Below are 57,671 nucleotides of genomic sequence, written 5' to 3' on the forward strand. Positions count from 1 at the left end.
AACCATCAATGACAATTATTTTACGGTGATTTCGGTAGTTGAGACGGTTGGCTAGTAGTATAAAATGGACTTTTAGGAAAGGGTAGGCCTCGACTCCATTTTCAATAAGCTGTGGGACTATTTTTTTACGGATGTCTCTACTTCCAAAATCATCGTAAATAAAGCGGACTTTAACACCTTCCCTGGCTTTTGCAATCATAGCCTCTGCAAGCGCCACACCGATTTCATCATCCTCAAATATATAATACTCTATGTGGATATGATGCTTGGCTTCCTGAATTGCTTTTAATACTTCAGGAAACTTATCCTCTCCATTAATTAAGAGTTTTACTGCGTTTTTTGAGGTTAATGGACTCATTGAATCCTTTAATAGCATAAAGGCCAGTTCTTTATTGCTGAGGACTTCAGCGTTGTTTTCTTTAAAGGTTTTGGCTGAGGAATGGAGTAGATCTCGTTTGAACTTTGCGGCTAAGTCGTCGTTTTCAAATAGCTTTTTGGTATACATTTTTCGGTGCCGATAATTGATTCCGAAGAAGAAATAGAAGATCATTCCAAAAAAGGGGACAAATATGGCGAAAAGTAGGTAGGCAAGGGTTTTGGTCGTGCTGCGGGTATCGTAAATGATGCGCAGGCAAACGAGGATTAAGATAATGACATAAGCGATTTCAGCAATCAGCAGCCAGTTCATAATTGTAAGATTACATGAGTAGATGTGCTGTAAGTTAAGGATTTCAGCTTAATGTTTCCAAAGGGAATGGAGAGAAATTAATTATATGCAGACTATTCGTAAAAATGGGCAATAATACTATATTTGCGCCATTAAAGGATAATCTGAACTTTATTAATGCCCGGATGGCGAAATTGGTAAACGTTGCGGTCTCAGAAGCCGTTGGAGTACAATCCTTGAGAGTTCGAGTCTCTCTTCGGGCACGATAATCGTGTTAAACCGCCTAATAGTTAATGTGTTAGGCGGTTTTTTTATTTTATGGTGTCAATTAGGTGTCGACAAATGGCTACTAAGAAATGATAAAGAACTAAGTTTCAAATTTAAATGCTAGATAGGTTCCTATAACGCAGGAACCTATCTAGCATTTAAATTGCCTTTTTCATTTCATTATAATCAATAGGCCGAATATCCCCTCCATTCAAAAGCATTTCCCCGCAGCCGCCCTACCAGATTTTGTTGATCTAAAATCTTCGGATCTGGTTCTCTCTTTTGGGATTGGTCACCTTTAGCCGCCTCGATAATCAAAGATATTAATCTAAATTGTACAGTCACATAAACTTAACCTTAACGTAATATTAGCTGCCTTACTTTGCCATGAGAATTCGTTCAAATGGCATTTAAAGAGCTACCAGATCATATACTGATGAAACAATGCAAAGAAGGCAATGAAATGGCCTTCAATGTATTATTTCGTCGTCATTTTGATGACCTGCTCCAATACGCGGGAAGGCAGCTTAAGGATCGTGAGTTAGCTGAAGAGCTGGTGATGGATCTGATGTTAAAACTCTGGCGGCAGACAGAACTTGCAGAAATCCAGCATTTGAATCAATACCTCTACAGATCGGTAAAAAATGCGATCATCAGTCATTGGCGTAAAAAAGCATTGACATTTGTACCTCTTGAAAATCTGGAAGCTTCCAATGAACCCTTAAGCCGTTCAGCAGATTACGCTATAATTGATGCTGAAGTGCAGACGCTGTATCAGGATAAACTGGCTGCACTTAGTCCTCAGCGTCGTTTGGTTTACACGATGAGCAGGGAGCTCGAAATGTCTCATGCTGAAATCGCAGCGGAAACAAACCTCTCGATCAATACAGTGAAAAATCATATAAAAGCTGCACTCAATTATTTCAGAGAAGATCTGAAAGCCTATACCGAAGCAACTTTAATCCTTCTTTTATTATTCCTTTTTTAATTTATTTTTACTGTATATCAGTTGTTTACGTGTTTTGTTGAGAAAATAACATTTCCAATTAGCTCTTGCCAGCACTTTCTGCGTGTGTATGTATGAAGGGCAATAATAAATGGAACAGGAAACAGATAAAATACTGATCAGGAAATTCATAACAGGCAACTGCACATCGCAGGAGCAGGAGTATATAAAAAGACTGATGCTACAAACCGGTGGTCAGGAACTTTTTGAGCAGGTGATGGACGAAGACTGGCAGGAGTTTAAAAATGAAACACCAGCAACAGATCAGTACATTCAAAACTTTCAGCATAGGTTAAACAGTCGGCTGGATGATGTAAAACCAGATTTGGTAATCAAAAGGAACCATTTTTATAAATACGTAGCGATATGGACAGTATTGATTCTTGGGATAGCAGCTTATGGTGCATTACAGCTCAATAGCACACAGACGGCTGCCAGCATAGCCATGCTTTCGAGTCATAATCCAAACGGACAGCGTTCAAAAATTACTTTATCCGATGGTTCGGTAGTTACCTTGGGCGCAGGTAGTCACTTAACTTATCCTGAACATTTTAGCAACAATACCCGTGAAATCTCACTGGAAGGCGAAGCTTTTTTTGAGATCACCAAAAATCCGGAGAAACCCTTTATCATCCATACCGGAGCGGTACAGACTAAAGTATTGGGTACCTCCTTTAAGGTAGATGCTTTTAAGGGAGAAGAGGTACAAGTTGCCGTAGCCACGGGTATAGTAAGGGTAGACCGTAAAGCCGAAAATACGGGCAAGCTGGAATCAATTGCAGTATTGTTGCCCGGAGATGCGGTAAACTGGAACCCGGCCACAGGCACAGCAATTAAAACGAAGCGGGCAATAGAAGAGCTTACCGGCTGGCAAAAAGGAAAACTCAGCTTTACCGGTATGCCTTTAAAAAATGTTGTCAATGTACTTGAACGCTGGTACAATGTAACTATCGAAATCCGCAATAAAGAAGCCGGCGAGTATAAAATGAACATCATATTGGATGGTACACAGCCGCTAAAACAATTAATGGAGGTCATAAAGGTGACGACCAAAACACACTATAAGATGAACGGTAAAACTATAACCATCTGGTAGAAATTAACAATCACATAAATAACAGTAACCCTTAAAAACAGGAGGAACATGATATAAGCCAAAACTCATAAAAAAACCGCTCCCGAAACGGGAACGGCCTCACAATTTTTACTAAGCCATTGGTTTGACCGCCTGGCGGCTTAGCAGAAATAACAGTATAGCGATAAAGCTGTACTGATTAACAGATCTTTCGTAAGAAATAACCCGATAACGCACAAAATTATGCAAAATGTAGTAATAAGCTACGATAACACACTAAATAAACTGATATTCCTGATGAAGTTGTCTTTTATCATTCTCGCACTACAACTCACCTTTGCCGGGATGCTGGTAGCGGCACCGGCCAGTAGTCAGGATTTAAGCAAAGTAAAGGTAAATCTGGAGCTGAAAAATGTAGGAATAGCGGAAAGTCTGCTGATCCTGCAAAAGAAAAGTGGCATTAAATTCTCCTTTTATGAGCAACTGCTGGATAAGGAAACAAAAAAAGTAACCCTTCATTCCGCTGGTATTTCGGTAAGTGAGGCACTGAAAAGTATATTGAACAATACCAACCTTCGCTACAAGCCATTTAATGATTTTGTAGTCATTGAAGCCAAACCTGTTCCTCAGCAGCCGGGACGGATCTCCGGTAAGATTGTCGACGATAAAGGCGAAAACCTGCCTGGAGCTTCCGTTAAGGTGCTCGAGACCAGCCAGTCTGTACAGAGTACGGTAGATGGTGGCTACAACCTGAGTTTAAAGCCCGGAACTTACACCCTTGAAATCAGCTACATTTCCTTTCAAACCCAGCGTATTACCGGTGTAACGGTTACCACAGGTAAAAATACCGCATTAAACGTGGCGATGAAAATAGATGCCAAAGGGCTGAAAGAGGTAACCGTTACCTCGGGCTATAAAAAAGCCTCTGCCGCAGGACTGCTGACCAGGCAGAAGAATGCTTCAGAGATGACCAACGGGATCAGTGCGGAACAGATTGGGCGCACGCCTGATAAAAACATTGGAGAGAGCTTAAAACGCATCAGCGGCGTAAGTACCATGGATAACAAGTTTGTGGTGGTGCGCGGTATTTCAGACCGTTATGCTGCTGTTTTGGATGGTACAGCCCTGCCCAGTACTGAGGCACAAGGCCGCAACTTCTCCTTCGATATGATTCCCTCCAGTCTGGTGGACAATGTGGTGGTGAGTAAAACCGTAACTCCGGATATGAACACCGGTTTTGGAGGAGGCCTGATCCAGATCAATACCAGGGATATGCCTGCTGAAAATTTCATGAGCTTTTCTATCGGCACATCTTATAACGACCAGAGTACCGGGAAGCCTTTTTTTACACATAAACGTGGTAAATATGATTACCTGGCTTTTGACGACGGTGGAAGGAGTGCTCCGGATAATCTGTTAGTTACAAATCCGGCAGTTCAGGGTCCGGGAACAATTAAGGGAGATGAAACTTTAACACCTGCGGAATTTCAGGATCGCATAGATGCACAAAGCCGACGTTTTAAGAACGACCATTTTACACTTTACGAGGCTCCTGGTGCTGCTGGTCAGAATTACCAGTTTAGTTTAGGACAACTGTTAAACCTGGACACGGCTAAAGCTAACAACATGGGCTTTACAGCAGCATTAAGTTATCGGAATACCCAAAATAATACCATCTTTAAAGATTATCACCGGGGTAAATGGGCCGGTGAATACAACAACAATGGCAATTCCTATAGTTTTAATACCACCTGGGGTGCCATATTAAATGTGGGCGTGAAACTGGGGAAACACCGATTTAGTTCGCGTAACACGTATACCCGGATGTTTGATAATGACCTGGTAAGAACAAAAGGTTTCACGAGTGATTTTTCCGACCAGATTAACGTCCGCCCGCCAAATATACGGGAGAACGACAATCCCATATTTACAAGTCTGATGCAAAACAAGCTAATTGGTCAGCACCAATTGGGTAAAGTAAAATTGGAATGGGATGTGGCAAGAACAGGGATCAACCGGGAAGAAAAGGCGATAAGCACGGCTGAACAGGGGCCGGAGTTAATAGATGGACAATTTGTATACCTCTATGGTCCAGGTATGTATTCAGAACCCAGAGTAGCCCCGATGTCTAACCAATATTATGAAAATGATGAGCGTCATTATAGCTGGGGTATGGCGGGGACTTTACCTTTTAATATTGCTGGTTTACGCAATACAATTAAAATGGGTTTCTATGGTAACCGTAAAAAAGGAGGGTTTAGCTGGCAAATTGTACCTTTTGTTCAGAGCTCGAATGCAATTAATCCCGACATCAGATATATTCCAGTAAGAGAGATGCAGAAGCCAGAAAATCTCCGTTTGGATGGTTATGGATTTCAGATGTGGTTTAATGACCGTTATGCTGGCAAGAGCCGGAATGATGCAGCTTATTTAATGCTCGATAACCGTCTGGGTGAAAAACTACGCCTGGTATGGGGAGTACGTGCAGATTATTATAAATATACTGAAATCAGTAATCCAAAACTTGGAGGTGCAATGACTACTTTTGTTCCAAGGCCGGATCCTGCATGGCGATGGTTGCCATCGGCCAATTTAACATATAGCATTACACCGGAGATCAATTTCAGGACTTCATGGTCTATTTCCGTGGTTCGCCCGGAGTTGAATGATAACAGTAGTTTTTACCGATATAGTCCATATCTGGATGGCATGATTGAAAATGCCGGATTAACCAGTGTAAAGATTAACAATTATGATGTTCGTGCCGAATGGTTTCCTTCACTGGGAGAAACATTTTCGATAACCGGATTTTATAAACATTTCGATAGACCTATAGAATTAACTCAGTATGCGAATGCAAATACGTTTTACCTGATCTCGAACTCAGAATGGGCAAAAGTATATGGTCTGGAATTTGAACTCCGCAAGAGCTTAAATTTTATTGCGCAAAAGGAATGGTTAAACAATTTAACCTTGTTTGGAAATGCGACTTTACAAAAGTCGGAAGTAGAAGCTAAGTATAGGCCGCTTGATCTAGCTGCCGAAGAGGTTATTTCGAGAATAAAAAGGCCTATGACGGGTCAAGCTCCATATTTAATAAATATAGGTTTGCAATACCAGGCGTCACGTTTCGGTTTTAACGCGGTTTATAACAAAATCGGAAGAAAAACTTACATCGTTGCACCTGAAGCAAGATTAATTGACTATGAAATGCCGAGGAGTCAGACTGACCTCCAATTGAGTTATAAATGGTTAAAAAACAAGATGCTGGTTAAATTAAATGCGGGGAATATTTTTAATAAGGCCTCGGCTTTTTATAAAAATTCTCCTGATCCATTGGAATTTAAAAAAGAAGGCTATAAAGAAGGGACTTCTGATAAGTACGAAGCAGGAGAGCAAAAAACTTTTACCCGTAATTATGGACGAACTTTTAGTCTGCAGTTAAACTATAATTTTTAATTCAAAACATATGAACCTTAATATAAAATTTATCTTTTATTCTTGCCTGTGCCTGCTTTGGCTATCGGCATTTAGTTGTAAAAAGTTAGAATTGGCGGAGTCAGATCCTCCCAATGTAATCAACTTGTTCGTGAAGGGTACTACTTTAACAGATACGCTGGAATTCCTGAAAGATGGAAAGGTGATCGGGCAAACAGAAAAAGTGCATGGAGGATTTAATGTCAAAGTTGTGATGGTGGACGATGTAAGTACTGCATTAAAAATCCGCCTTAAGGGGCATACAGAAATCCTGGACACCCGTACAATTGATGGCAGTATTAAAACACAAAATATAACCTATTATTTTGATGGTGAGAAAATATATGCGGACTTTGTTCCGGTAAATGTGAAGGGCTTTGCGCAGGGAGAAGTGGAGTTTGTTATTGATGATAAGGTGCTAGGTTCCGTTAGCGGCGCTTTTGGTCCGGGTAGCGGCAAAGAGGTCCCGATAATAAATATAGGTGTCGATGCTGGTCAGACCCGACAGCTGCAGGTTCGTAAAAAAGGAACAACGAAATCCTTAATGAACAAAGAAGTTAAAGCCGGAGCGGCTGCGATACCCTGGATATTCTATTTCGACGGAGAAAAAGTTTTGGATAAAATAGAAGCGGGGCCTCCTGCGAATCCCGCGAATATGGTGCTGATCGCTTCGTTTACATCTAAGCTAAATATATTCCGTGGCCCTGCAGATCTGGTCTTATATGAATTGGAACAAGGGAAGCCGAGTTATGAATCAACGGCAACCACTATGAGGATTGAATTACCTGAAGATGGTACATTTAGTAAAAGCATAGAGATTCTCGCGATTCAGCAGACAGACCGAATTAAGTCTTATGTTTTCAGGATCGTTAAACGGGGGACCCTGACTGAGCTGCCTTACGATTTGACAAACGAGATTCTTCCTATGCTACCGATTGCTGGTTTTTCCGCGAATACCCTAGTCTTTACGCCTGGAGGTTCTGCCATTTTAACCATTAGTGACAGGAAAGAATATGATGATTGGGACGGCGGAACTGGCATTTACCCCATGGTGATTGATATTGCACCCTATTTTAAATAATCGAACTTGAGCTTATAGAGCCATTTCTTTACCTGTCCTATCACCCTCAAGCTGTTGAACGTTATCTTTGAATTTCGTAAATAGGGGTTAGAGAATAGTCTCTCTTAGGGCTTCAAGAGAGGGTGTATCATAAAATCTGATCACCCTCTTTTTTGCTATTTTTATCTGTATCCCCCCTCAAGGAGCATTTTCACATATTCAATTCTCAGAGGTCGAATTCCATTTATGATACTTCCTCTTTTTTGTTGAAATAACTATTGATTTCTTAATATACCGCTCTGAGCGAACTTTAACGATGCTACAAAATGTAACTTGCACTTTCCAGCTGTGTCTATACTACTGAAAATGCTGAAAATCCCTTCAACGTGATAGTTATTATAAAAATTTGTTGGGAGGGATAATTTACCTTCAGGCTTGTAGCTCGAAACAAGTTTAAATTTGCCGTCTTCGAGGTAAATAATCTTTCTCAATTCAGACGCACCAATATAGACTTCTGCTTTATTAGAGTTAAAAACCTGTATGTATTTGACAATAGCTGAATCAAGACGACCCCAATATGGACCTATAGAACGTAAACTGAGCTTATATTGGGATATTTCTGCAATTTTTAAAACAGGATATGGAGCTGATTTCGACATGGTCACCATATACGGAATGTCGAGCAAGATCTGATTTCCCCTAAGGCCGAAGGTTGCTACTTTGTGTGCAGTATGTATAAAGCTTTTCAGTTGATCAGGCCTATACCCCCGGAACTGTTGTGAATTATGGAGAGGATACTCCACCATTTCATCTGCTGAAATGGTATGAAAGAACGCCAGGTTTTCCTCCTCTTGTTCTGATTTCTCAGAATTTGGTCCCGGGGGACTCGAGCTTCTGGTTTTAGCCTTGGTTTTTAAGGGATGTTGAAGTTTCGTGGATTCCTTTATCAGGCGAATCTTATTTACAAAATCAACGGAATCCTTAATGTTTCCTGATGAGATTAACCTGGATAGACGGACTCTCTCATCATCAGTTAAAGCTATTTGGATACCTTTATTTTTTAAAGGCTTATACATTTCTTTTGGCCCATTTTTTTGTGTGCAGGAGAAAAGAAATAGGTGAAAAACAAGTAGGTAGAGAGGGCTGAACGCGTGAATTTTCATAACAATCAATTTAATTAAAGTATGGGTTCTTGAAGCATCTCCAAGATGCCTTCGTTTTCAATGATCATCATACCCTGCCTATCCTTAGTAATTCCATTTTTTAGGTTATAGGTATATTTCGGTCTGTTCCCTTCCAGTACAGTTGGCAGGTAGGCGAATTGCAGATTACTTTTGCTGTTCCGCAAAGCTTCTCCTACCTCAATAATGTGGGTAGAAATAATGAAAAAGCAATTCCGGTAGTTCGAGAAGGCTTCTGTAGCGGCCAGAGTAGCATCATAGGCGTCTTTAACATTAGTTCCTTTAAACAGTTCGTCAAAGAGCACGACAAGGTTTTTTCTTTGGCCTACCTCTGTAGCTACCTTTTTTACCCGCAGAACTTCCGCATAGAAATGACTGTAGCCCATATTTAGGTCGTCGGCCACATTGATCGAAGAATATAGCCCATCCATCACTGAAAACTGCATGTCTTTCGCTGCAACTGGAAAACCCATATGAGCCAGGTAAATGGCGATCCCAAAGGCCTTCATAAAGGTAGATTTACCAGCCATATTCGCCCCTGTCAGAAATATCATGTTTTGATCTTGATGGAGCGACACTGGATTGGCAATCCCATTCAACAGGCTTGGGTGCCATAGTGCAGTGCTGCGAAGTACGTTGATTTCCTTAGAAAGTGCCTCGGGATAGGCAAAACCTCTTTCTTTAGCGGTATTGGCGACAGCAAGATAAACATCCAAACGATAGATACTGTCCAGTACAAACACCATTTCCTTCCGCATGGTATGCCTTAGGAGATAGTCATATCGAATAATCTGACTGAAGGAAAGCTCATTTGTTTTTTTTTCTGCCCTAAGCCAGACTAAGCGCTTGTCGCCAAATATAGCTAGCAGTTTATCCCTTTCTTCGTTATAAACCCAGGAAACCTCGATGTTAAGTCGTTGCAGGAAGTACTGGAACGCGTTCAAGACCGAGATACTGGCGAGCAGTCCTTCGTGGATGCCTTTGTAGGTATCGTCCCTAAGAAAGACATCTTGCAGCTTTTTTAATGTGATGGAAGTTGTCGAGGCAAAGTAGTTTCCAGAGGTTCCTATCTCGAGATAATTTTCTGCCAGGGCAAAAGTCTCCTTTTTAAAGGGAAAGCTGAGTTGTTGTTGCTGGAAAAAACTAAAATGCTTGCTACGTGTATTGATTTTATTTGCATCTGTCAATGGATGTTGGAACATCTCTTGCAACAGCCGTTCTCCTCCCGAGGTTACTGTTTTGTTGAATAGGTTAAATATGGAATTGGATTTGTATTTTCCCAATAGGTTTAGATCTGTTAGACTTTGTTTATCCGCAATGAAATTCTCTACAACTTCCTTTTTCGGATTGGCTGTTTTTTCTGCCAGCAAATCAAGGATGCCTTCGTTTTTGATGATAATCATCCCATGTCGATCGGCGCTAATGCCCTGTTTTAGTTGATAGGTATATACTGGTTGGGTGCCGTTCATCAGTGTAGGTAGGTAGACAAAGTTGATATTGTCGCATTTTTCCCTGAGGGTATCTGCAGCCTCAATGATGTGGGTGGAAATTACAAATATGCTATCGCGCTTAGCCGCAAAAGCAGTGGTGAATGCAATTGTGGCCTCACATGCATCTTTTACATTTGTTCCCCTGAAGAGTTCATCAAAAACGACGAACAATCGTTTGGTTTTGAGCGCTGCAGCTACTTTTTTAGCGCGCAATACTTCCGCGTAAAAATGGCTGGCGCCCATTCCAAGATCGTCGGGTAGGTTAATGGTCGTATATATCCCATCCAATACTGTAAATTCCATGCTGGAAGCTGCTACTGGAAAGCCCATATGCGCCAGGTATAGGGCTACGCTTAGCGATTTCATAAATGTTGATTTACCCGCCATGTTCGCACCCGTCAAAAAGACAACATTACTTTTCGGACTGATCTCAATGGAATTAGGGACCGGATTTTTAACCTGTGGGTGATACAGTCCATCCACGCGGGTATAGTTTTCGGTATGTGCTTTAGGGAAAGTAAAACCTCGTTCTGAAGCCACTTTTGCCAGGGTAATGTAGATGTCCAGGTCGTAGAGGTAGTGCATCAATTTAAGTACGAGGTCTCGGTGCCTGAAACGGAATATGGCATCATATTCAGCCAGTTCAGCGGTAGACCATTTAAGCTTTGATGATCGGTTTAGCACATCCTTAAATGCGGCTTCATTCAGTAAAAGGGCAATTTCACCCTTATCTGCATGATAAGGGTGACTGCTTTCTGGCTCGAGCGCATTGATAAATGCTTTTACCTGGGCAAATAGTTCCGAAAGTGCTATGATACCCTTATGGATCATGAGGGTGTTTGCATCGACTGCCACCAGATTGCTCAGTTTCGCTGTAATAGTCTGTTCTTGTGCGGAAAGTCGTGTGCGTTCATCCTTGCTGTTGAGATATGGTTCTATGAGATCGAAATCTGAACTGGAAAAAGGGAAGACCGTACCGTTCTTTGCAAAATACTGGACGATATTGATGCGCCTATTTATAGCATGTTCATCAGATAAAGGGTACCGGAACATGTCTTCTAATAACATAGCCCCACCACGGGTAATGGTCCTGTTAAAAATTTGGTACACGGAATCACTCCCGTGCTTACCAAAAATATTCAGATCGTCCAGCGTTTGCTGGTCAGTTACAAATGCCATAAGTTTATTTTCTTTTTCGTCTGAGTAAAAGGATACTTCCACAGGCCAGCAGAATACCTGGGAGTACCCAAATAAAGATGATCCGCAAAGGCCTAACCTGTTCTTTGGTGACCAGGACCTTTATATCTATTGCAGGGGGCCTGTAGGTATTAATAGGAAATCTGCCATAATTTAACCAGCTGAATAGCCCAGTACTAAATACAAAATTGGCTGTCCGCATATTGAAACGTTGCGCTTCCGCATTGGACATGAAATCTGCATCGCCTGATATGACAATACGTTGTTCTTTACCATTGATCTTACGGGTAAGGCCGACGATCAGTGGGAATGACTCCTGTCGGTCGCCTAAATGTGGTTCGAATTTAACTGCCGCAGAGTCGGTTACAAATTTGTTTCGCTTTAACCAGCTGGTTTTTGCATCGGTCATTAAGAACGGTTTGATGTGGTAAGTGCCAGAATCAGAATAAGAAAGTGCAGCGGCAAGAGGCATCGACACCACGGCACTGTCATGATGAGCATGTTCCAGTGGCGCATAGAGCGCGGCAGTGGCAGAAGTAAGGTATGGGGTCGCTAGTTCTGGTGCCAGATCCTTGCTTTGCTGTACAATTGCTCCTTCCATTAATTGCACATCAAACTGTTTCAGCAATGGGTTCAACAGAGCTTGTTTACCCGGTTCGCCTGAAATGAACAAATTACCTCCACGATCGATGTATTGCTGGAGTTTGGAAAGTACTACAGGGCTCAATACCGTTTTTGGATCTGCAAGTACAAGGGCAGCAATGTCAGTCGGTATCGGTGTGTTTTCCAACGATATCGTATCTACATCAAATCCCTGGTTCAGCAAAGAGTTCCGGAAAGTTTTAAGGTTCGTGATTGCCCTGTATTCACGGTCGCCGATCTTGTAGATGTTACGTTCAAAATTCCCGGTAATAAAAAGAATCTTTGGCATTTTAGTCTGTAAAAGGCGCTTTAGTGCGGCCGATACTTCAGTTTCTGAAGGCCAATGTTCATTGTCCTGAAATACCCTTAAAAATGTAGTTCGATCCTTATATTTCAGCTGCATAGTATACCAGTTGGGTTCTTTGGAAAGATCAATTTTCTGGCGTATTTCCTCGGGACTAAGGAACTGGGAAAGTTTCATGTCACGGATATCCGCAACTTTCGCGGCTGCCTCCTTAAGCGTTTTACCGGGATAGCTTTTCATGAAGTCCCTGGATTGGTTCAGGGTATCGTAATACATCACGCTTTTTAGTGTCATGTTATTCTTGAATCGCATGTAGGGTTCCCAGGCCCTAATGTTTCTGTTGTAAGACTCAGGATTCCCATCATCTAGATAGTTTCCGAGTAGGTTTGCATAACCAGTAATCTCCAGGGGCTCATCCCCCAGATCTTTGACAATCTGCTGTGTGCTTTTGGCCAGCGTATTGCTTTTATTGCGTGTCACATCTAAATAGGCGATTAGCTGCGGAATAGAACTGATATAACCGAGTAGCAGTGTAGAGACAATCACCATTGTATATCGTCCGAATTTGACCAAAGATGAACTGGATTCCATTCCTGCTTTTAGCTTGTAAACGCTTAGACCGAGAAACAGATAGATGATTAGGCCAAAATAAATCAGGTCTTTGCTTGTGATTAGTCCCATGAGCATTTTATCAGTGCGACCAGATACGGATAGGAAGTAAGTCAGGTCTCTGACAAAGGGAACACCTTCCCAAAGGCCACCTACATTATACAAGATCCCAATTGTCACAAAGGTACATACGGCAGCGACGATCTGATAATTCGTCAGGCAAGACATAAACAAGCCAATGGATGAATAGGCGCAGAGCAGCAAAAACAGTCCAAGCAGACCACTCAAGAGCATCGGGGTATCAGGAGAGGATATGGTAAAGTAACTCGAAACCATGTAAAGTCCCACAATTGCAACCATAATGAAACTGAGGATCATCATAGACAAATATTTACCCAGTACAATATCCCGTAAATGAATCGGAGAGGAGTACAATAGTTTAATGGTTCCACTGCTGGTTTCGCGGCTGATGAGCCCCATGGTAAGCAAGGGCAGATAGAGATATAGGTTCCTCATGACTCCACCCAGCAAGCCGTTTCTTCCGAGGAATATTTCGCGGATCAGGCTGAACTGAAACTTGAAACCACTCTCCTGTGAACGGCATAAAGAATCTAGTAATTTTATATAAGTAACACTGCACTGAACCATGAATATGATGATCAGAAACCAGGCAATAGGGGAGTAAAACAGGGTTTTCAATTCTGTTTTGGCAATTCTAAAAATTGTTTTCATGAATTATTTTTATTGAGATGAATGCTGTGACAATTGCTTGAATATTTCTTCAACGGAGTTTTTCTCCAGGCTGATCTCTTTGAGGCGCCATCCTTGCTTTACACTTTCGATGACGACATCTTCAGTGATATCTGCATTCCCATTGAAATACACCCGTATGGACCGGTCAGTGAGCAGTTCTGTCTTGATTACGCCTTGAATTTTTTCCAACTCCGCAGAAGCAGGCATATTGGCAAAATGGATTAGCATACTGTGTGGTTCTACGTAGTTGTTAAAAGCATCCATGGTATCGGCAAAAACAATCCTTCCATTTTCAATCATTTTGATGTCCCGGCAAAGGAGTTGCACCTCAGAAAGGATGTGGGAAGAGAAGATCACGACCCTATCTTTCGCAATGTCTTTGATCAAGGATCTCACTTCTATAATCTGGTTAGGATCCAGGCCATTTGTTGGTTCATCAAGTACCAGAACATTGGGCTTATGTACAATCGCCTGGGCAATGCCTACCCGCTGGCGGTACCCACCTGAAAGGTTTTTAAGCAACCTGGTGCTGAAATGGTCTACACCACAACGTTCTTTGGCTTCTTTGACCGCGATCCTCATGGCATTTCCCGACATGTGTCTTAGTCCGGCACAGTAGCGCAGGTATTCGTCTACCGTAAGGTCCAGGTAAAGTGGCGGATTTTGTGGTAGAAAACCGATCTGCATTTTAGCCTGCTTGGGATTTTCTCTAAAATTTATCCCATTGATGTAGACATTTCCTTCTGTCTGATTCAGGGAACCACAAAGAATATTCATTGTGGTAGATTTTCCTGCCCCATTGGAGCCCAATAAGCCCACAATGCCAACTTGGTTGATCTCCATGTTGATGTCACGGATAGCCCAGCTGCTGCTGTACTTGTGTGACAGATGTTCTAATTTTACTATACTTTGCTCCATATTTTCATTTGTGTATTTGTTTATTTTTTGACATAGCAGATCAGCCTGTGCTGTTGCATTATTTTGCAGCAGCACAGGTAGAAATAATAGGGATGTACCTTATTCTGGGTTTTGTATCAGTTCAGGATTTTGTGAAACATTTAGTTGAGCAAATGGAAAAACAAATTTATTGCTACCAGGTGCTAAGGTGTAGGTTACATTGTCCAACACCCGAGTATAAGTTTGTGCAAAAAGTGCATCCTTATCCAATCGCCGCTGATCAAACCAACGCAGCCCAGAGCCGAAAAATTCGAGCCGCCTTTCGTTGATCACCAGTCGCAGGGCATCGTCATCGTTTGTCGCCGTAAGCAAAGCGTAATCTGCAGTGCTAAACCTAAATTTTCTGAAGTCATTGAGGATCTTAAGTGCATCGTCCCGCTTTCCTGCCCTGGCCAGACATTCAGCTTTGATCAGCCAGGTTTCATTTACGGTCAGGCCGACAGCTGGATTATCTGGAGAGCCGTTAAATCTATTAGGAGACCAAAATCCGTAGCCTGTAAAAACTGGATTGAAAGCAGTACCAGGTCTGACAAAAATCGCATACCTTAGGTCTTTTGTTCCCAGTAAACTGAGCAGGGATGCGCTTAATTGCGGGACATTCACTGTCTGACGGGATGTTTTGCGAAGCAACACCTGTTTATTGTTGTATTGAGAAGGATAACCGGTGGGCGAGGTGTTGTAGTCATAGAGCTCACTGGAAAGCAAGAGTGTGCTGTCTGCATATAACAAAGCATTGTTGAAATCACGCATAAACAGATATGCCTTTGAAAGTAAAGCATAGGCAGAGGCCTTATTCGGGCGGAAGTTAATATCCTGTTTGATCGGCAGCAATGGAATTGCTTGTTTGGTATCCACTATGATCTTGTTATAAACAGTTTGCACAGAGGCCCTGGTCAGGTCTACAAAAAGCTTCGGTTCAAGGACCAAGGGTACAGCCGGATCTTGGGAAGCTGTTGCAGCATTATATTGCTTACCATAAAGATTGGCCAACATAAAGTAACTAAAGGCCCTGTGGACCAGTGCTTCTCCAAGAATAACATCCTTCGCAGATTCTGTTCCATTCTTGCTATTCTTTACGTCCTTGATTACAGTATTGAAAGTGTATATCCCTTTGTAAATGGCATCCCAATCATTGTCTGATGTGGTGGCGCCTGTATAGAAGGGCTTCCCCCAGGTATAAATAGTCGTCCGGATAACATTACTTTTTATATCGTTCTGTAGTACAATATCGGTAAAATCGAGGTCATCACAGCTAAGAATAGGAGGCATGCCAAACGCAACCTGCAGCATATCGGTATAGTTCATGAGCATGCGGTAATCATCCGTATATTCAATCACCCGTTGTCCTTGAATAGGAACATTTTCTACATATTTTCTACAAGCCAACAGGCTTAATGAGAAGAATAAGAAAAGACATTTTTTATTATAGAAACGCATAATTCGATTATTTAAGGGTTAGAAATTCAAGCCTGTTCTGAAAGAAAAACTAGGCACTGGAGCCAGTTGATAATTGTTCCCAGTAGTATAGAGATAGTCGGGATCCATCTTTTCCTTGTTGGCAGCCCATACCATACCCAGGTTACGGGCTACAGCAGAAAAATTAAGCCCTCTAACCCCAATTTTTGCCAGTAGTTTGGTTGGCACACTATAAGTCAACATAATTTGCTGCAGTTTAACATTGCTTCGGCTTCTGATGAGGTAGTTGGATTCATTGTAGCGAAGAACGCTTTGGTTGTAACTAGTATTGGCACCAAATACCAATCCTGGAACATTTGTAAATGCCTCATCTCCTGGCTGTCTCCATCTTTGATCCAGATCACCTGACCGACCAACATTGGTCGTATTACTAAAACCAATGGAAACTATGGAAGGTTTACGAAACACGCCACCTAGTGCATACATAAACTGAACATTCAGTTCCCATTGCTTGTATTGAAAACTGTTTGAAAAACTACCGTACCATGGTGAGGTAGTCCGACCAGAATATTCGCGGATGTCTTGAAATGGAAATTCCATAACAGAATAGGTTTTACCCGCTATTTTAGGGTCTTTAATCACGGACTGCCCAGTCTGATCTAATCCTCCCCATACATATGAAAATAAGTAGTCGCTTGGGTAGCCACTATACAAATTTTCAGGCGAGAAGGAAATTGTTGGCACATCAAAGCGAACATCCTTGATGACATTGGTATTGTAGGACACATTCAGCGTTGTACTCAATCTAAAATCTTGATTTTTTAGCGAGACTACACTAAGTCCGATATCTACCCCTTTTCCATCTAAGATTGCCGTATTGAATAGTGTGTTGTTATAACCATAGGCACCATTAATGGGCATATTCCAAATGATATCTGTGGATTTCTTCTGATAGTATTCAACTGAACCAGATACACGGTTGTTGAACAAAGAGAAGTCAAGGCCGTAGTTGATCATGCGTGTGGTTTCCCAACCCAGGTTATCTACGGCAGGCGTAGCAATTAATCCATAAGGATAGCCCGTATAAAAGTCATTGCCCAGCAGGTTGATCACAGCCACAGGCGCATAACCTTGAGGTGCATTTCCACTAAAGCCATAAGTAGCCCTCATAGAAAGCTGGTTCAACCAGGTTATACCTTTTAAGAATTCTTCATTTTTAGCATTCCATTTCAAACCGGCAGACCAAAGTGGCTTAGCTCTATCGCGACGATCCACACCTAATAGGTTATAATCATCAAAACGCCCACTTGCCGAAACGGTATACCTATTGTCGAAGGTGTATGAACCATTGGCATAATAAGACAAAGAACGAGTGGTTTTTTCTACAACCAGTCTGGACGTCGCGCCGATGGTCTGGCTATTACCACGCATGTCTAGATAGGCTGCGCCAGGATTAACAGAGCGGAAGGCGTTGATAGATTTATCTGCACCATAGCGGAGTTCACCGCTTTCCCTGCTAAATTGCTCCCTGATTTCGTTACCCAGTACTACATTTAGCTGGTGTTTTCCATTCCAGTTTTTATCTACATTCAGCTGTCCGCGAAGACTATATGTTCTGCCTAAGGAGTTGTTTAAATCTAATCTACCGCCCTGGGGCACCCCGTAGACTTTAGATCCAGCGGAGTTAATGCTGGTGCCATTGTTGACCAGCATACGGGCTTCATAGCTCCCCGGTTCCCAGTAGATTTCCCGGTCTGAAAAAGAGCGTCCCAGGTTACCCGAAACATTCAAATTCAACCATGGAGTAATTTTACCGTTAGCAGCAAGGTTTAAGTTGAGATTGTTATTGTTATTATAGGTGTTGGAGTAGTTCAGCTCATCCACAGGAGAATAACTAAAAGGAAGGTAACCTTTGCTTTCAAGGTTTCGTGCCTTCTGTGGTGTAGCCGCCAGATCATAATATATATTGTTACCATTTGCATCTTGCAGCATATCATACGGACGTAAGCCACCTAAATTGATCCCCATTGCACGTACCGCAGCTCCATTGATTTTGTCGCGGGTATTGCCAAATGTAAGGTCGGAGCTTAGTGTAACACGTCCGTTCAATAAGTTTGAAACATTACTTGCTTTTAGCGAATAGCCTTTGTTGGTATTACTTTTATAAGCTCTGTCCTCGTCATAGAAATATCCGGATATGAAATGAGAACTGTTGGGCCCGCCGCCTGAAACTGAGAGGTTGTACTGCCGTGTTGTAGGGGATTGCAATAACAGTTTCGATACCTGATCGCTATTGTCATTGGCGCCAAGTGCAGCGAGTTGCTGGTCGCGCTGATCCACAGTGATCGCTCCGCGCTTCGCAGCGAAGACGATGGCCTGGGCCTGACTGTTATTTTCAGGGAAAAATGTAGATGTACTTAAAACGGGATCTGACAATATTCCTTTGTCAATCAGTTCTTTTTCCAGCGAGATGTAATCGGGCATGGACATCAATTTGCCATAATTGGCCTTTGGTCTTTTACTTGTACCCAGGGTAGCAGAGAAATTAACAACGGTCTTACTGTTTCTCGTACCTTTTTTTGTGGTGATCACAATCACTCCATTGGCTGCCTGGATACCCCAGATGGAAGCTGCGGCAGCATCCTTCAAAAATGTGACCTGTTCAATATCATCTGGATTGAGGAAATCGAAGGCGCCGTTCGTAATGGACTGTTGAGAAGGAAATCCGTCTATAACCAATAGAGGGTCGGTACTTACTTTCGTATAACTGCTCACCAGGGTAGAAATCCCCCTTATGTTAACGGTTGCGTTTCGACTTTTGCCAGCCACGGTTTTCGTCGAAATATTGACACCTGGAACCAATCCCTGTAAGCGTTCCAGTACGCTCACCACCGGATACTTGTTGATTTCTTCTGGAGGAACAATGCCGAAGGAACCTGTGGCGCGCTCTTTAGGTAAATTCTGATAACCCGTAGAAACAATCTGGACTTCACTGATTATGTTGGCCTGAGGCTTCATGGTAATCTCCAAATGCGTGCGACCATTTATGGCTATAGTATCTGTTTTATAGCCTATATACGATATCACCAGCTGTTCCTTTTCGTATAAATTCTTAAAGTAAAATTCCCCGTCTTTACCGGTTATGTAGGAAACGCCAGCTGTGTTTAAAGCTTTGATATAAGCGCCTGCCAAGGGTATCCCGTTTTCATCTTTAACCTTTCCGGCCACATTGATATTATCGAAATAGTCGCTCAGTTGGCCCAGTAAAGAAGGCTCCTTCTTTTTAATGATGATAATCTTGCCATCAATGTTGTAGCTGAGTGCTAAGCCATTCAGCGCGATTTTCATGGTCTCATCAAGGGTTGCATTTTTTACAGTAATGCTAACTAGTTTCATTTTATCGATGAGTTTACGATCAAAAAAGAAATCATACCCACTTTGGTTATGAATCTCCTTTAATACGGCTTCGAGTGCAATCTGTTTTTTGCTAAGCGTTATCCGCTGAGCAAAACCAGCTGCACTGACCTGCATGAATGTAGCGATAAGTATAACGGTGGTTAGGCGCATAATCAGCCATAATTTATGGATATAAATTTTGTACATTTGTTTAGTTGGTTAAAGTTGATATTATCCGAAATTTTATAAACTATTGCCGACTTTTGGTCAGGGGTGTTTCAGCACTTCTGACTATTTTTTTGGCAATCTTTTGTTTAGTAGTTATTTAGTCACCGTAATCCTCCCTTCTTCCAATTTAAAATGAATACCACTTGTTGCCTCAATTCTATTTAATATAGTTCTGATGTCGCTCTTTCTTGAGATCCAGCCTCCAGGTTCAAGATCAATGGGAATGTCAGTATCGTAGACGATCTCCACATCGTACCAGCGTGCGATTTTTCGCATGGCAGTTTTAAAATCCTCATCTTTAAAGATAAAATAACCATTTTTCCAATCAACGACCGTTTCCGTGTCTGCCGGGGAGATAACAATGGATTTGCCATCATAAACAGCCTGCTGATCAGGTTTTAGGGTCTGTGTTTTTCCTGTTGCTGAGCTCACTTTAACGGCTCCTTCCAATAAGGTTGTTTTTATACTTCCTTCATCGTGGTAAGCACTGATGTTAAAATGTGTACCCAACACTTCCACTGTTTGTTCACCACTTTCCACTAAAAATGGATGTTGTGCATCTTTAAAGATCTCAAAGTATGCTTCTCCGACCAGATTAACCTTTCGGTTTTTATCTGAGAATTTTGAAGGAAAATGAATACTTGATTCAGCATTTAGCCAGACTTTTGATTTGTCCGGTAAGGTTAAAATATAAGTTTGCCCTTTAGCAGTCTGGAGTTTATTCATTTTATTCGGATCTGTTCCGCTTTCAATAGAAGCGCTTTGCTGCGAAGCGCCATAGATCAACTCCCCGGCAGAAGTTTTAGTAACTGTTACACCGTCTTCTTCCAGGAGTTCTCCGTTTATAGCTTCTGCGAGGGTTATAATTTTACCATTGGGAAGTGTCAATGTACCGCCGCTTGTTCCTGGGGTAATTTTACTTGCAAAAAGATCCTGCTCATTTTTATACCTGATGTGCTGATTTATAAAGTAAGCCCCTGTTAGAATGATCACAATAGCGGCCGCTGCTGCGATATATTTCCAAAGTCTCATTGGAGATTTGGTAACTTCAGTTTTTGAAACGATGGTATTAAATATATGTGCTTTTCTCTCTTCCGGGAAAGGAGTGGAGAGTTCTTCGTCTAATTTGTCCCAATCACGATCAATCAATTCATTAAAAACCGATTGTTTGTCTTCATTCGCAAGTAATTGTTTTAACTCCATCAACTCAGAGGGACTGAGCCTGCATTTCAGGTATTGTTTATACAGGAATTTGATGTTATTGGTATTCATAGTCACCCTTTTTAATTATAGACACTAAATTGGATGGCTTACAGTGACAAGAAAATGAAAAAAATTAAAATAATTTCATAACGATCAGTACAGCAGCTATATCTGAATTGTTTTTCAGATGGTTGCGAAGAAATTTTAATGCCCTGCTCATGTGAGTCTGAACAGTATTGATAGATATGTTCAGCTTAGTGGCCACTTCTTCATACTTAAGCCCTTCCTGGTGACATAAGCGATATACTTCTTTCTGTTGGGGAGGCAAAAGATCCAGTGCCTGATTGATTATATTCCTGGTATCGTTTAAGATAATAGCTTCTTCGGTTTCATTGTGCGCTTCTATATAATTCTCTGTTAGTGCTTTGTCTGCTTTTCCATCCAGCATTAGACGCCTGATTACATTTAAGCAACGGTTCCGGGTGGTTGTTTTTAAATAGGCATCCAGGTTATTGATCTCCAGTAAACCTGAATCCATACGCCAAATTTTAAAAAATACTTCCTGCACCATTTCTTCGGCCAGTTGTTCGGTATGCAATAAGTGAAATGCATGGGCATATACTTTTGGACTAAACTTATCGTACAAAATTTTAAATGCGCGTTGGTCGCGTTCTGCAGTCTTACCCAGCAGCTCCCGTTCTTCATGAAGAGGTATAACGGCCATCCTTTTCGTTGTTAAAACTAATTACTCCTATTACAAGTCAATAATACTCAATTATTTTTTAATAATATGTTCTCGATCATGTAAGCTAAAGAAATAACAATGGTTTAATCTCATAGTCGGAGACCTTTTTCGCTGTTTAATAGGAAAATGGCAAATTTTACTTATCATTGGTTCTAGTTTTTTATTAATATTATAAGCAAGAGCGATAAAATGAGGGATAAAAACCTATTGAACGAGACTGCTTTGCTGGCGAGAACGGCCAGGGGAGACGAACATGCGTTCAGAGAAGTTTTTGACCATTATCAACAGTATGTATTCACTTTTGCTCAAAAAATTACGCACTCGAGTTCTGATGCAGAGGAAATAGTACAGGATATTTTTTTAAAAGTCTGGTTTAGCCGTGATCAATTGCTGACAATTGAGAATTTTGGTGCTTATCTGAACAGGTTGGTGCGCAATCACGCTTTAAATCTGCTTCGCCATGAGGCGATAGTCAATAAGGTGAAAGCTGAAATGGGATTAAACAGTAGCGATAATGATCTTGGTACACAACAGACACTGGACTATAAGGAAACTAAGGAACTTTTGGATGAAGTACTGAGCCGACTGCCTGAGCAGCAACGTCGGGTTTACACATTGTGCCATCTTGAGGGCTTGAAATATGATGAGGTGGCCGTTCAATTGAATATTTCTTCTGATACGGTGCATTACCACATGAAACTGGCACTGGCAACGATTCGTGCACATTTTAAGCGGTATGCGTTGGTCTACCCGGGGCTATTCTTGATTTTTTTAAATTAATTTCAAAAACGACTACCCCTTAACGTTCCTGAAGTGTCACTTATAAAGTAAGGTTAAAAATAACCTTATAAGATTTAACCAAATAGACACATGACGAACGTCCAAAATCGCCTTGCCCAACTTTGTAGTAAATATTTATCTAAAGACATCACCGAAGAAGAGCGGCATGAATTTTTGACTTATGTGCAGAATCCAGCTTATGCTGAATTTATTGAGGAACTGATTTCCGACAATTACGAGCATCCTGAAGTACTCAACAGTTTAACTGCTGATGCGAAGGAAAGGATTTTCCAGGCTATAGTAGCCGAACATAAAACTAAAACGCCAAAGCAGGTTCGATTATGGCCACGTATAGCGGTTGCGGTTGCCCTGGCTACGATCATTTTTGGAGCTCTACTATTTTATTACCCTGGTATTCATCAAAAACAACCCGATCAGCTTGTTTACAAAAATGATGTTGATCCCGGAATATCCGGAGCTACCTTAACACTTTCTAACGGGAAGAAAATAAGGTTAAGCGATGCGCAAAATGGCGAAGTGGCTAAGGAAGCAGGCGTGCTGATCACCAAATCTGAGAATGGGGAAGTTGTTTATGAAGTGGAGGGGAATTCAGGTGAACTAGGCAAACTGAATACATTATCTACGGCAAACGGGGAAACTTATAAGCTTCGTTTGCCTGACGGCTCCTATGTTTGGCTGAACTCAGCTTCAAGTTTAACCTACTCTTCAAGGCTTGTTGAACATGGGAAACGTACTGTAAAACTCCAGGGAGAAGGTTATTTTGAAATTGCTAAAGATAAATCCCATCCATTTGTAGTGACTACTGACAAACAGAATGTGGAAGTTTTGGGTACGCATTTCAATATCAACAGTTATCCTAATGAAGCCATCGTGGCTACTACACTGATAGAAGGTTCGGTTAGTGTGATTTCGGGCAATATCAAACAGATGATTAAACCTGGTGAACAGGCAGTAAATAATGGCAATAGCATAAAAGTAATAGATATGAGTCCAGAGAGCGTAATAGATTGGAAAAATGGTGATTTCAATCTGGACGAACTTGATTTCAGGGTAGCGATGCGAAAAATAGCCCGCTGGTATAACGTAGATGTTGTTTACGAGGCTTCTGTACCGGAGAACATTAAATCTGGAGGCTGGATTTCCAGAAGTAGGAGCCTCTCTGCAGTCTTAAGGCATATTGAATCGTCCGGACAGGTCCGATTTAAAGTTGAAGGGCGAAAAGTATACGTGGCCAAATAGAATTAACAAGATTTTTTAAGCTTTAAAATGGAAAGGAAATGAGCAAACATCAGGAAGTAGAACATTAATAAAATAAGCAAACCAGAAGTGTAGCACTCCTGGTTGCGTTTGGAACAATTATTAAAACTAAAAAGTGTTAACGCAGAGCCTACAGTTTTCGACCGCCGGAGGCAGACTGCTTTAGAACCAAGACTAACCAAATGTATCAAATTTATACTAAACCTAGTGTAACGAGCACGTTATACCCTAAAATATGGCTAATTATGCGATTAACCACCGTCATACTAATAGCGTCCCTAATGCAAGTCAGTGCTGCTACTTTGGGCCAGCGGATTACCATTAAAGAGAACCGCATCACATTAAAATCTGTCTTTAAAGAAATCAGAAAACAGAGTGGTTATGATTTTTATTATGAGGGCGGGATTATTTCTAAACAGGAACTGAAAGATGTAAAACTGAATAATGCGACAGTTGATGAGGCATTAAGGGCTGTGCTGAAGGATTTGCCTTTTACTTATGTGATTGTTGATCATAATGTAACCATTAAGAAGAAGGAAGCTTCCTTTCTGGACAACCTTGTTGTTAAGTTTCGTGCAATTGATGTCAAGGGTAAGATCCTGGATGAGAACGGCCAGCCAATGGTTGGTGCTACTGTAGGAATAAAGGGGAAAGGCAAATCGGTAAAGACTGATCAGAATGGGGCCTTTTTTCTGACAAATGTAGACGAGCGGGATAAATTGGTGATCAGCTATATCGGCTATGAGCAGATGGAAGTTAATGTGGCAGCGGATATGGGAAATATTAGGTTGACACGGGCCGTTGATGATCTAAATGAAGTGGTGGTGATCGGTTATGGCACTGCCAGGAAGAAAGACCTGACCGGTGCGATTACACAGATTAAGCCAGATAAAATTGCCGATGAAAATCCACGGACAGTCCAAGATATTCTAAGAGGTACGCCGGGTTTGACTATTGGACTGGATGCGTCTGCGAAGAATGGGGGATCTATCAATATACGTGGACAGCGTTCCGTTTATACTAAAGGTAACCACAATTCTCCATTGTTGATCCTGGATGGCATGATCTTCTATGGTGAATTATCCGAAATTAATCCTGATGACATTGAACAGATGGATATACTCAAAGACGCTTCGGCTGCGGCCATTTATGGTGCCCAGTCTGCCAACGGAGTAATTATTATTAGCACTAAAAGGGGAAAACACGGTAAGCCTAAGATTAATTTTACGTCGAACTTGGGCCTTTCAACTATGGGCGCCAATCTGCCAGTATGGGGGCCGGATGGCTATATCAAATACCGACAGGACTGGTACATGGCAGATACTTACGGTAAAAACACGGCTACCGGTAATTATGAAGCGTATGTCGGCGGCAGCGACGCTTCAGCAATAGGTAAGCCAGGATACTATGAAAAGCCGACGCAGGATATGCTGGCCAGATATGGCATCACTGAGGCTACGTGGCGAGCATATTCTGGTAATAACGCAGTCGGCTCGGATGAGGAGATTTTTGCGAAAAGGATCGGCCTCGGGCACACTGTTTTGACCAATTACCTTGCGGGGAAAACTTTTGACTGGTACGATCACAGTTTCCGGGATGGTACTAACCAGGATTATAACCTCAGCGTCTCTGGTGCCAGCGATAAGATCAATTATTATATGTCTGCCGGTTACCTTTCAAACCAGGGTGTTATTGTAGGGGATAATTACAAGGCTATACGCATTAACCTTAAAGTGGACGGTATAGTAACTGACTGGTTAAATATCGGTGCAAACATCAATTTCCAGGACCGGTCAGATGGAAATATTGCAACAGATTGGAAAAGTGCCATCACTTTCAACAGCCCTTTTGCAGCTTACAAAGATAACAACGGAAACCTGGAAATCTACCCGCAGGGCGCAACGCTGACAGGTCTTGTCAGAGGTTATAACTATGATTATAACAGGCAGTTTCAGGAGCTGGAAAGTGGCTATAATGTGTTAAACTCTATTTTTACCACTAAAGTAAAGCTGCCTTTAAATATCAATTATTCATTTAATTTTTCGCCCCGATATCAATGGTTCTATAAGCGATATTTCACATCATCTTTACATCCCGACTGGAGACCGGGTACAAAAAAGGCAGGTGTAAACCGGGAAAATAATAAACGTTTTGACTGGTCACTCAACAATACCATCAATTGGGAGCATACTTTTGCAACAAAACACCGTGTAAATGTAACCCTGGTACAGGAAGCAGAAGAACGACAGTACTGGTCGGACAATCTCCAGGCCTGGGACATCTCGCCTACCGACGCGTTGGGTTTTCATGAAACTAAAGGGGGGGATAAGCTGTTGAGCGAATTTGATTCCGATGACACCCGACAGACGGCAGATGGTATGCTGGCCCGTTTGTTCTATTCTTACGACGATAGGTATATGCTCACCACCTCCGTACGCCGCGATGGCTACTCCGCATTTGGCACCTCCAATCCACGCGCCACATTCCTCTCTGCTGCTGTAGGCTGGACCTTTACCAACGAAAACTTCTTTAAGTGGAAACCTTTGAGTAATGGTAAGCTGCGGTTATCTTATGGTCAGAACGGGAATCGTTCGCTCGATGATCCCTATGTTGCATTGGCTAACCTTGCTAATGGCACAGGTACACAGGGCTATATCAACGCAAATGGCGACTACATACAATTTCAGTACCTGAGAATAGATCGCATGGCCAACAAGAATTTGCAATGGGAAAAAACGGCCTCTTTTAATGTAGGCTTAGATCTGGGCTTTGTGGATAATCGCATTTCAACAACATTGGATTATTTCCAGATGTCTACTACCGATATGATCATGAACCAGTCATTACCAGGTTTCTCCGGATTTAGCAGCATCACCACCAATTTGGGTGAGGTGCAGAACAGAGGATTTGAAGTGTCGGTCAACTCGCAGAATATCAAGGCAAGAAACTTTAGCTGGAACACTACTCTCGGATTCTCTAAATACAGCAATAAGATTAAACATCTTTATTACCAGTTTGTAGATGTACTGGATGCAAGTGGTAATGTGGTATCGAGTAAAGAGGTGGATGATATTGGAAATAAATGGTTCATTGGGCAGCCCATCAGCTCCATCTGGGACTATAGGGTAACAGGTATCTGGCAGGTTAATGAAATTGATGAAGCAGCTAGATACGGGCAGCGCCCGGGCGATCCTAAAGTGAGCAATAATTACACTGCAGATGATAAAGTTGATGCCAATGGGAAAATTACACCTGTTTACAACGATAACGACAAGCAGTTTCTGGGTCAAACACAGGCACCTATTATGTGGTCTTTACGGAATGATTTTACCTATAAAAATTTCAATTTTTCCGTAAATATCTATTCCTACTGGGGGCACAAGAGCCTTAACGAGGCTTACCTGAACCAGGATAATGGTACTTCGACGATTAGTCAGGGACTTGCCAATACCTACGAAAAACCGTATTGGACAATAGAGAACCCAGGCGATTTCTGGGCTCGCTTAGAATCAAAAGGACCTGCGGGACTTAATGCTCCTCAAAGGGTATTTGACCGTTCATTTATCAGGCTTGATAATGTAAGCCTGGGCTATACTTTGCCGAGAAAATTAACTTCTTCTGCGCATATTGAAAAGTTAAAGATTTTTGGTTCTGTACGTAATTTGGCTGTATGGAATAAAGATAAGAACTGGCGTTATTGGGATATTGAAACCGGCCAAATGGCACCAAGAATATTTTCACTTGGCTTAAATCTAAGCTTTTAAACGAATTAATGATGAAAACGAATATTTTTTATAGATCGGTTTTTTTCGTAATAGGCATCCTGTCTGTTACTTTCATTTCAGGCTGCAAGAAGGGGTTTTTGAAACCGGATCCACTCTCGTTCTACGAACCTGAAATTACATTTTCGAGCCGTGCAGGTCTTGATGCGACGATCGCAATGTCCGATAGACACTTACGCACTTATTGGAGCCATTTGACAACAAGGGATATATCTGTGCCAATAAGTACGGAATATATGCTCTCAGACTTAGCTGTTTCAGGTAAAACAGATGATGGTAATATTTTTGCCGATGTGGCCACTCGTCTTACCCCTACAGATGGCATGTTTGACAATGACGTAAATATGATTTCTTTCTTTTGGGGAGAAACCTATAATGGTATCAAGTATGCCAATACGATTACCAGTTTTATTGATAATGTACCTGGCTTGGACCAGGCGACCAAACAGGAATACCTGGGACGGGCTTATTTTCACAGGTCTTTCCGTTATCTGGCGCTTTGTTTTCAGTTTAAGGATGTACCGCTGGTGACCAAAATAATATCTGTGCCCAAACAGAACTATAAGACGACAAGCCGTGAAGCTATTCTGGAAATGATCACTTCCGATATGGAAAAAGCGGTAGCATGGGTACCCGAGCAATCAAAAATGGCATATATCGGGATGATCAACAAGGGGGCTTGCCGCCAGTTGCTGCTGAAGTGTTACTTGGCTACAGGCCAGTGGGATAAAGCCATTGCTCAGGCAGATACACTTATTAACCGATCCGGTTACGCTTTAATGAATGCGAACTTCGGTACATTTGACAATCCATCTCCGGTTGCCTGGCCTATTACCCGTAACGTGATCTGGGATTTACACCGGCCGGCAAATAAAGCGATCGCGGCAAATAAAGAAGCCGTTCTGGTTATGCCCAATCGTGAGGGTACAGATGCTACTATCAGATATAAATCTATGCGGAATTGGGGGCCTATGTGGAATCAGGCACCATTGAAATCACCTAGCGGAAAAGTTCTGCTATCTGTCGGTAAGACCGATTCCAAATACAGAGCTGAATATGATATTAACGGCGCCGTAGGAAGAGGGTTGGGGATGATCAGGCCTACCCACTTTGCGCAATTCGGCCTCTGGTCTGTTAACCGGATAAATGATGCGACCGATCTGCGCCACAACAGTGCCGTAGGAAATTGGGCTACTATGGAAATGCTGAAGTATAACGATCCTACAGATACTTATTATGGACAAAACTTGAGATTATATAATGGCAATACGCTTTTGTGTACCGACACCATTCGTAGTTGGTTTAACTGGCCGCATTATAAAATATACATAGAAGACCCAGTGTTTCAGGCAACTCCTACCTCTAATAGAAACGATGGCGGAGCGGCCGATTGGTATTGCTATCGTTTGGCAGAAACCTATTTATTAAGGGCTGAAGCACAGTTTTACAAAGGAAATGTTGGAGCGGCTACAGAAGATGTTAATGTTATTAGAAGAAGAGCCCAGTGCAGCCAGCTCTATACCAGCGTAAACATTGGTGATATTGTGAACGAGCGCGCACGTGAGTTGTATATGGAAGAATGGAGGCATATGGAATTGAGCAGAATTTCCTACAGTCTGGCTTTAAGTGGCAAAACAGATGAATGGGGCAATACCTATAATGTAAATACGCTGGCAAACAACAGCTATTGGTATCAGCGTATTCAGCATTATAATGATTATTACAATAAAAATAAGGTGGCTGTAAGGAATAGAAATTACACCATAACTCCGTATAACATTTACTGGCCCATTCCTCAAAATGCAATTAACTCCAATCTATATGGCAAATTGCGCCAAAATTTCGGCTATAACGGCTTTGATACTGGTGTGGAGATGTGGACCAAATGGCAGGATGCAGTAGCCGATGAGGATACAAATTAAATTTTATAAATTATTATGAAGAAGACATTCTCGAGATTATTTTTTTTAATTTTTCTATTTCTTGCTGTTTTTAGTTCGAAGGCCCAGATATCCATCGGAAATCCATTAGCTATACCTTTTGGAGATCCTTATGTAATGCATGATAACGGAAAATATTATATGTATGGCACTGGTGGAGATGTTAAAAATGGGTTTGGAGCCTATTCGTCAAGTAATTTAAAAGACTGGAAGTTTGAAGGGCAGGTCTACCACCATGATAACCAGAATGGTTGGGGTATACATTCTTTCTGGGCTCCAGAAGTTTACAAGAAAGATGGTAAGTATTATATGTTCTACAGTGCACAGTGGAAGCAGAATCCCAATAAGGAAAAAGAAAATTTTAAGATCGGGGTAGCAGTTTCAGATAGACCTACAGGTCCCTTCACAGATATGAACAATAGCCCTATTTTTGATCCGGGGTATCCCGTCATAGACGCTAATCTGTGGTTCGAAAATGGTAAAGTCTATTTATACTACTCGAGATGCTGCTATAAACATCCGGTAAAAAGTGAAGTAGCACAGTGGGCAAAGAAAAAAGGATGGTATGATCAAGTGGAAGAAAGCTGGGTATATGGTGTAGAACTGAAGCCTGACTTTTCGGACATAATAGGAGAGCCTGTTTTGTTACTCCGACCACCAGTTAAAATGGGGAACCTAAAAGATGAATGGGAAAGTCGTTCAGTAACATCTAAAGAGGTAAACCGGAGATGGACCGAAGGTTCTTTTATCTTCAAAAAAGAGGATACTTATTACATGATGTACTCAGCAAACAATTTCGACGGGCAAAACTATGCGGTAGGTTATGCGATCTCAAAAAGCCCATTAGGCCCATTTAAAAAGGCAGATAATAATCCTGTTTTACAGAAAAAAGGAAAGGTTAGTGGAACCGGGCACAATAGCATCACATATACCCCAGATGGTAAGGAAATGCTCTGCGTATATCATGGACGTACCGAAGCAACAGGGCACCAAAGATTGGTATTTATAGATAGGATGGAGGTTACTAAAGATGGTAAGCTTGTAGTGCAGGGGCCTACTTTGAAATAATAGAATATGGTGATTCATTAAAAAGGGCAAGCATTTTATATAATGCCTGCCCTTTTTAATATAGTTGTAATAATGATTATTTCAATTCTCCTGATAGATAATAATTAGGATCATCAACACTGGTAATACTACCAACCTGACCTTGAACCGGGTCTAATTTGTAATCCAATGTAAATTTATGATCAGCAAAGATTTTTGTTAGCGGTAAAACTGCATTCAATATAACAGCTGTTCTTTCTTCAGTATTTACAAATTCAAAATCATAGGTTCCATCTACGGTCTTAGTATAGGTGTAAATAAATTCAGAAACTGTTGGAAGAATACTTCTGAAAGTAGTAACCGTAATCTTCATTTGTTTGATTTCATCATTGAAAATGAAATTAATATTGCCCAGTCTTCTCGTGTTAAGGGTTAAGTAAGTAGACATCGTAGCACGCATGCTGGTAAAGCTTGGCGACCAGGTCTGGAATGGGGTAGAGAACACGGTAATAGATTTAAAACGATCAGTTCCCATTAAGATATGCAATGGAATGATTGGAAGATCACCTCTTAAAATCTCAATTTGTTTCCCTGTGGTAGTTGTTGCTATAAGCTGGTTCTTAGCTTTATTCCATTCAATTGTTTTGAATGCAATATTGTTAAAAACAAGCGGTTTATTGAAGAACATCCCATTGGTTGTATAGGCAAAAGGTGCTTCGGCTGTTTTTACCACACCATTTTCTAACCAGGTAAAAAAGGCCTTTTTCACATTTAGCGTCATGTTCACAGAAAATTGAACTTTGCTCACCTCCTCATTACCTGTGATGTAAAGGTTTTTGTTGGCATCGAAATAGCCCGTCAAATCTGACATTAAGGTTTTAAGTCCACCTTTCAGGTAAAAATCTTGCTGCTCTGCATTCAGCTTCACCAAAAACAAATCACTTCTTCTCTTTTTTCCAACAAGTTTAATGGTGTCTCCTTTTATGGCGGAAAACTCAAATTCAAAATCAGATTTAAAACCTACGCCGGCAGTTCCGCCAACAACATCCGAATTTGGATCTGCAAGTAAATGCAGATAGTTATAAGTGTCGAATATTAGGGAAGCTCCCATAACTGCTTTAAGTCTATAAGTGCTTTCCATCAAATCCTTGGCGGTGCCAGCATCAATTTCAGCAAGCATTTTTACACGGTCCTGGTCATTAAAGTCCATGTAAAAGCCGTAGCCACCACCACCTTCAGTAAATAGGTAGCCGGCCCAGCCATTCTTGGCAGATGTAAGTGTTTTACCGTATGTTTCTAAACTTTCTTGTGATCTTAATTCCGGCAGTTTTCCGTCGATCATTAAATCTTCGGATCCTTTTTTACAGCTGCTTAATGCCAGTGCTAAACAGAGTATGCTTAATATTTTGATTTTCATAGTAATTATCTGATGAGTGATCCGTAAAAGTAATTTGAAGTATTAACCTCGCCTTTGAAGCCCCCTTTTGTTAAATTTTGTGGAGATAAAAATGATGCTATGGAAGCTTGCTCAATGATATCTAGCAATGGTTTTAATTGAGGTCTGTATTTTGTTCCTTTATCTGTTTCTACTCCTGTAATCGTATTGTCCGCTACAAAAGTCACTTTATCACCTACAACAGTTACTTTGTAATTGAAAAACCATTCTTCATTTGTACTGCCATTTTTAACCGTCATCACCAGGGTTGCAATTGGTTTTCCAACCAGCATACCAAACCTTAGTTCAAATTGATCTGCTACAGTAAGCGCAGCGCTGGCTGTTTTTACAGCTGCGGCTGCCGAAGTATAGGCAGTAGTAAATGACGTAGAATGATTTTCATCGCTTTTTGCAACAGTCATCTTACTATAAGTATTTCTGCCTAAGTTGAAAGCAAAGGTTGTGGTACGACCAGTTTCTCTATCAAATGAAGCCTTAACCTCGGCTTGTAACTTTCTGAAATTGATGTTGTAAGCCATTTTGAAGTAGTTTACAATCATTTGTTCCTTTTGTCTTAATCTAGGCTTTCCTAAGTCACCTGCGGTATTTACATAAGCATCAAACCAATCCTGACCTTCTACCAGTAGAAATGCAATCATTTCTACGAAATCCTCATTGTCATTACTTCTTGAATATCTGGAAACAAAACCAAGTCTTTTTGCTTCATTGGCTGTATTTACGTTAGCAGTCCAGTTTGCTGCATATTCCGGAGATATTCTTGGGAAATCTTCAGGTATTGGTGAATTCTGGTGAAGTATATGGCCAAACTCATGATGAATGGTATGCATCATTTGTTCTACATTGGCTGTGTTTGATTTCTGAAAACTATTAATGATAAATAGGTTGATTCTTCTACCGGCATCAGCAGTTCCAAGTGTGATGGTACCATCATTATTATATTCCGCACTGCCGATTAAAACAATTTGCTTAGGCACATAAGGTTTAATAAATTCTGCACCTGCAACGGTTAAATAGGGGCTAAGCCAGATGGATTTTACCGTTTCCATAGCTGGAATAACTTTGCTCTCCAGTGGTGGAACTAAGTCCTTAGCCAAGGATACCTGATAGCGATCCCAACGGTATAAAACCTCAATATTGAATGGATCAAGGTATTCCTTTTGCAACCATTCGTCTGTTGCTCCCGGTTTAAAGGAATCGATGTTAAAGTTGTCCATATTGGCGTTAAGTGGGCCATCTTTTTTACAAGACGCCAGCGCCAGACACAGAATAGCTATATAGTTTATCAATCGTTTCATTAGAAAATATATTTTTATATTAATTTTTATGTCTGCCTATTTTAACGTGGATTTTGTGCTACTCCCGAAAGGACAACTTCTTTGGGTAACTGGAACAGCCTACGAGGATCAGTCGGCGTAAGCTCAACGATTTTCTCTTTTCCGTTAATATCCAATATGTTGTGTTTCACCGTCATTTTATGTCTTAAGATATCAAACCAACGCATGCCTTCTGTAATGAATTCCATTTTCTTGAAATCAAGAATTCCTTTTATGAGTACTTCTTTTTCATTGGTACTTCTGTAAAAACCTTTTAGTTTATCCAGTGTCAAAGCATCAGTCGCAGGATTAAAATTCACAATTCTGGTACTAATAAAGCTGTTAAGATCTTTTAAAGCTAGTTCTGTACTTCCCAACTCCACATAAGCTTCGGCTCTGTTTAATAAGGCTTCATCGGTAGTAAAAGCAGGGAGAATGGTGTAGCCGATTCCTGAGCTTGAATTTACGCTGGTAAGAGAGAAATGCTCTTTCCATTTAGCCATTGTATAATGCGGCGCACCACCAAAAGAGTATAATTTATGTGCCCAGACTCTACCGGTAGCATTACTGCGGTTAAAGATCTCATCGGCCAATTTCTGACCGAAACCAAATCTTTGTGAGCCTCTTCTTGCCCACCATGAAACTGTTTCGATTAACAGCAAGTTAGATTTTTCGGTCGTTTGTGAGAATCTGGCCCGCAAATCCTGTGGGGTTAATGCAAAATACTCAGTACTCCATGGACGCAAGTTTGTCTCTACAATTTCACCGGTAAAAACATTACCTGCATGGTCTATTACCTTATTGTAATCACCTTTGAAAAGGTAGAAACGGGTAGCGAAAGCGTTTGCTGCAGCAATGTTAAAGTGGTATTTCTGTACTTTATAAGCTGTGTTTTTGATCAATGGTAAGCCTTCTTCTAAATCACGTTGTATTTGCTCATAAACAGATTTTACAGTTCCTCTGTCATATTTCTGAAAAACTACAGTTTCAGGAGCGGTAACATAAGGTACACCAGGCGCATCATTTGCACCATTGATGTCATAAGTTTTTGCATACAGGGTTACCAACATAAAATGTGCATAAGCACGGGCTACTAAGGCTTCTCCTCTGTAAGGACGAATCTTAGGATCGTTCATGTTTTTATCGATATAACTTAATGCCTCATTTGCTGCGGCAATAGCCGTATAGCATGCGTTCCAGTAAAAATCGGTAGAACCTTGTGCGCGGTCTCTTACTTCCTGCCACATATAAGGATCTGTATTGGTAGGGTCTTCTGTACCTTCACTTGGGCCTTTATCCTCTGCTGCATCAGAAGCAGGTTCTGTAAAGCTGATGTATTCTGCTTTAGGGTAGGCGGAGGTTAAGAGTTCGGCTACTTTTTCAACGGAGTTTAATTCCGAACGCATGTCTGGAACTGTGTCCAGGTATTTCTCGCAACCTGTGGTAGAAAACGCAAGCGTTGCAAGTAGTATATATTTTAAGTTTTTGTTTAAATTCATGTTAATCTGTGTTTAGAAACCTAATTTTAATGAGACCGTAAATTGACGCGGAACAGGAAGCGATACTCCACCTGAAGTATAGAATTCAGGATCTTGTCCGTTTAAGCGTTTATCAGCATACAACAAGGCGATGTTGTTTCCTACAACACTAACTGAAGCGTTGTTTGCGCCAATTTTTCCAGAGATAAGTTTTGGTAGACTATAGGTTAGCATAATTTGCTTAAGACGGATAAAACCACCATCAGCTACTCTTACATCTGTGTAATTGTACACATTGTAAGGATAATCAGAACCCAGATTACTGTTTACAAATTTATCCGCTATACTAGGGATGTTGGTTCTCAATTCATCTCCCGGTTGCATCCATCTGCCAACAAAATCGTTAGACATAGAAGATAGGTCGTTATAGCCTGCAGAGAAAGCAGGGTTTAACCTGATTTTGTTTCCTGCACTAAAGGTTAAAAGCGTGCTTAAAGAGAAACTCTTGTAAGTAAAGGTGTTAAAGAAACCCCCATTCATTAATGGATCTGTCGGGCCTTCATATTTTAGGTGAGAAATATTATCATCCTGTAAATAAACATTGCTTACATGACGTTCGCCATTTACACCTACAAAAGTAGGGGTACCTGTTTGTGGATTTAATCCATCAAATTGAACGGAGAACAATCCTCTTTGTGGATAACCTTCCAGTGCATCACCGCCTGCAGAAATTAGGTTCCAAACCAATGGAACACTCTCCAGTTTGGTTATTTTACCTTTATGGTAACCGAAGTTTAATTGAGAACGCCATTTTAATCCGCTTCCATTCAATATCTGACCTGCAGTTGTTACCTCAATACCTCTGGACTTCATGTCGGCATAGTTGGCGTATTTTATAAACTGACCACCGATGCCTGAAGTTCTTACCGCACCAATCAGATCATAGCCATTTCTTTTGTAAAGATCTACTGTAAGACTTAAACGGTCTTTTAAAAAGCCCAGATCAAAGCCGATATTGGTTTCTAATTGTTTTTCCCAGGTCAACTCAGCGTTTTTAAGTCCACCAATAACCAATGCAGTTTCAATATCACTTAAAAATGGTCTCTTTGTACTTTGGTTATTCAAGATCAAACTTGCATTTGTTGCAGGCCCCATGCTGGCCGTTAATCCATAAGTACCTCTTATCGTAGCTCTGCTTAACACATCTTGCTTTTCAAAGAAGCTCTCCTGGTCCATATTCCATGCACCACTGATGTTCCATGTTGGCAACCATCTGGCAGTCGTTGTACCACCAAGTAAGTTAGATCCATCGTACCTCATGGTACCGTTAATACTATATTTGCCTTTGTAAGAGTAAGCCACTCTACCTAGATAAGAAAGGTATCTTTCTTTCATGGTATTCATGTTGTAATAGAAAAAGTTACTCTCCACACTTTTCTTAAAATAGTCGGGATCGATAAATGGTACACCACCACGATCGTATTGATAGCCCACTCCATCAAATGCGCGACGTTGTCTGTCAGTAAAGCGCATTTCGGTAGATAAGAATGCATTTAGCAAATGATCACCATTATATTCTTTGTTCCATTCCAAAGAGTTTCTCATGTAATAGTTTTCCATGTTGTCGCTGTTTACATTGTAAAAGCCACCTGCTGGTAAGATTACTCTTGGCAAAGCATTTGGATTATCTGGATCCTTGTAAAGGAATTTATTGTTATTGATTACGTAAGAATCACCTGCGGCTCTATAAGCCATAGGCATATTCGAATTGTCGTTAATGCGGTGCTCATTATCACTTTTTACATAGCGGTAAGCAGCATCAAAGGAATACTTTAGGCCATTGATGATTTTATATTTCAAACCACCCTGAATTTTAAAATCGATCATTTTAAGCTGCATGGTGTTGTTTTCCAATTCATGCAGAATATTGAAAGGGGCAAAGTTTTGAACAAAGAATTCTTTATTTCCCTGTTCGTCGAAAGCAGTAAGCGTACGACTGGTGTTTAGGGCATAAGTAAATGGATTAATGTCAAATTCTCTGGTAAACTGACCGCTAACGGCACTACTTCTTCTTCCAAGGGAACCCGGTGTAAATTGATTACGGATCGATCCCTGGGTGATTAACTCAATGCTTAGTTTATTAGATAAGTCAAAGCTACCCCTCACATTTCCTGTGAATCTTTCAACGCTGTTTCCAACAGTCCAGCCATTATCACCTAAGTAACTGGTAGATATGTAGAACTTAGATTTGTCCGTTCCACTGGTTACGCTTAGCGCATGTTCCTGCATAAACGAATTTTTAAATAACAGGTCAAACCAATCGGTATTTGCGTTGGCATATCGCGTTAAAAATTCTTTTCTGCTAGGTGCATCATTTCTTAAATTGAACTGATCGGTTGCGCCATCATACTGGTACATCTCATTGTACATTTTGTAAAATACACCGCCACTTGCACCTCTTGAAACTTCAGAATGATTTAACCAACCTTTGTTCATCATTTCTGCAAATACAGACATCTGATCAGCTGAGTTCATGATGTCATATTCATTATAAGAAGGTTTTAGGTAGGTGGTGAAGTTCCCTGTGTAAGAAAGTACCGGTTTACCATCTGTTTTTTTACCTTTTTTAGTCGTCACAACAATTACCCCATTCATTGCGCGGGCACCATACATTGCTGTTGCGGATGCATCCTTTAATATTTCGAAGCTTTCGATGTCATCAGGATTTAATCCAGCTACAGAAGATCCGATTAATGTACTTGGATCACCAGTAGAAAGTTGTTCATTGGAAATGTTTACCACATCTTCTAATATGATACCATCTACTACCCATAGGGGTTTATTTTCACCGTTGATGGAAGTTGCACCTCTAACCCTGATTTTAGGAGCGGCTCCGAAAGTACCGGAAACATTTTGTACCGAAACACCGGCAACACGACCTTCCAACATTCTACTAACATCAGGAACACCGGCACGCTCAGCATCTGATGCTTTAATTTTTGCTGATGCTCCAGTAAAAAGTTTTTTATTCAGGTCCTGGTATCCTGTCATTACAATGTTCACCTCATTAAGGCTACTGGTTTGCAAAGTCAGTCTAATTACTTTCAAATCCCTTGCAGCTTTGATTTCCAGGTTTTCAAAACCGATATAAGAGACTACTAAAGTCGCATTCTCATCTACATTGGGCAATACGAAATCGCCATTGGCATTCGTTTTTGTTACCTGTGATGAGCCTTTTACGGCAACTGTAGCGCCGGGTAAACCTTCGCTGTTTTCATTTACTACTTTTCCTTTTACATCAATTGTAGCGAAGCGATTAATTACACGATCAATAAAAGACGTCTCCTTTTCTTTGATGACCACTGTTTTTTTATCTATCGTATAGTTTAGGTTTTTCCCTTTCAACAATTCATCCATTACTTTCTCCAATGGGGTGTTGTTGAATTTAACATCTATACGCTCTGTGCTTTTGATCTTTTTTGAAATCAACAATACATCATAGCCTGTTTGTTTTCTAATTTCTCTAAATACCTCATCAAAAGATACTTTGTTTTGGTTCATGGTTAGCTTTTGAGCGAAGGAAGAAGCGCTAACCTGTAGTAGGGTAGTCATTAATAGTAAGGCTGTCAACCTCATTATTAATAGTGATTTGTGTATGCAGCGCAATTGCCTGCACAAAATTTTGGTATAAATTTTATACATTTCTAATCGGTTAATTCGTAATAATTTGTGTGGGTGGTTTTTGGTTTCTATTCGGGTATTATTTGTTTTATTTTTTCAATACGATGATTTTATTCGCTTCTATTTCAAACTTTACGGCGTCTGTAAGTTCTAAAAGGTTTAATACATCAGCTATGCTGCTAAATCGGCTCAATGAACCGTAAACATTTCTGCTCTTAATGTTCGGGTCTTTGTATTCAATACTTACATTATACCAACGGGAAATTTTATTCATCGCCTGTTCTAACGTTTCGTTGTTGAATCTGAAATAACCATTTTTCCAGGCGATTGCATCTTCAGTTTTTACCTGGTCGACATAGATTTTATTTGCTTTTATGTAGGCTTGTTCGCCAGGCTTAATGATTACGTCTGTTTCATTTTTATTGTATGAAAAGCCAACTGAAACGGATCCCTCTAATAAAGTTGTTTTGGTGTTTCCATCTTCTTTATAAGAATTGACGTTAAAATGGGTACCCAGCACTTTGATTTCCTGATCGGTTGTCCGAACTATAAAAGGGTGGGAACTGTCTTTTGATACTTCAAAGTATGCTTCTCCATTAAGTTCAACTTTTCGTTCATTAAGTGTTGCAAATGAAGCCGGATAGCTGAGGGAGGAGGCTGCGTTAAGGTATACTTTGGTTTGATCGGGTAGGGTAATGGTATAGGTTTCGCCTTTAGCCGTAGAGAGCGTGTTGATTTTATCCTTTGCTGAGGTTGCTTCTTTTACTTCATATAGAATCTGGCCATCTTTAGTTTTGGTAATGCGAACTCCCGCTTCATTAGCCAATTCTCCTTTTGTAGCGGCATCTAATCTGATTTTACGACCATCGGCTAAGGTTAGTATTGCTCCATTTCCGCCCGGTTTTATATTTTTCAGATAGGCAGTTTGTCTCATTTTGTCCGCTTGCTTTTCCGAATAATAAAATAAACTGATTCCTAGTACCAAAGCAAAGGAAGCGGCAACAGCAATACGCGGCCACATCTTAATGCGGTGCGGTTTTGAAATCTGTAGGTTAGCTTCTGTTGTTATATTTTTAAATATGCGTTCGGCTAAGGCTTCCTGGTTTTCATCAGTGGTTACATTTTGCTCCAGATTTTCATAAGTAGCATACCATTCGTTAAATTCTTCCATTTCCTGTTCGGAAATGGTGCCTTTAACGATTTTATCGGAAAGCATATTTATTTTATGTTCGTCCATTTTTAGGGCAGTTTAGAACATAGTTCCACGAGTACTGCTATACCCTACCTTTTATTTTAATTTATTTTATTTTTTTGAATTTTGTTCCGGACAAGGCAGCTTTCAATTGAGGAAGAGTATAAATATCAGGGATAGGCCCAGTTTGGTTTTTAAAACTTTTAGGGCTTGTGTGACATGCTTTTCTACAGCTTTTTCAGAGATCCCCAATTCAGCAGCGATCTTTTTGTTGGTGTAATTCTCATCTCTACTCATGTTAAAAACCAATTTACATTTCGGCGGTAACGTGTCGATGATTTTACTTAATCGCCCTTGAAGTTCTTCTAAGTCGAATTGACTCCAATCGTAGTTCTGGTTTTGAAAATTCTCCAATTCAGCTTCAGTTCCAAGTTGTTGTTCAATAATAGATCTTTTAAAACGTTTAGCTCTTCTTTTAATCACCTGGAATTTTATGGCTACGGCCAGATAATTCTCAAAATTAACTTTAAGCTGAAAGCGCTCTCTGTTTTTCCAGAGATTTAAAAAGATATCTTGGACGGCTTCTTCTGCTTCGGCGGGATCATTTAATCGTTTCGAGGCAACAAAGTAAAGTTTGCTCCAAAAACGGTCGTAGATAATTTTAAACACGGTTTCATTGCCATGCCTTAAAAGGTCTGCCAGTTCCTGATCAGAAAGTGAAGCATAGCTTGCCATTTTTTATCCCTAAAGCTGCAAGTTTACAGAAATTTAATAGTTTTTTAAAACTGAGAATCAATCTTATACTCAACATTTTGCTGTGGTAAGACCAATAAGTTGTATCATTGCCAAAAAAACAGACCATGATTAGATTGAATAGTGAAACACCATCAGAAGTACTTCAGGAAGTTAAGAAGGGAGATTTGGTAACGGATACCTTTAGTAAGACTGGCCTGGTTGAAAGTATTGAGACTTCTGATGATGGTCTATACCGGATTTATACCTTTCATTTAGTTACAGGCCGAACCATTGTCATTAAGCGATAGGCTTAAGCTTAAGGGCTAAGCTATGGCAACTGGATAATTTTTGATCGCTATCTAATTATAAAAGATATGTAGATATATTTGGCGGATGAAAGATGGGGCAGATCTTATATGGTTAAAATTTAAGGAAGGTGATGAGGAAGCTTTTTTGGAGCTCTATCGCATGCATTATCTGGGCCTTATCAATTATGGAATAAAGCTTACGGGAGATAGAGAAATAGCCAACGAATGTTTGACCAATATGTTAATGCAATTGTGGGACAGCCGATTAAAGCTGCCAGAAGTAACCAATGTTCGCGCCTATCTGATTACCTGTCTTAAGCGTGTTGCATTCTCCCATTTTAAATCTGTACAAACAAGGAGAATCAAGGAAGGGAAAGCTGTTGATCTGATGGAAGAGGGGCTTAGTCAGGCTGATTATTTTGATGCCATCCAAAACAATTCAGTCCTTCGCTCAGCCTTATTAAAAGCCATGGAAGTGTTAACGGAAAGGGAAAAGGAATTGATTAAACTCAAGTTTTTTGATGATCTGGACTATGATGAAATCGCGGACAAATGCGGTATCACCAAAAGGACTGCTTACAACATCACTCACGATGCCATAAAAAAACTTCGGGAGAGTTTAAAGGAAAAAAATGGTGAAGATTATTACAGTCTGCTCTGCATTGTGATCTTTTTAACACTTTATTTGAAATAATTTTAATTTTTGTAGTAAAAAGGAAATGGTTTACTCCTCTATAGCTAAATTTTAATAAATGGACCATTTAGCTTACGACATAGAGGACTTTTTATGTGATGTCTCTTTCCAGCGCTATTGCCTGGGGAATGACGATGCCGATGTTGTTTATTGGAGCAGATGGGTTGCAGCTCATCCAGAAAAAAAGCATCAGTTAGAAAAGGCAAAAAAGCTATATTTCGAATTAAATGGGAATATCACTGATCGGCATTTTCGTGCGGATTATGCTGCATTTAAGGAAGCCTTCTCAAAGAGAAAGGCTGGTTACATAGTGGACGAGGATAACCATGAACCGGTAAAAGTAAAGCTGTGGCCGAGGATTATTGTTGCGGCTTCCATCGTATTTGCAATTGGTGCCGGACTTTGGTTTTATCAAACTGCTCAGCAGAAAGGTGGCAGAGCGACCATTATGGCCAATGATATTAAGCCTGGCAAAAATATTGCGACAATGACATTGGCTAATGGACAAGTCATTAATCTAAGTGATGCAAAGCGAGGAGTGGTGATTGATGCTGCTCAGCTGAGTTACAGTGATGGGAGTAGTCTGGAGCATTTATCTGAAGGAAATACAATAAACAATCTTGAGAAAATTATGATATCTACTCCACGTGGTGGACAATACCAGGTGGAGTTACCCGATGGAACTAAAGTTTGGCTCAATGCGGCTTCTTCTATTAGTTTTCCCTCTTCATTTTCTGGGCTAGACCGACGAATGGTTGAGTTGAGTGGCGAGGCTTATTTCGAAGTAACTAAAACAAAGACCAAACATATACCCTTTGTGGTAAGTAGTAATGGACAGGAAGTAGAGGTTTTAGGAACGCATTTTAACATCAATGCTTACACAGACGAAAGTAGCATTAAGACTACGTTATTAGAAGGTTTAGTTCGTGTAAGTAATGCTGCAAAAACTAAAGAAGCTAAGACCGCTGAAATTGTAATTCATCCTGGTGAACAGGCGCAGTTTGCTCGTGGGCTGATTCGTACTAATCAAGTTGATGTTGGAGAGGTAATGTCCTGGAAAGAAGGTTATTTTCAATTTAATAATGCAGATATAAAGGCCATCATGCGACAAATTTCAAGATGGTACGATGTGGATGTGCGTTATGAAGGAGCTACACCCGAACTCGCATTTTCGGGGGAAATTCAAAGGAACCTTAGCATATCTCGGGTGCTGAAAATACTAAATAAAAGTGGAGTTCATTTTAGGATAGAAGGAAAGGAGGTGATCGTTATGCCATAAATTTACTTTCTTAATACAAGTAAATACCCTAAAAAAAACCAGAAGTGCTCGATACACTCCTGGCTCCGTTTGCTGATTGATCAGTAAAGGTATCTGGGTCTACTGTACAATTTTCGTTAACCGTATTATCAACCCAAACTAAACAAATGTATGATTTTTTTTAAGTCTGGCGTATGCTGTGAAAACAGTCGCCATAAGGAGGTGTATTATGCCTCCCCGAATCTAAACACTGATAATCAGAACCAGTTTTGGAGTGTTCTGCTCCGGTCTCCAAAACAAATCTTATCAGCTAAACTAGTACTGATTATGAAATTGACTTTTTTCTTAACCGCATTGGTGGTGATGAATGTCTCTGCGAGCAGTTATTCACAAACGGTTACTTTTACAGGGAAAAATGTGCCCCTGGAAAAGGTTTTTACATCCATAAAAAAACAAACGGGATACGTCTTCTTTTACAATTTTAAATTGCTTGACCAGGCAAAACCAGTAACGCTCGATGTATCCGCGGCACAGTTGTCTGAAGTATTGAAGACCTGTTTTAAAAACCAATCGCTCGATTATAGTATAGAAGATAAAACTATTGTCATCACACAACGAGTTTATACTGGGGGGAATTTGAATATTCAGACTCAAGTAGCACCGCCTAAGACTATTAAGGGCAGGGTTGTGGACACTAAAGGAAAACCATTGCCAGGTGCAACTGTGAAAATCAAGAATACGAATAAGGTGGTGCAGACGAACGCACAGGGGGAATTCGAACTGAGAGATACCGAAGAGAAGGTGCTTCTTTATGTTTCATTTATTGGTTATAAACCTCAGGAAGTTATAGGGAAGAGTGCTGATGCAGTTACGATTATCCTTGAAGATGTTGAAGGATCCTTAAATCAGGTTGTTGTAGTTGCTTATGGTACTTCTAAAGTGAAAGACGTAACCGGATCTGTATCACACCTTGGTACTGCTGAGATTGCAAATGCACCAATGGGGGCGAGCGTTCAGAGCCTGTTGCAGGGTAAGGCTGCGGGGGTAAATGTAATGATCCAATCGGCATCACCATCATCGCCTGTTTCTGTAATTATTCGCGGTGCATCTTCATTGTCCGGCAATAATCAACCTCTTTGGGTAATTGATGGTGTTCCGGATTATTCAAATACATCTTTTGAAAAAGATGGAAGAATTAATAGTTCTATATCTGGAAATATTGCAAACAAGTTGTATAACCTTAATTTAAATGATGTTGAATCTATCGACATATTAAAGGATGCCTCTGCTACCGCTATTTATGGTTCACGTGGTGCAGCAGGTGTGGTGCTTGTTACCACCAAGCATGGCCGTGAAGGAATGAAACCTACCATTGAATTCTCAACTCGATATGGTAAACAGTTTATCGATAAAAGTAAAATCGGGGTATTGGTTGCTGATGAATACATCAACCTTTCTAAAGCTTCTGTTAGAGAGGCTGTAATGTCGGTAGGTGGGTTAGACTACTTTACCAGACAATTTATCGATGAAGCTAAATTTAACAGTAAGTTTAAGAATACGAGTCATTTAACTAAAGGCTGGATTACCGATGATTTGTTTAGGTCGGATGCTTATTTGAGTGGAAATACCGATTGGTGGGACTTAATGACCAGAAATGAAGCGACTAAAGATTATTCATTGTCTTTAAGAGGTGGAACCAAGCAGTCTAGTTATTATACCTCTGTATTTATGAAGGATCAGAATGGGGTTGTAATTGGGGGTAATAGTAAAACTTACGGTATGCGTTTTAATTTCGAATCTTCAGTCAGAGATATCCTTAAGCTGGGCATAAATATCAATGCAAACGCCAGAAGTATCAATAATAAGGATGCGATGTTGGGCGTAATTCTAAAAATGCGCCCGGATTTTCCTGCTTATAATCCTGATGGCAGTATCAATAAGATTTCTACTTATACTAAGAATCCTTTGTTAGAGCTTCAGGATAGAAATGAGGGGAAAGGTAAATCTGGAGCCGTGTCCATGTTTTTGGAGTATGATATTATGAAGGAGCTAAAATTAAGAACAACCGGTACTGCAGATTACTCGACAAACAAAACCGATCTTTTTAAGAAAACAGCTTATGATGGTAATTTGAACTCCAGGACCATCGATCAAAGTGAAAATACGGTATTGGTTTGGGAGAATACACTGAATTATTTTAAAACCTTCGGTAAGCATGATATTAATGCTTTAGCTGGTTTCTCCATGGAACAAAATGATAGTGAAGGTTTCTCTGCTATAGGTACTAATTTTCCAGACGAGGAGGTGCTTATTGATTTAGGTAGTGCTGCTATAAAATCGAGCATCAGAAGTTCGCTTTATTCAAACTCATTGGTGTCTGGATTTGCCCGCATAAATTATAAGTTTAACAATAGATATTTGGTTACTGGGACGGTGCGTAAAGATGGCTCATCACGTTTTGGGCTAGATAGACGTTGGGGGTTCTTCCCATCAGCAGCTTTAGGGTGGATCATTACCGAGGAAGCGTTTGCTAAGCCTTACAGCAATATATTTTCTTACTTAAAGCTACGTGGCTCTGTGGGTAAAACAGGTTCTCAGAATTTGGGTAATTACGCCTGGCAAACATTAATGGGTGCGAGAATTTACAATGGATTGCCAGGGATAGTTCCTTCCACACTAGGGAATGACATTCTTCAATGGGAATCGCAAAACCAAATAGATCTTGGCCTTGATTATGGCTTGCTTAATGACCGGATCAGAGGCTCATTTGGTTGGTATCAGAAAACGGTAAGTAACTTATTGTATTCGGATCCAGTACCGACATCTTCAGCATTTAGTACGGTTACGCAAAATATTGGAAGTCTTAAAAATCGAGGACTTGAGTTTGATATAAAAGGGGATGTACTGAGTTCGGCAAATCTTACCTGGACACTTGATTTAAATGTTGGTCATAATGTAGGTCGCTTGGAAAAATTAAACAGTAGTGCCCAATTTTATGGCGGTACGGCCAATGAATATTTTAGGGTAGATGTTGGCGGTAAATTGGGAGATTTTTATGGCTATAAATATGCTGGAAAACTATTCCGTACGCAGGAAGAGATCATTGCTTTAAAGCCATTGTTGCCGACTGGTTATCAGGGTGTTTATCGTGATACTTATGAAAATCCGGGTGATTTATATTTAATGGATCTGAACAAAGATGGTAAAGTTACGGTAGATGACAGGACTAATTTAGGAAATGCTAATCCAGATGTTTACGGTGGTTTTGGTTCTACAGTGATCTGGAAAGATTTCTATTTCAACGCGACTTTTTCTTATGCTTTGGGCGGGAAAAGAATATTTGATTTAGAAAAATCTACTTCGGGAGATATGAATGTTTACAATGTACCTAGTATGGCACTAGATTCCTGGACCATGAGGGGGGAAGAAGGTACTTTGCCGCGCTTAACTTATTACGGTAGAGGTGCCAATAATATTATGAGCGATAGGTATTTGCATGATGCGTCTTATTTGCGTTTAAGTGCACTGAATATTTCTTATCGATTGCCAAAAAAATTAATGAATGACAGGATGTTTAAAACGGTGGAATTTTCATTTCAGGCAGCTAATTTATTTACGATCACGAAATACCCGGGCTTTGATCCTCAAGGAAACTTTAGCGCATCTAGTACCGCTTTTATGAGTATGGGAGTTGATTATAGCACTTATCCACAGGCTAGGACATTTACGTTTGGTTTGAAATTTATCCTTAACTAAAATTTAATATTATACTGATGAAGAAAGTTAAATTGTATACGCTTCTAGCAGGATTAATCCTTTTTGCTTCATGTAAGAAGTTCCTGGATAAGCAGCCTCCACATAACCTTACGCTGGACAATGCCGTGACTGATTATGCTGGGGCTAAAAATGTATTGAACGGTATGTACGGTACAGTGCAGAATCAAAATTTAGGTGGAGCTTTGATGGTTCCACTATCGGCAATGGCCGGATTTTATACCGGAGACTATGCTGTGAATTACACTATGGCGACAAGACAAGGGGATAAGGACTATGGTGATCGCTGGATAGGCATGTATTCGGCAATAAACGCAGCCAATGCTGCCATCATTTCCATTTCGGCACTTAGTGATAATCAGTTTCCAGCTGGATTACCCAGCAAAAAGAGTATGGTGGCTGAAGCACGCTTATACCGGGCCTGGAACTATAGCTGGTTGTTGTGGACTCGGTGCCATTGGTGGTCGACACCTGAGAACCCGAATGGCTTGATCTACCGCGATAAAATGGCCAACCTTTCTAATCTTCAGGTTGCCCGACTTACAGTAGGAGCGTCTTACGATAAAATATTTGAGGATATTGACGATGCAATAGCTAATGCTCCTAGTTATACGAGTTCCAAGTACTTATCGAAGGAAATGGCAATGGTATTGAAGGCTAAGCTTTTATTATATCGGGGCAAGGGAAGCGACTATACCGAAGCTTTAAAATTGGTGCAGGCTCTAAAACCAAAGGCTTTTATAGAACCGAATGTAAAGAAACTGTATGAGGATGCCTGGGATTCAAAAGAGGTACTTTGGAGCAGGTATCTGGAGTCACCGGGAAGAACGCTATCTGAATTTGCTTATTCTTATGGGATCATCTATAATCATAAATTCAATCTCGAATTTGCTACTGGCTGGTTGGCCTTCGACCCAAGGTATCCTGAGGTAACAGGTATTGTTAGGTCACCAGAGGCCTGGGATGATCGAACGTTTCCTGCATTCACCAAATTGGCACACCGAGGCAGGGTAACTGGACCGGAGGATAACTACGCCACCTATTATTTCCGTTGGTCGGAGTTGTACTTAATGGAAGCAGAATTGATTGCAAGAACCGGTGGGACAGTTACAGATGCTTTAAAGCCAATAAATGCCATGCGTGCGGCTAAAACAAGCGTGGTGTTGCCAGCACTTACAGCTTCTTCTTTAAATGAATTTTATGATGTATTGTTCAAAGAAATCTGGGTGGAGCTGGCTTTAGAAAATGGTAGTGAGTGGTTTGCTTCTCTAAGGTTTATGAAGGATGGGAGGCCCTGGGTTTACAGCTTGAAAAAGGATGTGAATTTTGATGAAAATAAATACATCTGGCCAATACCTGATGCAGAGATGATCAGTAACAAACTTGCCACTCAAAATCCAGACTTAAAATAATCTTAACGAATATGAAAAAACCTATTTATATGTTACTGGGCGGATTGCTCTTGTTAACAGCATCCTGCTCTGATAAAAATGACTTGCTGGTACCTGAAACAAATGACATCACATTTAATGAGATAAAATTGAATGATTTTTCATTTGTTGTTCCTGATGGTGGATTCAAGTCCGGAATAGTAAATTTTAATACTAAAAAAAATACTGATGGTTCGTTTTCTGGTTTTGCTTATTCCAATAGAAATAACCGGTCGTTTACCTGGACAAATACCCAGGCAGCTATAGATACCAATAGATTTAGTGTGTTTACCGCAAAGTATAACCGTACGGAAACATTTGCTGTGGCTGCTGTGAAGGATGATGATGCTTTCTTTACTTTAAATACACCATCTGTAATCGAACATATTCTAGTTGCCAATACTACCTACGGGTATTTACCTATGAAATATGGTGATGTTTATGGGACTGTCGCCGTACCTGAGGTCAATCCTAACATAAAGGCAGCACCAAAAGGCATATGGTATGCTAACGTACCCGGAGGTGTAAAAAAGATGGTTGATGCTGATAAGGACTATTTTAAAATTATTGCTATAGGTTATAAAGGCGGAGTTCAAACCGGAACTAAGGAGTTTTTCCTTTGTTCTATGACCTATGATCCGCTTCATCCAACACAAAGCTATTTATTAAATGATTGGTATAAATGTGATTTGACTTCGCTTGGACAGGTAGACAAGGTGGTATTTCATTTGGCTTCATCAGACAATGTAGCGGGGGTAATGAGAACGCCATCCTATTTCTGCATGGATGGTATTAGAATTAAAAATTAAACAATAAACTATATATAACGATGAAAAAAATAATTGTATCCCTGTTGTTGTCCGCTCCGGCTATGGCATTTGCACAGGAAAGTCCTTACCAAATCAAAGGACAGATTGGAAAACTAGATGCAGCTGCTAAGGTTTTTCTTAGCTATCGTGCAGACGGAAAATTTGTAACAGATTCTGCCGCGGTTAAAGATGGCTCATTTGAATTCAAAGGGGCCGTAGAAGGACCGGTTCAGTTTAGATTGATACTTGACCATGCCGGAAAAGGTATGCGCGCTGCATCCAAAGGGGCAGATGCCATTTCGTTTTATTCTGATAAAATGGTATTGTTAAAAGCGACTGATTCGATTAAAAAAGCTGTAATTACTGGCTCTAAAATTAATCAGGAGAATGCCGTTTACACAAAGGTTATCGCTGCACCGCAAGCTATAATGAATGGATTAGACGCAGAATGGGCTGCGGCTTCTGCTGAAAAGAAACAGGAACCGTCTTTTAGACAAGGTTTGCAAGACAGACATAAACCTGCTCTGGAAGAAAAAACGCGATTGCAGAAAGCCTATATTAAGGCCAATCCAGATTCTTATTTTAGTTTATTGGCTTTAAAGGAAATAGCAGGAAGTAAAATGGATTTGCCAGTAATTGAGCCGATTTTTAAGGGGCTTACACCCGCATTGAGAAATTCTGCTTCTGGGAAAGCTTTAGCAAAACAGATGGAAACGACTAAGTTAACTACTGTTGGTTCTATGGCGTTGGATTTTACACAGAACGATGTAAACGACAAACCTGTTAAGCTTTCTGATTTCCGTGGGAAATATGTGTTGCTAGATTTTTGGGCTTCATGGTGCGGACCATGCCGTGCGGAAAACCCAAACGTAGTATCTGCATTTCATAAATTTAAAGATAAGAATTTCACTGTCTTAGGTGTTTCTTTGGATAATCCGGGTAAAAAAGCAGATTGGTTAAAAGCTATTGAAACTGATAAGCTAGAATGGACTCAATTGAGTGATTTGCAGGGATGGAAAAATGCTGCATCAGTACTATATGGTGTTAGAGGTATTCCTCAGAATTACTTAATCGGCCCAGATGGGAAAATTGTAGCGAGTAACTTAAGAGGGGAAGAACTTCATAAAAAGTTAGCAGAACTACTTTCTAAATAAACGCTAATCATACCTATGAAAAGCATAAAAAAGGGACATCCTGCTGAGCAGGTGTCCCTTTTTTGTTATATCACCCATTTATCACAATCTTTTAAAAACATGGGGTCCGCATCTGCACCAATACCTGGTGTATCCGGCACATCCAGGATATAGCCATTGTAAGTTAAACCGCCAATAATCGGGTCGATAAGATGTCCTAAGAGACAACTGTCAAGGTCGTGGAAAACTACATTTGGACTGGCCAGTGCAAAATGTAGGTTAGCGGTTACTGCAAGTCTGCTTTCTAGCATGCCACCGATCATACATTTGACGCCGGTTTGCAGGGCAACCTCATGAATTTTTTGTGCTTCTAAAATACCCCCTGATTTGCAAAATTTAATGTTCAGGTAATCGCATGATTTGCTGTTGATCAGTTTTCTGGCGTCATGGTGGTTATAACAGCTCTCATCGGCCATGATTTTAATGGCTGAATTTAGACTGAGTTCCGGCAGGCGATCGTCATACCAGGTTCGCATAGGCTGTTCACAAAATTGAATGTCAAGTGGTGCCATTTCACCTAACGCAAAAAGTGCATCATCAAAATCCCATCCCTGATTGGCATCCAATCGTAAGATCATGTCGTTACCGACAGCCTTTCTGATCTGTTTTACCCGCTCAATGTCTTCATGTACATCTTTACCAAGCTTTATTTTTATCATCCCGCAACCCTGTTTCTGGTATTTTAGGGCTAAAATCGCCATGTTTTCAGGACTGCCAATGCCAATGGTCATGTCGGTTTCGATGCTGTGTTTCTGTCCACCCAAAAACTGATATAAAGGCATATTCTTATTTTTTGCCGAAATATCAAACAAAGCCATGTCAAAAGCACTTTTAATGGTACCATTATGATCTATGTAGCCCAACAAGTCGTTCATCCTTTCGGGGATGTCAAGCGGATCTTTACCAATAAGGATCTTCGCCAAGTCTTTGGCTACAGCCAGACAAGTTTCCTGTGTTTCGCCAACAATCATTGGAAATGCAGAGCATTCGCCTACACCATAAATACCAGCATCAGTGTATATTCTAATGAACACATTCTGAGCAAAATGCATGGTTCCTGTTGCAATCACAAATGGCTCAATGGGGATGCTGAAACGGTAAATATCGGTATGGGTAATCTTCATTTCTTATGGTTTGAGTATATTAATTGATAGCTTTATGGTTTCAAATTTGGTACTACTTATCTCACAACACATATTTCAATCTCATGTCTAATATAAATAAAGAATCCAACAATTTAATCAACGCTTCATCGCCATATTTACTGCAACATGCTTATAATCCGGTAAACTGGTACGAATGGGGAGAGGAGGCTTTGCAAAAAGCGAAAGATGAAAATAAATTGATATTGGTGAGTATAGGTTATTCGGCTTGTCACTGGTGCCATGTAATGGAACGTGAAAGTTTCGAAAATCATGAGGTTGCTGAAGTGATGAACCGGAGTTTTGTTTGCATAAAGGTGGATAGGGAAGAACGCCCTGATATTGACCAGATTTATATGTTGGCTATACAACTAATGACTGGTAGCGGTGGCTGGCCTTTAAACTGTATTTGCTTACCCGATCAACGACCGATCTATGGTGGTACCTATTTTAAAAAGGCGGACTGGATTAATGTATTGTCGAGCGTTGCAGATATGTGGGCAAATGAACCTGACAAGGCAAAACAGTATGCCGATAGGTTAACCGATGGGATTAAAAATGCAGAGAAGATCATTCCGAATATAAAGGTTGATGAGTATACCGCAACGCATTTAAAAGAGATTATAGAGCCCTGGAAACGTTATTTTGACATGTCTGAGGGGGGCTATAACCGTGCCCCTAAGTTTCCATTACCCAATAACTGGCAGTTTATGCTACGTTATAGTCACCTGATGGAAGATGATGGTACCCATGTTTCAGCCCTACTTACCCTCGAGAAAATGGCGATGGGTGGTATTTATGATCATGTGGGGGGTGGCTTTGCCCGTTATTCTGTTGATGGAGCCTGGCATGTTCCGCATTTCGAGAAAATGTTGTACGACAATGGTCAATTGATCAGTTTATATGCTGAGGCTCATCAGTACTCGAAATCGATGTTGTTTAAGGAGATTGCAGAAGAAACCATTGCCTGGTTGGAGAGAGAAATGACATCGCCAGAAGGGTTGTTCTATTCTGCGCTAGATGCCGATAGTGAAGGGGTAGAAGGTAAGTTTTATGTATGGGATAAAGCAGCATTTGATGCTGTACTCGGTGCTGATGCTGATTTACTTGCTGATTATTTTAATGTGACTGAGGAAGGGAATTGGGAAGAGGAGCAAACAAATATTTTACTCCGGAAATTTACGGAAGAGGATTATGCCGAGGTTAAAGGTGTTTCCATAATAAACCTGCTCGAGAAAATAAAAGAGGCGAAGTTAAAGTTGCTTGAAGAACGGAGCAAAAGAGTGCGTCCAGGACTGGATGATAAATGTTTAACGGCATGGAATGCGATGGCCATAAGAGGCTTGGCGGAAAGTGCGGGTATATTTGGTAACCCACATTATTATGGACTCGCAAAAAGAGCGGTTTCATTTATCCTGGAAAATTTAAATACTGCTGATGGTGGTTTATACCGTAATTATAAAAATGGTAAGGCTACTATTGCAGGTTTCCTCGATGATTATGCTTTCTTTATAGAAGCCCTAATCACGCTATATCAATATGATTTTAATGAGCGTTGGTTATCGGAGGCTAAGCGTTTGACGGATTATGTATTGCTGAATTTTGAAGATGCCGACAGTCCGATGTTGTTTTATACATCTGGAACAGGGGAGGTTTTAATCGCCCGTAAACACGAGATTATGGATAATGTAATTCCTGCATCAAACTCGGTAATGGCGCAAAATCTGCATAAGCTGGGCTTGTTTTTTGATGATGATCTGTATACGCTTAAAGCAGAGGGTATGCTTGCTGCGGTACTCCCTCAAATTAAGACTTATGGTTCTGCTTATTCCAACTGGGCTATACAAGTTTTGGAAGAAGTATTTGGTATAAATGAAATTGCGTTGACGGGTAAGCATATCGAAAAAGCGAAATCTGAGATCAATAAACATTATATTCCCAATAAAATTACATTAGGGGGAACAAATTCTGAACTTCCTTTGTTAAAAGATAAGGAAAGCAACGAAACAAAAATCTATATTTGCCGAAATAAAGTATGCCAGTTGCCAGTAGCTACTGTTGATGAAGCATTAAAATTGATAAATTAAAAAACATCACAATGAGTATTAAACCCAATACAGTAGTATCATTAACGTACGAATTGCATACGACTAATGAAGAAGGACAGCAAGTTTTTGTGTCTTTTCCTAGGGTTTAATTTGGATTTTATATAGTTTTAGTACTACTTTTGATACTACTAATTATTTGTAAATCTAAAAATATAGTACTAATGAGCAAGTATCAGCGTATCCTATTGGCGGTTGAAAATGGTGTTAAATTTATTCTTGTAGCCCCAAGTAGTATTAATAACGATAAATATCCATTGTATTGGATAGAGTACTTTGCCAATGGTAAGCAAGTAAAATACAAAGATGGTGTAAAACAACTGTACCTATCCTGGGACGGAAAGACTGACTTAAAACATGTTTTCGAATCCAAGCTTGCAAAGCTAAAGGATGGAGTATCCAAGTTAGCATCAGGTGAAAGATATAAAATCACTATGTTTTCAGGTGTTATGGAAATTGCTGGTTTGTTTATGAAGTACCATAAACAACGTCATCAATTAGAAGAAATTCAGGATATCTATAACTACACGGAACGACATAAAAAGTTAAGTGGGTTTCTAGCTGCTCAGTATAAAGATTTAGTACTGCAAGATCTGACAGCGAACGTATGGGTTGATTATCGCACTTATTTAAAGCAACTAGGCTTGGGCAATAGCACAATCAATTTGCAAATGGTATATGTTTCGCAGCTGTATATTTGGTTGAGTGATATTCACGAATTGCCGATTCCAAATCACGCAAAAAAGCTTAAGAAGTTGGATATTAGTAAGCAGCAGCCGAAGTTTAACGAGATCGATTCAAAACTTTTTGATGAATTTTTTGAGGTTGTTGCAAGAGACGATCGGTATCTAAGGTTGAACCTTATGACTCGTTTAGTGGCAGAAAATACATTAAGGCCGATTCAAGTTAGGGAGTTGCAGGTTGCAGATGTAAATCTTGATACTAATCAGATTAAGATCTATGATGGTAAAGGTAAACGGGATCGTATTATCATTATCAGTGATGAGACAAAAGATATTATTCAAAAGATTTTGGATAATACTTTAAAAACCAATAGGATTCCTGATAAAGAAGATTATATAATTGGATTCTCAAATCAGACTAAGCCGAATAAGCCATTTACTCAATCTATGTTTCGAGAGCGTATCGTGATGCCTTTTAAAGAGGAGTTTCCGCAATTTGAATCGATATTGCTATATGACTTTAAACACACCAGTATAACAAGAGCATTTCAGGTACATAGTTTGTATGAGATTCAAAAGCGGGCTGGGCATGCAAAAGTTACCACTACGTCAATATATGATAGGAGTCAACTTATCAGTCGTCCTATTACAGTTAAAGAGTTATCAGAGATTGGTTAAAGATTTATTAATGCTAATTTCGTCTGGTTGTATAGTAATCTTCTTGTTTTTAGGTTGTTTTAAGAGCATCAGCAAACACCAAATCTAGTAGATGTTAAGTTGTCTGCCAAATTCAGTTATTGATGGTTGTGGTTTCATTTTATAAAATTTATAAACCAAGAATAAATCACAAAAGCAAAAATTCAAGTGTTACCATTAAAAATCTATAAAATAAGTATGACCCACTATTGCAGGTCACGTGTAACATATATTGTTAAATTAATTCTTTAATGGATGTTTATGTAATTTTCAATTTCTCTAATGTATTCGCTTATTTTTTGTTTTTTTGTGTTTATGAAATCAGACATAGGTACTGAGTGTAATTTAAAACCTTTATTTATTTTGGAGATCTCTATTTTAAATTCATAAACCTTACTGCCTTCAACTAAGCTTGACATTAAGAAATACTGTTGGTTTTCAAAGAGGAATGAGCTACCAATATACCTTTCGTCTTCAGTGCTATTGCTTTGATAATCATTAAAAACTTTTTTTATTTGATCAGATATTTTTTGAATATCAATATCTACATAAGTTGGGATGATTATGTTATTTACATATTTTTCAAGAAAACCCTCTGGTAGGGCAGTGCTAAAAGTTAAATGAACTTCTGGAAATTGTTTTTTTTCTGTAACAGTGCAAGTAAAAATATTATTTGTATCAGAGATAGCAATAATACCATCCTTTGGTTTTATTAGCACATCATAAGAGGAACCTGCATGTTTAGTCAATTCCTGACCTAGTTTATTGATATCGGGTTTGAGCGCATTTAAAATAAGCATATTTATAGTATAAAAGAATTTGTAAAGATTAAATCAGTAAATAGGCAGTATTATTAACCAAAAACATGTATGATATTACGATATGTTTCTTCTAGGTCTGATTCTAATTCTGGATTATTAAATAGTATTGGCTGTGGATTTTCAGTATCTATGTGCCTTGCAAGACTATCAAACTGTACTGTGTACTTAATGTTTTCCACGTTTTGTATTTGGGTTACTCCTCTACCTATTAGGTCAATTAGGTATGGTTCGTAATCTGGTTTCCAATTTACGTGGACTTCTACAATTCCCTGTACATTCACAACTAAAGCTTTGTTTGGTTTCATATAATTATACTCATTTTGGTTTAAGAATTGAATATATAGATTAATACCGATGTGTGATAATTATTTTTTTTGAATGACATATTTTGGTAACGTAGTGGAGAAAAGTGTAAATTTTATTATTTCTCCAACTGCAATATAAAACATCATCTATATTACCCTTCGGATGTTGAAAAGAGAGAAAGTAAGCTTTTTATAAAATTTATTATAAAATAAAAATGACCCACATTTAGCAGGTCATTGGTAACATGTGTTACTAAACTAATTCGTTAAAGATTGTTTATGTAATTTTAATTTTGTAGTAACTCAAAGAAAGAAAAAATATAGAATTTATATCTATTTCTTTTCGTCAGTGTCTTTATTTTTTATACCAAAGAAATTATTATAAATATCACTTGGTTCGTGTAGTTTTGATTTATACTCTTTATCTTCTTTTGGATTATAGAAAATTAAACCACCTATAAAAAGAATTAAGAACGCAACACCATAGTAAATGTAAGTGTATAAGAAAAAATGTCTTAACGTTTCCTTTATGCCTTTATAATCACCTAAATAGGTGTAGAACCCTGCGATAAGTATTGTTAATATTATCCAAATTATTAGAAATTTCATTTTTGTTAATTAAGAATGCTTTCTATTAGATCGTTAAATGCCTTTGAATCATTTAAATCCATCAACATCGGATTGGCGATGGAAACATACACATTACCATCTTCAACGTTGACAGTGAATTGAGGCTGATTTTTAATGTTCTTCACAAACAAGGTGTTATCTGATGAATCATCATACATATAACTGAAAGGGAAAGTATTTCTAATCTGTTGGAAGATTTTTTCAGGTGAAATCCCTTTTCTATTTCTGTAGGTGGTGGTTTGGTTCATAGCTAAATATATAGAAAGTAGTTGGTTACGCAATAACTCATTAAATATGTTATTCTTCTTGCTTAGCTCATTTGCTTCTGAAACTTCACTTCAACTAACTAATTCCGATAGCTTTTTTGTAGTGTGCGATGAAATTTTTTACATGCTGAACATCTGAAATTGTTTGTAGCACTTCTTGCTTCTTAGTGCCCATTTCTCGATGAATCGTAAGTGTGTATCCTTTTTTAACAAGCTTTTCAAGAAATTTGAAGTAATCATTGACCATATCATCGTAAGGAAATGCTTCTATTGTTTCCAAATATATAGGGATTATTTTTTGGTAATTGTCGTAGTTGCTCATACTAGTTGTTTGATATTATAATTTAACTTCTGTTTCGAAAATATGTATCACAATTGTTGAACCAGAAGTTATGTTGCTTATTCCTAGTAGATAAGGAAACGTGAGTAGAATGTGCTGGGTAACCATCACAACATATTGGAGAAATATCTTCTCCAAATCGCTTGACTTTTTTCGATTCCAGGTTATTGTTGCAATTATTAATAAATAATTGTACTTCTTTTTTGCAGCGCACTATTTATTAATATAAATCTTGATGATTTGCATTATTAGTTTAAAGTGGTGGGAGTAGCTGCCCACCATTCTCTTAATCGATCATCTAGAATAAAGGGAAAAATTAATAAATAAATGCAAGCAATTAAAATTAACACTTACGTTAATACCTTCACACCTAACGTAGCAGGTACTATTACCATTGAACAATGTTTCAAAAATATTCAATCTCCTTCTGAAGATCATAAAGCTAAAATAATCGAGGCTAGAAAGCTAAAATTACAATTTTTTAGTACTAAAAATGAAGTAATAAAAGCTGCTATAAAAAAGGAATATGAAAAAATAAAATTACCACTTCCTTCTGTATCATATAATGGAATATTTAATTCTTATAGGGAAAATAAGAACTATACTTGCGGTACTGGATTATTATATATTGATGTAGACTCTACTGGTTTTATTCCTGAAACGTTGGATAGAAATAAAATATTCAGTTATTATAAATCTGTAGGTGGATTAGGCTATTCAATCTTAGTTAAGGTTAATGATTTAACAATTGAAAATTTCAATTCTACTTATCAATATGTAGTTAACGATTTAGGTATTGAAAATATATATGATGTTGATGCAAAAAAAATAAGTCAACAATCTATTATTTCTTTTGACCCTA

40 protein-coding genes and 1 tRNA gene (2 of these 41 cut by a window edge) are annotated in these 57,671 nt (G+C 39.8%); 20 read left to right on the forward strand and 21 right to left on the reverse strand.

Annotation, left to right across the window (positions count from 1 at the left end):
• Positions 1-688 carry the 5' end (the start) of a cardiolipin synthase gene (gene cls, locus BLS35_RS08805; protein ID WP_090779948.1) on the reverse strand. It extends 764 nt beyond the left edge of the window, so only the first 688 of its 1,452 coding nucleotides appear in the window; the start codon lies at positions 686-688; its stop codon lies beyond the left edge, outside the window.
• 158 nt (positions 689-846) lie between these two features.
• Between cls and BLS35_RS08810 the strand changes: the two genes are divergently transcribed.
• From BLS35_RS08810 to BLS35_RS08830, 5 genes are all read left to right on the forward strand, one after another.
• Positions 847-930 (forward strand) — tRNA-Leu (locus BLS35_RS08810).
• Between the two features lie 407 nt (positions 931-1,337).
• Positions 1,338-1,922 (forward strand): RNA polymerase sigma factor, encoded by a 585-nt coding sequence (locus BLS35_RS08815; protein WP_090779950.1) that lies wholly within the window; start codon positions 1,338-1,340, stop codon positions 1,920-1,922.
• A 109-nt stretch (positions 1,923-2,031) separates the two neighbouring features.
• Positions 2,032-3,036, forward strand: coding sequence for a FecR family protein (locus tag BLS35_RS08820; protein ID WP_090779952.1), 1,005 nt, complete (start codon positions 2,032-2,034; stop codon positions 3,034-3,036).
• Between the two features lie 222 nt (positions 3,037-3,258).
• On the forward strand, positions 3,259-6,474 hold the full coding sequence (locus BLS35_RS08825; RefSeq protein ID WP_090779954.1) for a TonB-dependent receptor: 3,216 nt from the start codon (positions 3,259-3,261) through the stop codon (positions 6,472-6,474).
• A gap of 10 nt (positions 6,475-6,484) precedes the next feature.
• Entirely contained in the window at positions 6,485-7,573 is a 1,089-nt protein-coding gene (locus BLS35_RS08830) for a hypothetical protein (protein ID WP_090779957.1), read from the forward strand.
• Between the two features lie 254 nt (positions 7,574-7,827).
• Here the strand turns inward: BLS35_RS08830 and BLS35_RS08835 are convergent, their stop codons facing one another.
• From BLS35_RS08835 to BLS35_RS08870, 8 genes are all read right to left on the reverse strand, one after another.
• Positions 7,828-8,715 (reverse strand): hypothetical protein, encoded by an 888-nt coding sequence (locus BLS35_RS08835; RefSeq protein ID WP_090779959.1) that lies wholly within the window; start codon positions 8,713-8,715, stop codon positions 7,828-7,830.
• A 14-nt stretch (positions 8,716-8,729) separates the two neighbouring features.
• A complete protein-coding gene (locus BLS35_RS28160) occupies positions 8,730-11,402 on the reverse strand; it encodes a MutS-related protein (RefSeq protein WP_254778775.1) in 2,673 nt (890 codons plus the stop codon).
• 4 nt (positions 11,403-11,406) lie between these two features.
• A complete protein-coding gene (locus tag BLS35_RS08845) occupies positions 11,407-13,707 on the reverse strand; it encodes a Gldg family protein (protein ID WP_090779962.1) in 2,301 nt (766 codons plus the stop codon).
• Positions 13,708-13,716: 9 nt separating this feature from the next.
• On the reverse strand, positions 13,717-14,646 hold the full coding sequence (locus BLS35_RS08850; protein WP_090780395.1) for an ABC transporter ATP-binding protein: 930 nt from the start codon (positions 14,644-14,646) through the stop codon (positions 13,717-13,719).
• A gap of 99 nt (positions 14,647-14,745) precedes the next feature.
• Positions 14,746-16,122, reverse strand: a complete 1,377-nt coding sequence (locus BLS35_RS08855; RefSeq protein WP_090779964.1) for a RagB/SusD family nutrient uptake outer membrane protein — start codon at positions 16,120-16,122, stop codon at positions 14,746-14,748.
• An 18-nt stretch (positions 16,123-16,140) separates the two neighbouring features.
• The gene (locus BLS35_RS08860; RefSeq protein ID WP_090779966.1) at positions 16,141-19,704 is read right to left on the reverse strand and encodes a SusC/RagA family TonB-linked outer membrane protein; all 3,564 of its coding nucleotides are present in this window, start codon (positions 19,702-19,704) and stop codon (positions 16,141-16,143) included.
• A gap of 114 nt (positions 19,705-19,818) precedes the next feature.
• On the reverse strand, positions 19,819-20,997 hold the full coding sequence (locus BLS35_RS08865; protein ID WP_090779968.1) for a FecR family protein: 1,179 nt from the start codon (positions 20,995-20,997) through the stop codon (positions 19,819-19,821).
• Between the two features lie 64 nt (positions 20,998-21,061).
• Complete coding sequence (locus BLS35_RS08870; RefSeq protein WP_090779971.1) at positions 21,062-21,652, reverse strand: RNA polymerase sigma factor; 591 nt, start codon at positions 21,650-21,652, stop codon at positions 21,062-21,064.
• 210 nt (positions 21,653-21,862) lie between these two features.
• Between BLS35_RS08870 and BLS35_RS08875 the strand changes: the two genes are divergently transcribed.
• From BLS35_RS08875 to BLS35_RS08895, 5 genes are all read left to right on the forward strand, one after another.
• The gene (locus BLS35_RS08875; RefSeq protein ID WP_090779973.1) at positions 21,863-22,453 is read left to right on the forward strand and encodes an RNA polymerase sigma-70 factor; all 591 of its coding nucleotides are present in this window, start codon (positions 21,863-21,865) and stop codon (positions 22,451-22,453) included.
• A gap of 90 nt (positions 22,454-22,543) precedes the next feature.
• Positions 22,544-23,713: a FecR family protein gene (locus tag BLS35_RS08880; protein ID WP_090779977.1), complete on the forward strand. Its 1,170-nt coding sequence runs from the start codon at positions 22,544-22,546 to the stop codon at positions 23,711-23,713.
• A gap of 299 nt (positions 23,714-24,012) precedes the next feature.
• Complete coding sequence (locus BLS35_RS08885) at positions 24,013-27,495, forward strand: SusC/RagA family TonB-linked outer membrane protein (RefSeq protein ID WP_254778777.1); 3,483 nt, start codon at positions 24,013-24,015, stop codon at positions 27,493-27,495.
• 8 nt (positions 27,496-27,503) lie between these two features.
• Positions 27,504-29,435: a RagB/SusD family nutrient uptake outer membrane protein gene (locus BLS35_RS08890; RefSeq protein ID WP_254778779.1), complete on the forward strand. Its 1,932-nt coding sequence runs from the start codon at positions 27,504-27,506 to the stop codon at positions 29,433-29,435.
• Positions 29,436-29,450: 15 nt separating this feature from the next.
• On the forward strand, positions 29,451-30,521 hold the full coding sequence (locus tag BLS35_RS08895) for a glycoside hydrolase family 43 protein (RefSeq protein WP_090779981.1): 1,071 nt from the start codon (positions 29,451-29,453) through the stop codon (positions 30,519-30,521).
• A gap of 76 nt (positions 30,522-30,597) precedes the next feature.
• On the opposite strand, the gene BLS35_RS08900 is transcribed toward BLS35_RS08895, so the two are convergent.
• From BLS35_RS08900 to BLS35_RS08925, 6 genes are all read right to left on the reverse strand, one after another.
• Positions 30,598-31,917 (reverse strand): DUF4302 domain-containing protein, encoded by a 1,320-nt coding sequence (locus BLS35_RS08900; protein ID WP_090779984.1) that lies wholly within the window; start codon positions 31,915-31,917, stop codon positions 30,598-30,600.
• A gap of 5 nt (positions 31,918-31,922) precedes the next feature.
• Positions 31,923-33,251: a zinc-binding metallopeptidase gene (locus tag BLS35_RS08905; protein WP_090779986.1), complete on the reverse strand. Its 1,329-nt coding sequence runs from the start codon at positions 33,249-33,251 to the stop codon at positions 31,923-31,925.
• Positions 33,252-33,292: 41 nt separating this feature from the next.
• A complete protein-coding gene (locus tag BLS35_RS08910; RefSeq protein ID WP_090779989.1) occupies positions 33,293-34,768 on the reverse strand; it encodes a RagB/SusD family nutrient uptake outer membrane protein in 1,476 nt (491 codons plus the stop codon).
• Positions 34,769-34,780: 12 nt separating this feature from the next.
• Positions 34,781-38,383 carry a SusC/RagA family TonB-linked outer membrane protein gene (locus BLS35_RS08915; protein ID WP_254778781.1) on the reverse strand — a complete coding sequence of 1,201 codons (3,603 nt, stop codon included), beginning with the start codon at positions 38,381-38,383 and terminating at the stop codon, positions 34,781-34,783.
• A gap of 133 nt (positions 38,384-38,516) precedes the next feature.
• Positions 38,517-39,665 carry a FecR family protein gene (locus tag BLS35_RS08920; protein WP_090779995.1) on the reverse strand — a complete coding sequence of 383 codons (1,149 nt, stop codon included), beginning with the start codon at positions 39,663-39,665 and terminating at the stop codon, positions 38,517-38,519.
• Between the two features lie 102 nt (positions 39,666-39,767).
• A complete protein-coding gene (locus BLS35_RS08925; RefSeq protein WP_090779997.1) occupies positions 39,768-40,355 on the reverse strand; it encodes an RNA polymerase sigma-70 factor in 588 nt (195 codons plus the stop codon).
• Between the two features lie 125 nt (positions 40,356-40,480).
• On the opposite strand from BLS35_RS08925, the gene BLS35_RS08930 reads away from it, so the two are divergent.
• The 7 genes from BLS35_RS08930 to BLS35_RS08960 all read left to right on the forward strand — a co-directional run bounded on the left by BLS35_RS08930 (position 40,481) and on the right by BLS35_RS08960 (position 49,782).
• Complete coding sequence (locus tag BLS35_RS08930) at positions 40,481-40,663, forward strand: hypothetical protein (RefSeq protein WP_090780399.1); 183 nt, start codon at positions 40,481-40,483, stop codon at positions 40,661-40,663.
• Between the two features lie 85 nt (positions 40,664-40,748).
• Positions 40,749-41,357 carry an RNA polymerase sigma factor gene (locus tag BLS35_RS08935; RefSeq protein ID WP_090779999.1) on the forward strand — a complete coding sequence of 203 codons (609 nt, stop codon included), beginning with the start codon at positions 40,749-40,751 and terminating at the stop codon, positions 41,355-41,357.
• Positions 41,358-41,415: 58 nt separating this feature from the next.
• On the forward strand, positions 41,416-42,636 hold the full coding sequence (locus BLS35_RS08940) for a FecR family protein (RefSeq protein ID WP_090780002.1): 1,221 nt from the start codon (positions 41,416-41,418) through the stop codon (positions 42,634-42,636).
• 306 nt (positions 42,637-42,942) lie between these two features.
• Positions 42,943-46,371 (forward strand): TonB-dependent receptor, encoded by a 3,429-nt coding sequence (locus tag BLS35_RS08945; RefSeq protein WP_207909096.1) that lies wholly within the window; start codon positions 42,943-42,945, stop codon positions 46,369-46,371.
• Between the two features lie 17 nt (positions 46,372-46,388).
• Positions 46,389-47,801 carry a RagB/SusD family nutrient uptake outer membrane protein gene (locus BLS35_RS08950; protein ID WP_090780007.1) on the forward strand — a complete coding sequence of 471 codons (1,413 nt, stop codon included), beginning with the start codon at positions 46,389-46,391 and terminating at the stop codon, positions 47,799-47,801.
• A gap of 11 nt (positions 47,802-47,812) precedes the next feature.
• Positions 47,813-48,628, forward strand: coding sequence for a DUF4465 domain-containing protein (locus BLS35_RS08955; RefSeq protein ID WP_090780009.1), 816 nt, complete (start codon positions 47,813-47,815; stop codon positions 48,626-48,628).
• A 20-nt stretch (positions 48,629-48,648) separates the two neighbouring features.
• Positions 48,649-49,782 carry a TlpA disulfide reductase family protein gene (locus BLS35_RS08960; RefSeq protein ID WP_090780011.1) on the forward strand — a complete coding sequence of 378 codons (1,134 nt, stop codon included), beginning with the start codon at positions 48,649-48,651 and terminating at the stop codon, positions 49,780-49,782.
• A 65-nt stretch (positions 49,783-49,847) separates the two neighbouring features.
• On the opposite strand, the gene BLS35_RS08965 is transcribed toward BLS35_RS08960, so the two are convergent.
• The gene (locus BLS35_RS08965; protein ID WP_090780013.1) at positions 49,848-50,945 is read right to left on the reverse strand and encodes a mandelate racemase/muconate lactonizing enzyme family protein; all 1,098 of its coding nucleotides are present in this window, start codon (positions 50,943-50,945) and stop codon (positions 49,848-49,850) included.
• Between the two features lie 83 nt (positions 50,946-51,028).
• On the opposite strand from BLS35_RS08965, the gene BLS35_RS08970 reads away from it, so the two are divergent.
• Positions 51,029-53,050: a thioredoxin domain-containing protein gene (locus BLS35_RS08970; protein WP_090780015.1), complete on the forward strand. Its 2,022-nt coding sequence runs from the start codon at positions 51,029-51,031 to the stop codon at positions 53,048-53,050.
• 182 nt (positions 53,051-53,232) lie between these two features.
• On the forward strand, positions 53,233-54,429 hold the full coding sequence (locus tag BLS35_RS08975) for a tyrosine-type recombinase/integrase (protein WP_090780017.1): 1,197 nt from the start codon (positions 53,233-53,235) through the stop codon (positions 54,427-54,429).
• Between the two features lie 266 nt (positions 54,430-54,695).
• Here BLS35_RS08975 and BLS35_RS08980 read toward each other — a convergent pair whose 3' ends face one another.
• The 5 genes from BLS35_RS08980 to BLS35_RS09000 all read right to left on the reverse strand — a co-directional run bounded on the left by BLS35_RS08980 (position 54,696) and on the right by BLS35_RS09000 (position 56,791).
• On the reverse strand, positions 54,696-55,247 hold the full coding sequence (locus BLS35_RS08980; RefSeq protein WP_090780019.1) for a hypothetical protein: 552 nt from the start codon (positions 55,245-55,247) through the stop codon (positions 54,696-54,698).
• Positions 55,248-55,300: 53 nt separating this feature from the next.
• Positions 55,301-55,573 carry a hypothetical protein gene (locus tag BLS35_RS08985; RefSeq protein ID WP_090780021.1) on the reverse strand — a complete coding sequence of 91 codons (273 nt, stop codon included), beginning with the start codon at positions 55,571-55,573 and terminating at the stop codon, positions 55,301-55,303.
• Between the two features lie 333 nt (positions 55,574-55,906).
• Entirely contained in the window at positions 55,907-56,182 is a 276-nt protein-coding gene (locus BLS35_RS08990; RefSeq protein ID WP_090780023.1) for a hypothetical protein, read from the reverse strand.
• 5 nt (positions 56,183-56,187) lie between these two features.
• Positions 56,188-56,451, reverse strand: coding sequence for a hypothetical protein (locus tag BLS35_RS08995; protein WP_090780026.1), 264 nt, complete (start codon positions 56,449-56,451; stop codon positions 56,188-56,190).
• 94 nt (positions 56,452-56,545) lie between these two features.
• Positions 56,546-56,791 carry a hypothetical protein gene (locus tag BLS35_RS09000; protein WP_090780027.1) on the reverse strand — a complete coding sequence of 82 codons (246 nt, stop codon included), beginning with the start codon at positions 56,789-56,791 and terminating at the stop codon, positions 56,546-56,548.
• A 345-nt stretch (positions 56,792-57,136) separates the two neighbouring features.
• On the opposite strand from BLS35_RS09000, the gene BLS35_RS09005 reads away from it, so the two are divergent.
• A protein-coding gene (locus tag BLS35_RS09005) for a hypothetical protein (protein WP_090780029.1) crosses the window boundary here: on the forward strand, positions 57,137-57,671 show its 5' end (the start). The gene runs 908 nt beyond the window's last position; only the first 535 of its 1,443 coding nucleotides appear in the window; its start codon is at positions 57,137-57,139; the stop codon falls past the right edge of the window.

Source organism: Pedobacter sp. ok626 (assembly GCF_900100435.1).
Classification (GTDB): domain Bacteria; phylum Bacteroidota; class Bacteroidia; order Sphingobacteriales; family Sphingobacteriaceae; genus Pedobacter.

Excerpts from the sequence above, each read along its gene's own strand:
- BLS35_RS08815 (WP_090779950.1), top strand. The coding sequence starts at position 1,338 with ATGGCATTTAAAGAGCTACCAGATCATATACTGATGAAACAATGCAAA.
- BLS35_RS08820 (WP_090779952.1), top strand. The coding sequence starts at position 2,032 with ATGGAACAGGAAACAGATAAAATACTGATCAGGAAATTCATAACAGGC.
- BLS35_RS08825 (WP_090779954.1), top strand. The coding sequence starts at position 3,259 with ATGCAAAATGTAGTAATAAGCTACGATAACACACTAAATAAACTGATA.
- BLS35_RS08830 (WP_090779957.1), top strand. The coding sequence starts at position 6,485 with ATGAACCTTAATATAAAATTTATCTTTTATTCTTGCCTGTGCCTGCTT.
- BLS35_RS08835 (WP_090779959.1), bottom strand. The coding sequence starts at position 8,715 with ATGAAAATTCACGCGTTCAGCCCTCTCTACCTACTTGTTTTTCACCTA.
- BLS35_RS28160 (WP_254778775.1), bottom strand. The coding sequence starts at position 11,402 with ATGGCATTTGTAACTGACCAGCAAACGCTGGACGATCTGAATATTTTT.
- BLS35_RS08845 (WP_090779962.1), bottom strand. The coding sequence starts at position 13,707 with ATGAAAACAATTTTTAGAATTGCCAAAACAGAATTGAAAACCCTGTTT.
- BLS35_RS08850 (WP_090780395.1), bottom strand. The coding sequence starts at position 14,646 with ATGGAGCAAAGTATAGTAAAATTAGAACATCTGTCACACAAGTACAGC.
- BLS35_RS08855 (WP_090779964.1), bottom strand. The coding sequence starts at position 16,122 with ATGCGTTTCTATAATAAAAAATGTCTTTTCTTATTCTTCTCATTAAGC.
- BLS35_RS08860 (WP_090779966.1), bottom strand. The coding sequence starts at position 19,704 with ATGTACAAAATTTATATCCATAAATTATGGCTGATTATGCGCCTAACC.
- BLS35_RS08865 (WP_090779968.1), bottom strand. The coding sequence starts at position 20,997 with ATGAATACCAATAACATCAAATTCCTGTATAAACAATACCTGAAATGC.
- BLS35_RS08870 (WP_090779971.1), bottom strand. The coding sequence starts at position 21,652 with ATGGCCGTTATACCTCTTCATGAAGAACGGGAGCTGCTGGGTAAGACT.
- BLS35_RS08875 (WP_090779973.1), top strand. The coding sequence starts at position 21,863 with ATGAGGGATAAAAACCTATTGAACGAGACTGCTTTGCTGGCGAGAACG.
- BLS35_RS08880 (WP_090779977.1), top strand. The coding sequence starts at position 22,544 with ATGACGAACGTCCAAAATCGCCTTGCCCAACTTTGTAGTAAATATTTA.
- BLS35_RS08885 (WP_254778777.1), top strand. The coding sequence starts at position 24,013 with ATGCAAGTCAGTGCTGCTACTTTGGGCCAGCGGATTACCATTAAAGAG.
- BLS35_RS08890 (WP_254778779.1), top strand. The coding sequence starts at position 27,504 with ATGATGAAAACGAATATTTTTTATAGATCGGTTTTTTTCGTAATAGGC.
- BLS35_RS08895 (WP_090779981.1), top strand. The coding sequence starts at position 29,451 with ATGAAGAAGACATTCTCGAGATTATTTTTTTTAATTTTTCTATTTCTT.
- BLS35_RS08900 (WP_090779984.1), bottom strand. The coding sequence starts at position 31,917 with ATGAAAATCAAAATATTAAGCATACTCTGTTTAGCACTGGCATTAAGC.
- BLS35_RS08905 (WP_090779986.1), bottom strand. The coding sequence starts at position 33,251 with ATGAAACGATTGATAAACTATATAGCTATTCTGTGTCTGGCGCTGGCG.
- BLS35_RS08910 (WP_090779989.1), bottom strand. The coding sequence starts at position 34,768 with ATGAATTTAAACAAAAACTTAAAATATATACTACTTGCAACGCTTGCG.
- BLS35_RS08915 (WP_254778781.1), bottom strand. The coding sequence starts at position 38,383 with ATGAGGTTGACAGCCTTACTATTAATGACTACCCTACTACAGGTTAGC.
- BLS35_RS08920 (WP_090779995.1), bottom strand. The coding sequence starts at position 39,665 with ATGGACGAACATAAAATAAATATGCTTTCCGATAAAATCGTTAAAGGC.
- BLS35_RS08925 (WP_090779997.1), bottom strand. The coding sequence starts at position 40,355 with ATGGCAAGCTATGCTTCACTTTCTGATCAGGAACTGGCAGACCTTTTA.
- BLS35_RS08930 (WP_090780399.1), top strand. The coding sequence starts at position 40,481 with ATGATTAGATTGAATAGTGAAACACCATCAGAAGTACTTCAGGAAGTT.
- BLS35_RS08935 (WP_090779999.1), top strand. The coding sequence starts at position 40,749 with ATGAAAGATGGGGCAGATCTTATATGGTTAAAATTTAAGGAAGGTGAT.
- BLS35_RS08940 (WP_090780002.1), top strand. The coding sequence starts at position 41,416 with ATGGACCATTTAGCTTACGACATAGAGGACTTTTTATGTGATGTCTCT.
- BLS35_RS08945 (WP_207909096.1), top strand. The coding sequence starts at position 42,943 with ATGAAATTGACTTTTTTCTTAACCGCATTGGTGGTGATGAATGTCTCT.
- BLS35_RS08950 (WP_090780007.1), top strand. The coding sequence starts at position 46,389 with ATGAAGAAAGTTAAATTGTATACGCTTCTAGCAGGATTAATCCTTTTT.
- BLS35_RS08955 (WP_090780009.1), top strand. The coding sequence starts at position 47,813 with ATGAAAAAACCTATTTATATGTTACTGGGCGGATTGCTCTTGTTAACA.
- BLS35_RS08960 (WP_090780011.1), top strand. The coding sequence starts at position 48,649 with ATGAAAAAAATAATTGTATCCCTGTTGTTGTCCGCTCCGGCTATGGCA.
- BLS35_RS08965 (WP_090780013.1), bottom strand. The coding sequence starts at position 50,945 with ATGAAGATTACCCATACCGATATTTACCGTTTCAGCATCCCCATTGAG.
- BLS35_RS08970 (WP_090780015.1), top strand. The coding sequence starts at position 51,029 with ATGTCTAATATAAATAAAGAATCCAACAATTTAATCAACGCTTCATCG.
- BLS35_RS08975 (WP_090780017.1), top strand. The coding sequence starts at position 53,233 with ATGAGCAAGTATCAGCGTATCCTATTGGCGGTTGAAAATGGTGTTAAA.
- BLS35_RS08980 (WP_090780019.1), bottom strand. The coding sequence starts at position 55,247 with ATGCTTATTTTAAATGCGCTCAAACCCGATATCAATAAACTAGGTCAG.
- BLS35_RS08985 (WP_090780021.1), bottom strand. The coding sequence starts at position 55,573 with ATGAAACCAAACAAAGCTTTAGTTGTGAATGTACAGGGAATTGTAGAA.
- BLS35_RS08990 (WP_090780023.1), bottom strand. The coding sequence starts at position 56,182 with ATGAAATTTCTAATAATTTGGATAATATTAACAATACTTATCGCAGGG.
- BLS35_RS08995 (WP_090780026.1), bottom strand. The coding sequence starts at position 56,451 with ATGAACCAAACCACCACCTACAGAAATAGAAAAGGGATTTCACCTGAA.
- BLS35_RS09000 (WP_090780027.1), bottom strand. The coding sequence starts at position 56,791 with ATGAGCAACTACGACAATTACCAAAAAATAATCCCTATATATTTGGAA.